At 72.2% G+C, this 57,422-nt stretch carries 52 protein-coding genes (2 of these 52 only partly in view); 25 read left to right on the forward strand and 27 right to left on the reverse strand.

From position 1 onward, the window contains the following. The 3 genes from AC3EN4_RS01360 to AC3EN4_RS01370 form a co-directional block, all read left to right on the forward strand. Positions 1–366, forward strand: the 3' portion of a protein-coding gene (locus AC3EN4_RS01360) for a WXG100-like domain-containing protein (protein WP_435204138.1). Its footprint begins 1,497 nt before the window's first position; only the last 366 of its 1,863 coding nucleotides appear in the window; the start codon falls outside the window, past its left edge; the stop codon is at positions 364–366. A gap of 28 nt (positions 367–394) precedes the next feature. Beyond that, positions 395–664, forward strand: coding sequence for a hypothetical protein (locus AC3EN4_RS01365; protein ID WP_435204139.1), 270 nt, complete (start codon positions 395–397; stop codon positions 662–664). A 91-nt stretch (positions 665–755) separates the two neighbouring features. Continuing rightward, positions 756–2,048, forward strand: coding sequence for a GAF domain-containing protein (locus tag AC3EN4_RS01370; protein ID WP_435204140.1), 1,293 nt, complete (start codon positions 756–758; stop codon positions 2,046–2,048). A gap of 10 nt (positions 2,049–2,058) precedes the next feature. Here the strand turns inward: AC3EN4_RS01370 and murQ are convergent, their stop codons facing one another. Further along, a complete protein-coding gene (gene murQ / locus AC3EN4_RS01375) occupies positions 2,059–2,952 on the reverse strand; it encodes an N-acetylmuramic acid 6-phosphate etherase (protein WP_422738060.1) in 894 nt (297 codons plus the stop codon). A gap of 243 nt (positions 2,953–3,195) precedes the next feature. Between murQ and AC3EN4_RS01380 the strand changes: the two genes are divergently transcribed. From AC3EN4_RS01380 to AC3EN4_RS01390, 3 genes are read left to right on the forward strand one after another with little or no spacing between them, the layout of a single operon-like run. Continuing rightward, positions 3,196–4,755, forward strand: coding sequence for a sodium:solute symporter (locus tag AC3EN4_RS01380; protein WP_435204141.1), 1,560 nt, complete (start codon positions 3,196–3,198; stop codon positions 4,753–4,755). Positions 4,756–4,766: 11 nt separating this feature from the next. Beyond that, on the forward strand, positions 4,767–5,942 hold the full coding sequence (locus tag AC3EN4_RS01385) for an anhydro-N-acetylmuramic acid kinase (protein WP_435204142.1): 1,176 nt from the start codon (positions 4,767–4,769) through the stop codon (positions 5,940–5,942). 25 nt (positions 5,943–5,967) lie between these two features. Then, a complete protein-coding gene (locus tag AC3EN4_RS01390; RefSeq protein WP_435204143.1) occupies positions 5,968–8,835 on the forward strand; it encodes an FAD-binding and (Fe-S)-binding domain-containing protein in 2,868 nt (955 codons plus the stop codon). 270 nt (positions 8,836–9,105) lie between these two features. On the opposite strand, the gene AC3EN4_RS01395 is transcribed toward AC3EN4_RS01390, so the two are convergent. The 3 genes from AC3EN4_RS01395 to AC3EN4_RS01405 are packed head-to-tail and all read right to left on the reverse strand — an operon-like array spanning position 9,106 to position 12,246. Continuing rightward, positions 9,106–9,801, reverse strand: a complete 696-nt coding sequence (locus AC3EN4_RS01395) for a hypothetical protein (protein WP_435204144.1) — start codon at positions 9,799–9,801, stop codon at positions 9,106–9,108. Further along, positions 9,788–10,414, reverse strand: coding sequence for a DUF305 domain-containing protein (locus AC3EN4_RS01400; protein ID WP_435204145.1), 627 nt, complete (start codon positions 10,412–10,414; stop codon positions 9,788–9,790). The genes AC3EN4_RS01395 and AC3EN4_RS01400 overlap by 14 nt, the downstream gene beginning before the upstream one ends. After that, entirely contained in the window at positions 10,414–12,246 is a 1,833-nt protein-coding gene (locus tag AC3EN4_RS01405; protein ID WP_435204146.1) for a sigma-70 family RNA polymerase sigma factor, read from the reverse strand. The genes AC3EN4_RS01400 and AC3EN4_RS01405 overlap by 1 nt, the downstream gene beginning before the upstream one ends. 223 nt (positions 12,247–12,469) lie before the next feature. Between AC3EN4_RS01405 and AC3EN4_RS01410 the strand changes: the two genes are divergently transcribed. Next, positions 12,470–13,270 (forward strand): SDR family NAD(P)-dependent oxidoreductase, encoded by an 801-nt coding sequence (locus AC3EN4_RS01410; protein ID WP_435204147.1) that lies wholly within the window; start codon positions 12,470–12,472, stop codon positions 13,268–13,270. 13 nt (positions 13,271–13,283) lie between these two features. Here AC3EN4_RS01410 and AC3EN4_RS01415 read toward each other — a convergent pair whose 3' ends face one another. Then, positions 13,284–14,351 (reverse strand): DUF2855 family protein, encoded by a 1,068-nt coding sequence (locus AC3EN4_RS01415; protein ID WP_435204148.1) that lies wholly within the window; start codon positions 14,349–14,351, stop codon positions 13,284–13,286. A gap of 67 nt (positions 14,352–14,418) precedes the next feature. Further along, on the reverse strand, positions 14,419–15,633 hold the full coding sequence (locus AC3EN4_RS01420; protein ID WP_435204149.1) for a PP2C family protein-serine/threonine phosphatase: 1,215 nt from the start codon (positions 15,631–15,633) through the stop codon (positions 14,419–14,421). A 332-nt stretch (positions 15,634–15,965) separates the two neighbouring features. Between AC3EN4_RS01420 and AC3EN4_RS01425 the strand changes: the two genes are divergently transcribed. After that, on the forward strand, positions 15,966–16,697 hold the full coding sequence (locus tag AC3EN4_RS01425; RefSeq protein WP_435204383.1) for a SigB/SigF/SigG family RNA polymerase sigma factor: 732 nt from the start codon (positions 15,966–15,968) through the stop codon (positions 16,695–16,697). A 6-nt stretch (positions 16,698–16,703) separates the two neighbouring features. On the opposite strand, the gene AC3EN4_RS01430 is transcribed toward AC3EN4_RS01425, so the two are convergent. The 3 genes from AC3EN4_RS01430 to AC3EN4_RS01440 all read right to left on the reverse strand — a co-directional run bounded on the left by AC3EN4_RS01430 (position 16,704) and on the right by AC3EN4_RS01440 (position 19,301). Next, positions 16,704–17,735 carry a medium chain dehydrogenase/reductase family protein gene (locus tag AC3EN4_RS01430; protein WP_435204150.1) on the reverse strand — a complete coding sequence of 344 codons (1,032 nt, stop codon included), beginning with the start codon at positions 17,733–17,735 and terminating at the stop codon, positions 16,704–16,706. Between the two features lie 96 nt (positions 17,736–17,831). Then, positions 17,832–18,374: a TetR/AcrR family transcriptional regulator gene (locus AC3EN4_RS01435; protein WP_435204151.1), complete on the reverse strand. Its 543-nt coding sequence runs from the start codon at positions 18,372–18,374 to the stop codon at positions 17,832–17,834. 45 nt (positions 18,375–18,419) lie between these two features. After that, complete coding sequence (locus tag AC3EN4_RS01440; RefSeq protein WP_435204152.1) at positions 18,420–19,301, reverse strand: helix-turn-helix domain-containing protein; 882 nt, start codon at positions 19,299–19,301, stop codon at positions 18,420–18,422. A gap of 137 nt (positions 19,302–19,438) precedes the next feature. On the opposite strand from AC3EN4_RS01440, the gene AC3EN4_RS01445 reads away from it, so the two are divergent. Beyond that, complete coding sequence (locus AC3EN4_RS01445) at positions 19,439–20,305, forward strand: oxidoreductase (protein WP_435204153.1); 867 nt, start codon at positions 19,439–19,441, stop codon at positions 20,303–20,305. Positions 20,306–20,398: 93 nt separating this feature from the next. On the opposite strand, the gene AC3EN4_RS01450 is transcribed toward AC3EN4_RS01445, so the two are convergent. After that, positions 20,399–21,940: an MFS transporter gene (locus AC3EN4_RS01450; RefSeq protein WP_435204154.1), complete on the reverse strand. Its 1,542-nt coding sequence runs from the start codon at positions 21,938–21,940 to the stop codon at positions 20,399–20,401. 107 nt (positions 21,941–22,047) lie between these two features. Between AC3EN4_RS01450 and AC3EN4_RS01455 the strand changes: the two genes are divergently transcribed. After that, the gene (locus tag AC3EN4_RS01455) at positions 22,048–22,527 is read left to right on the forward strand and encodes a winged helix-turn-helix transcriptional regulator (protein WP_435204155.1); all 480 of its coding nucleotides are present in this window, start codon (positions 22,048–22,050) and stop codon (positions 22,525–22,527) included. A gap of 77 nt (positions 22,528–22,604) precedes the next feature. Here the strand turns inward: AC3EN4_RS01455 and AC3EN4_RS01460 are convergent, their stop codons facing one another. Genes AC3EN4_RS01460 through AC3EN4_RS01480 form a run of 5 tightly spaced genes read right to left on the reverse strand, consistent with a single transcriptional unit; the run spans position 22,605 to position 30,041 of the window. Next, a complete protein-coding gene (locus tag AC3EN4_RS01460) occupies positions 22,605–24,881 on the reverse strand; it encodes a DUF8189 domain-containing protein (protein ID WP_435204156.1) in 2,277 nt (758 codons plus the stop codon). Between the two features lie 46 nt (positions 24,882–24,927). Beyond that, the gene (locus tag AC3EN4_RS01465; RefSeq protein WP_435204157.1) at positions 24,928–27,009 is read right to left on the reverse strand and encodes an alpha-galactosidase; all 2,082 of its coding nucleotides are present in this window, start codon (positions 27,007–27,009) and stop codon (positions 24,928–24,930) included. Further along, on the reverse strand, positions 27,006–27,827 hold the full coding sequence (locus tag AC3EN4_RS01470; protein ID WP_435204158.1) for a carbohydrate ABC transporter permease: 822 nt from the start codon (positions 27,825–27,827) through the stop codon (positions 27,006–27,008). Before AC3EN4_RS01470 ends, AC3EN4_RS01465 begins: the two co-directional genes overlap by 4 nt. Then, a complete protein-coding gene (locus tag AC3EN4_RS01475; RefSeq protein ID WP_435204159.1) occupies positions 27,827–28,744 on the reverse strand; it encodes a carbohydrate ABC transporter permease in 918 nt (305 codons plus the stop codon). Before AC3EN4_RS01475 ends, AC3EN4_RS01470 begins: the two co-directional genes overlap by 1 nt. 1 nt (position 28,745) lies before the next feature. Continuing rightward, a complete protein-coding gene (locus AC3EN4_RS01480) occupies positions 28,746–30,041 on the reverse strand; it encodes an ABC transporter substrate-binding protein (RefSeq protein ID WP_435204160.1) in 1,296 nt (431 codons plus the stop codon). Between the two features lie 146 nt (positions 30,042–30,187). On the opposite strand from AC3EN4_RS01480, the gene AC3EN4_RS01485 reads away from it, so the two are divergent. The 9 genes from AC3EN4_RS01485 (at position 30,188) to AC3EN4_RS01525 (ending at position 38,106) form a co-directional block, all read left to right on the forward strand. Then, on the forward strand, positions 30,188–30,946 hold the full coding sequence (locus AC3EN4_RS01485; RefSeq protein WP_488179798.1) for an SDR family NAD(P)-dependent oxidoreductase: 759 nt from the start codon (positions 30,188–30,190) through the stop codon (positions 30,944–30,946). Positions 30,947–30,983: 37 nt separating this feature from the next. After that, on the forward strand, positions 30,984–31,694 hold the full coding sequence (locus tag AC3EN4_RS01490) for a FadR/GntR family transcriptional regulator (RefSeq protein WP_435204162.1): 711 nt from the start codon (positions 30,984–30,986) through the stop codon (positions 31,692–31,694). Beyond that, entirely contained in the window at positions 31,691–32,836 is a 1,146-nt protein-coding gene (gene dgoD / locus AC3EN4_RS01495) for a galactonate dehydratase (RefSeq protein ID WP_435204163.1), read from the forward strand. Before AC3EN4_RS01490 ends, dgoD begins: the two co-directional genes overlap by 4 nt. Then, positions 32,830–33,663: an aldose epimerase family protein gene (locus AC3EN4_RS01500; RefSeq protein ID WP_435204164.1), complete on the forward strand. Its 834-nt coding sequence runs from the start codon at positions 32,830–32,832 to the stop codon at positions 33,661–33,663. The genes dgoD and AC3EN4_RS01500 overlap by 7 nt, the downstream gene beginning before the upstream one ends. Before the next feature lie 11 nt (positions 33,664–33,674). Beyond that, positions 33,675–34,295 (forward strand): bifunctional 4-hydroxy-2-oxoglutarate aldolase/2-dehydro-3-deoxy-phosphogluconate aldolase, encoded by a 621-nt coding sequence (locus AC3EN4_RS01505; RefSeq protein WP_435204165.1) that lies wholly within the window; start codon positions 33,675–33,677, stop codon positions 34,293–34,295. Further along, positions 34,292–35,233 carry a sugar kinase gene (locus AC3EN4_RS01510; RefSeq protein WP_435204166.1) on the forward strand — a complete coding sequence of 314 codons (942 nt, stop codon included), beginning with the start codon at positions 34,292–34,294 and terminating at the stop codon, positions 35,231–35,233. The genes AC3EN4_RS01505 and AC3EN4_RS01510 overlap by 4 nt, the downstream gene beginning before the upstream one ends. Before the next feature lie 193 nt (positions 35,234–35,426). Further along, complete coding sequence (locus AC3EN4_RS01515; RefSeq protein WP_435204167.1) at positions 35,427–36,302, forward strand: SMP-30/gluconolactonase/LRE family protein; 876 nt, start codon at positions 35,427–35,429, stop codon at positions 36,300–36,302. Between the two features lie 132 nt (positions 36,303–36,434). Next, a complete protein-coding gene (locus AC3EN4_RS01520) occupies positions 36,435–37,538 on the forward strand; it encodes an L-dopachrome tautomerase-related protein (protein WP_435204168.1) in 1,104 nt (367 codons plus the stop codon). 40 nt (positions 37,539–37,578) lie between these two features. Next, complete coding sequence (locus AC3EN4_RS01525) at positions 37,579–38,106, forward strand: DUF421 domain-containing protein (RefSeq protein ID WP_435204169.1); 528 nt, start codon at positions 37,579–37,581, stop codon at positions 38,104–38,106. Between the two features lie 22 nt (positions 38,107–38,128). Here the strand turns inward: AC3EN4_RS01525 and AC3EN4_RS01530 are convergent, their stop codons facing one another. From AC3EN4_RS01530 to AC3EN4_RS01575, 10 genes are all read right to left on the reverse strand, one after another. Further along, positions 38,129–38,884: a dienelactone hydrolase family protein gene (locus AC3EN4_RS01530; RefSeq protein ID WP_435204170.1), complete on the reverse strand. Its 756-nt coding sequence runs from the start codon at positions 38,882–38,884 to the stop codon at positions 38,129–38,131. A 119-nt stretch (positions 38,885–39,003) separates the two neighbouring features. Next, a complete protein-coding gene (locus tag AC3EN4_RS01535; protein WP_435204171.1) occupies positions 39,004–41,013 on the reverse strand; it encodes an FAD-dependent oxidoreductase in 2,010 nt (669 codons plus the stop codon). Between the two features lie 100 nt (positions 41,014–41,113). Beyond that, positions 41,114–41,794 (reverse strand): response regulator, encoded by a 681-nt coding sequence (locus AC3EN4_RS01540; protein WP_435204172.1) that lies wholly within the window; start codon positions 41,792–41,794, stop codon positions 41,114–41,116. Continuing rightward, positions 41,791–44,343, reverse strand: a complete 2,553-nt coding sequence (locus AC3EN4_RS01545; RefSeq protein ID WP_435204173.1) for a sensor histidine kinase — start codon at positions 44,341–44,343, stop codon at positions 41,791–41,793. The genes AC3EN4_RS01540 and AC3EN4_RS01545 overlap by 4 nt, the downstream gene beginning before the upstream one ends. A gap of 72 nt (positions 44,344–44,415) precedes the next feature. Then, positions 44,416–45,297: a potassium-transporting ATPase subunit C gene (locus tag AC3EN4_RS01550; RefSeq protein ID WP_435204174.1), complete on the reverse strand. Its 882-nt coding sequence runs from the start codon at positions 45,295–45,297 to the stop codon at positions 44,416–44,418. Further along, positions 45,297–47,471 carry a potassium-transporting ATPase subunit KdpB gene (gene kdpB / locus AC3EN4_RS01555; protein WP_435204175.1) on the reverse strand — a complete coding sequence of 725 codons (2,175 nt, stop codon included), beginning with the start codon at positions 47,469–47,471 and terminating at the stop codon, positions 45,297–45,299. Before kdpB ends, AC3EN4_RS01550 begins: the two co-directional genes overlap by 1 nt. 20 nt (positions 47,472–47,491) lie before the next feature. Further along, positions 47,492–49,147, reverse strand: a complete 1,656-nt coding sequence (kdpA, locus tag AC3EN4_RS01560; RefSeq protein WP_435204176.1) for a potassium-transporting ATPase subunit KdpA — start codon at positions 49,145–49,147, stop codon at positions 47,492–47,494. Continuing rightward, positions 49,147–49,236: a K(+)-transporting ATPase subunit F gene (gene kdpF / locus AC3EN4_RS01565; RefSeq protein WP_036410889.1), complete on the reverse strand. Its 90-nt coding sequence runs from the start codon at positions 49,234–49,236 to the stop codon at positions 49,147–49,149. The genes kdpA and kdpF overlap by 1 nt, the downstream gene beginning before the upstream one ends. Next, on the reverse strand, positions 49,233–49,409 hold the full coding sequence (locus tag AC3EN4_RS01570; RefSeq protein WP_435204177.1) for a hypothetical protein: 177 nt from the start codon (positions 49,407–49,409) through the stop codon (positions 49,233–49,235). Before AC3EN4_RS01570 ends, kdpF begins: the two co-directional genes overlap by 4 nt. A 436-nt stretch (positions 49,410–49,845) precedes the next feature. Next, positions 49,846–50,886 carry a TRM11 family SAM-dependent methyltransferase gene (locus AC3EN4_RS01575; RefSeq protein ID WP_435204178.1) on the reverse strand — a complete coding sequence of 347 codons (1,041 nt, stop codon included), beginning with the start codon at positions 50,884–50,886 and terminating at the stop codon, positions 49,846–49,848. Positions 50,887–50,958: 72 nt separating this feature from the next. Here AC3EN4_RS01575 and AC3EN4_RS01580 point away from each other — a divergent pair, with 72 nt between their 5' ends. Continuing rightward, positions 50,959–51,795, forward strand: a complete 837-nt coding sequence (locus AC3EN4_RS01580; RefSeq protein WP_435204384.1) for a zf-HC2 domain-containing protein — start codon at positions 50,959–50,961, stop codon at positions 51,793–51,795. A 26-nt stretch (positions 51,796–51,821) separates the two neighbouring features. Here the strand turns inward: AC3EN4_RS01580 and AC3EN4_RS01585 are convergent, their stop codons facing one another. Next, entirely contained in the window at positions 51,822–52,475 is a 654-nt protein-coding gene (locus AC3EN4_RS01585) for a TetR/AcrR family transcriptional regulator (protein WP_435204179.1), read from the reverse strand. A gap of 227 nt (positions 52,476–52,702) precedes the next feature. On the opposite strand from AC3EN4_RS01585, the gene AC3EN4_RS01590 reads away from it, so the two are divergent. Continuing rightward, positions 52,703–53,857, forward strand: a complete 1,155-nt coding sequence (locus AC3EN4_RS01590) for a peptidoglycan recognition protein family protein (RefSeq protein WP_435204180.1) — start codon at positions 52,703–52,705, stop codon at positions 53,855–53,857. 144 nt (positions 53,858–54,001) lie between these two features. Here AC3EN4_RS01590 and AC3EN4_RS01595 read toward each other — a convergent pair whose 3' ends face one another. Beyond that, positions 54,002–54,256 carry a hypothetical protein gene (locus tag AC3EN4_RS01595; protein WP_435204181.1) on the reverse strand — a complete coding sequence of 85 codons (255 nt, stop codon included), beginning with the start codon at positions 54,254–54,256 and terminating at the stop codon, positions 54,002–54,004. Between the two features lie 137 nt (positions 54,257–54,393). Between AC3EN4_RS01595 and AC3EN4_RS01600 the strand changes: the two genes are divergently transcribed. The 4 genes from AC3EN4_RS01600 to AC3EN4_RS01615 form a co-directional block, all read left to right on the forward strand. After that, complete coding sequence (locus AC3EN4_RS01600) at positions 54,394–54,609, forward strand: helix-turn-helix transcriptional regulator (RefSeq protein WP_422738027.1); 216 nt, start codon at positions 54,394–54,396, stop codon at positions 54,607–54,609. A 233-nt stretch (positions 54,610–54,842) separates the two neighbouring features. After that, a complete protein-coding gene (locus tag AC3EN4_RS01605) occupies positions 54,843–56,003 on the forward strand; it encodes an acyl-CoA dehydrogenase family protein (protein WP_435204182.1) in 1,161 nt (386 codons plus the stop codon). Continuing rightward, positions 55,993–57,207 (forward strand): acetyl-CoA C-acetyltransferase, encoded by a 1,215-nt coding sequence (locus AC3EN4_RS01610; RefSeq protein ID WP_435204183.1) that lies wholly within the window; start codon positions 55,993–55,995, stop codon positions 57,205–57,207. The genes AC3EN4_RS01605 and AC3EN4_RS01610 overlap by 11 nt, the downstream gene beginning before the upstream one ends. Before the next feature lie 14 nt (positions 57,208–57,221). Next, positions 57,222–57,422 carry the 5' end (the start) of a 3-hydroxyacyl-CoA dehydrogenase NAD-binding domain-containing protein gene (locus AC3EN4_RS01615; RefSeq protein WP_435204184.1) on the forward strand. It continues 1,941 nt past the right edge of the window, so the window shows 201 of its 2,142 coding nt (coding positions 1–201); the start codon lies at positions 57,222–57,224; the stop codon falls past the right edge of the window.

Genomic DNA, 57,422 nt, shown 5'->3' on the forward strand with positions numbered 1-57,422 from the left:
GCCGAGAGCGAGCGGATGGCGGTGCTCGACTACATCAGCGGCAACACCGACCGACACATGGGTAACTACCTGACCGGGCCGGACGGTCGGTTGGTCGCCATCGACCACGGTTACTCGTTCCCGGAGTCGAACGCCGAGCCGTTGCGTTCGGACTTCGTCACCCAGCAGATGAACCGGCCGCTCAGCCCGGAGACGATGGCCCGACTCCAGGACACCGACCCGGCGGTGCTGGCGGACCGGCTGCGCGGCACCGGCCTGAGTGAGCAGGCGCTCTCCGGTGCGATGGACCGGTTCAACGAGATCCGTGCCCGAGGCATGATCACGGGCGAGGCGTGGAACGCTTTCCGCCCGCCGAGCCCGTGGTGAACAAGCCGTGGTGGACCAGGAGGCAGGCATGACCGAGCAGGCGGCGACCAGGGTGGCGCTGTACACGTTCGCCCAGCACACCAACCGTCGGGTGGCCGAGTTCCGGTGGCAGCCCGGCCAGCCGGTGTCGCTGACCGTCCTCGACCCGGAGTGGGGGGCGCTCGCACAGGACTTCTACGACAACGGTGTGCCGGTCGGCGCGGAACGGGTGTCACCGGAGGCCGGTCCGGAGTTCATGCGCGCCCTGCTGCAACGGTTCCGGATGAGCTACTACAAGTTCGTGGACGAGAGCGCCTGACCCGCGCCCTCCCCGGCGACTCCGCCGCCCTTTTCGTATCCTGGCGGGGCGTGGGCATCCGACCCGCCGTACCGAATGGGGTGACCACAGCATGACGGCGGTACCGGACCAGCGGGCGACCGCCGTACGCTCCTCGGAGGCCGGGCAGGCGGCGCAGGAGGATCTGCGCACGCTGTTCGGGCAGTCCATCGCGGTGTTCGCGTCCCTCGCGGGGCCCACGCACGTGGTGGAGGCGGCGAATCCGGCGTTCTTCGCCGCCGTCGGTTCCGAACGCGCGCGTACCGGCATCACGGTCGCCGAACTGCTGCCCGAGTTGGCCGGTCAGGGCTTTCTCGACCTGCTGGACGAGGTCTACCGCACGGGCGAGCCGTACACCGGCCGGGACGCCCGGATCGTGCTGGGCGTCGGCCCGCGCGCGCGGGAGGCGTTCTTCGACTTCACCTACGAGCCGCGCCGCGACGCCGACGGCACGGTGACCGGCATCCGGGTGATCGGCGTGGAGATCACCCAGGTCAAGCACGCCCAGCGGTTGATGGCCGAACACCGCGCCCTGCTGGAGCAGATCGCGCGCCAGGCGCCCCTGGCCGAGGTGCTGGACGGGATGGCCCGCTGCATCGAGGACCTGGCGCCCGAGCAGGTGCTCGTCTCGGTGCTGCTCGCCGACGCGGACGGCCGGCACCTGCGCCACGGTGCCGCGCCGAGCCTCCCCGAGTTCTACAACGAGGCCATCGACGGGATCGCCACCGGCGAGGGTGTCGGCTCGTGCGGCACCGCCGCCCACCGGCGGGAGCCGGTCATCGTCACCGACATCGCCACCGACCCGTTCTGGGCGGACTTCCGCGAGCTGGCGGAGCGGGCCGGCCTCGCCGCCTGCTGGTCGATGCCGATCCTGGCCCGCGACGGCGGCCTGTTGGGCACCTTCGCCATGTACCACCGCACGCCGCGCGTCCCGCAGGACACCGACCTGGCCCTGGCCCGGGTCTTCGCCGACACCGCGGCCCTGGCCATCGAGCGGCACCGGGTCGAGCAGGCGCAGACGGCGGCCGAGGCGCGAGCCCGGGCAGCCCACGAGGAGCTGGCCCGGGCGGTACGCGCGGAACGGCAGTTGCGCGCCGAGGCGGAGCAGCGTGCCGCCGCCGCCGCGGAGCTCACCGAGCGGATGCGGACCGCCGCGGCGGCCCAGGCGGCCCGACCGCATCCGGAGCACTGCCAGCTCGGCGGCGGCCAGGGCTGCTCCGCACCCGCCCGGATCAAGATCGCCGACTCGTGGGGCGACTCGGCCTGGGGCTGCGACGCCCACGTGGAGGAGGCCATCCTCAACGTCCGGTCGGTGTTCATCGCCAGCGAGGAACTCGGCGGCCTCGCCGCGTACGTCAACCGCTGACCGCTGCCGGTCAGGCCGCGACGGCGGCCCGCACGTCGTCGTCGGCGTCGCGCAGCCGTGCCGCGGCCTCCTCGGCGGTGCAGTGCGCGAGCAGCAGCACGATGGCCGTCTTGGCGTGGCCGTGGGCGGCGGCGAGCGCACCGGCGGCGGTGTCGAGATCGGTCTCGGCGGCCTCGGCGACGATGCGGCGGGCCCGGTCGACGAGCTTCTCGTTGGTGGCGTTCATGTCCACCATCAGGTTGCCGTAGACCTTGCCGAGCCGGGCCATCGTGGCGGTGGAGAGCATGTTGCAGACGAGCTTCTCGGCGGTGCCGGCCTTGAGCCGGGTGGAGCCGGTGAGCACCTCGGGACCGGTGGGCACCTCGATGGCGACGTCGGCGTGCCGGCTGGCCACCGCGTCGGTGTTGCAGGCGACGGAGACGGTGGTCGCCCCACGAGTGCGGGCGTGAGCCAGTCCACCCACCACATAGGGGGTACGACCGCTGGCCGCGAGCCCCACCACGGTGTCGCGGTCGTCGACGCCGATCGCGTCGAGATCGGCGACGGCCCGGGCCGGGTCGTCCTCCGCGCCCTCGACGGCGACACCGAACGCGCCCGCCCCGCCGGCGAGCAGCCCGATGACCCGCTCGGGCGGCGTACCGAAGGTGGGTGGGCACTCGACGGCGTCGAGCATGCCGATCCGGCCGCTGGTGCCGGCGCCCAGGTAGATCAACCGACCGCCTCGGCGCAGCGACGCCACGATGACGTCGACGGCGGCCGCGATGTCCGGCACGGCCCGGCGGACGGCGTCCGCGACCGTACGGTCCTCGTCGTTCATGGCGAGGAGCATCTCGGTGGGCGACATCCGGTCGAGGTCGGTGGTCTTGTCGTTGCGGGTCTCGGTGCCGAGGGTGCTGAGGTCCACGGGGTGTTCGTTCCTTCCGCTGGTGTCTCAGTCGCCGACCGGGCGAGTGCTTCCTGACCAGTTCGGCGACGCGTGCCAGATCGTTGAGAATCCGTCGGCAACGCACCGTTTGGGCCTCGCGTCCGCCCCGTATCAGCAGGCTGAGACCACAGCGTAACCAGACCGGAGGGGCACTGGCAAAAAGTTTCGCGATAGTGTGGGCCAACGTCACTTATTGACAACCCCGCTGGTTGGGAGTGAACCGTGCGTCAACTCGACCTTGTCGTGATCGTCCTGTACCTCGTGGTGATCGCCGCTGTCGGACTACGCCTGTCCGGCAAACAGAAGTCGTCCAAGGACTACTTCGTGGGCGAGGGCAAGCTGCCCTGGTGGACCGTCTCGTTCTCCGTGGTCGCCACCGAGACCAGCGTCCTGACGGTGATCAGCGTGCCCGGCGGCGCGTACAGCACTCAGGGCTTCGGCAACGTCGAACTGGCCCTCGGCTACGTGATCGGCCGCGTGATCGTGGCCGCGGTGCTCATCCCGCTCTACAAACGGGGTGGCTTCGTCAGCGCCTACCAGTACCTCGGTGAGCGGTTCGGCCTGAAACTCCAGGGTCTGGCGTCGGTCACCTTCGTCTTCACCCGCCTGCTCGCCGAGGGCGTACGACTGTTCGCCTCGGCCATCCCGATCAAGCTGCTCCTCGACGAGTTCGGGCTGAACGTCGGCTACCAGGCGATCATCATCGTGCTGACGCTGATCACGGTGGTGTACACCTACCTCGGTGGCATCAAGGCGGTCATCTGGACCGACGCCATCCAGATGGGCCTCTACCTGGGCGGGGCGATCCTGGCCATCGCGGTGCTCAGCCACGCCATCGGGTTCGACGGCTACTCGCAGGCGCTGGACGCCGGCAAGTTCCAGCTCTTCGACACCAACTTCGACCTCGCGCACGTGCTCACCAGCCCGTTCGCCCTGCCGACCGCGATCATCGGTGGCGCCATCTTCGCCATGGCCAGCCACGGTTCGGACCAGCTCATCGTCCAGCGCATCCTGTCCACCCGCACGCTGCGCGAGGGTCAGTTGGCGATGGTCTCCTCGGGCATCTTCGTGGTCATCCAGTTCGCGGCGTTCTCGCTGGTCGGTGCGCTGCTGTGGTCGTACAACAAGGGTCAGACCTTCAAGGAGCTGGGCCTGAGCAGCACCGACAACCTGTACCCGAACTTCATCCTGCACGCCCTGCCGGTGGGCATCTCCGGCCTGCTGGTCGCCGGCATCCTCGGCGCGGCGATGGGGTCGCTGTCGTCGGCGCTGAACTCGATGTCGAACTCCACGGTCGCCGACTTCATCCACAGCTTCTTCAAGAAGGTCCCGTCGGACGACACCATGCTCCGGCTGGCCCGGGTGATGACCCTGGTCTGGGCGGTGCTGATGGCGATCTTCGCCTGCGCGTTCAGCTCCAGCACCGGAAACGTCTACCTGACCGGTCTGACCATCGCCGGCTACACCTACGGCGCGCTGCTCGGGGCCTTCCTGCTCGGCCGTCTCGTCAAGCGGGCCAACCAGGTCGACGCGGTGATCGCCTTCCTCGTCACGGTCGCGGTGATGACCTACATCGTCCGCTACGTCAAGATCGATGTGACGACGGCCGGCACCACCACCGCGACCGCCATCGCCGCCCAGTGGCTGGTGCCGATCGGTGTCCTGATCACCCTGGCCGTCGGCGCGGTGTCGAGCCTGTTCCACCCGGCGCCGACGCCGTACGACCACCGCCGCGTCGACGATGACGACGAGACGGCGGCGGCACCCGTCGGCCGGGCATGAAGGAGACCGCCATGCGCGTGATCGGCCTGATGTCCGGCACCTCGTACGACGGCATCGAAGCCGCCGCCGCCGAGTTCACGCTGACCGGCGACACCCTGCGGATGCGACCGCTGGGCCGGCTCAGCCACCCGTACCCGGACGAACTGCGTGCCCGGATCGCCGCCGCGCTGCCACCCGCGCCGACCACCACCGAGGCGATCTGCGTGCTGGACACCGGCATCGGCCAGGCGTTCGCCGAGGCCGGCACGCGGGCCCTCGCCGAGCTGTGCGACGGTCGGGCCGACCTGGTCGTCTCGCACGGCCAGACCATGCACCACTGGGTCGAGGGCGGCGTGGTCCGGGGCACCCTGCAACTGGGTCAGCCGGCCTGGATCGCCGAGGCCACCGGTCTTCCGGTCGTGGCCGACCTGCGCAGCCGCGACGTCGCCGCCGGCGGGCAGGGCGCACCGCTGGTCGCCCTCTTCGACACGCTGCTGCTGCGCGGGCTGCCCGGCGTCCCGGCCGCCCTGAACCTCGGCGGGATCGCCAACATCACGGTGGTCGCGCCGGACGCCGATCCCCTCGCGTTCGACACCGGACCGGCCAACGCGCTCCTCGACGCCGCCGTACGTCACTTCACCGGTGGTGCCGAGGAGTACGACCGGGACGGGCGCGGGGCAGCCGCCGGGCAGGAGAGTCCGGCGCTGCTGCGGCGGCTGCTCGACGAGCCGTACTACCGGCTGACCGGCCCGAAGACCACCGGCAAGGAGCTGTTCCACCTGCCGTACCTGCTCGCCGCCCTGGCCGACGTGCCCACCCCGGACCCACGGGACGTGCTGGCCACGCTCACCCGGCTGACCGCGCTCACGGTGGCCGACGCCTGCCGCGCGCACGGCGTCACCCGGCTCGTGGTCTCCGGCGGCGGGGCGCACAACCCGACCCTGATGGGCATGCTCGTCGACGAGTTGCCGGGCGTCGACCTGACGTCCAGCGACGAGGTGGGTGTCGCGTCGGACGCCAAGGAGGCGCTGGCGTTCGCGCTGCTGGGCTACCTGACCGTGCACGGGCTGCCGGGCACCCTGCCCTCGGGCACCGGCGCGCGGCACGCCTCGGTGCTCGGCAGCATCACCCCCGGCCGCGAGCCGCTGCGGCTGCCCGCCCCGGCCGGCACAGCCCCGAACCGGCTGCTGCTCGACACGGCCGACTGACCGCCCCTTTCCGGGAGGATCCGCCATGAGCACCGTCGTACCCGCGCCGACCGCCGCCGGCGTCCGTGCCCGCGAGGTCGCCGACCTGCTGCGTTCCCGGCTCGACGATCCGAGCCGGGCCAGCGCCGAACTGCCCCGGCGTCTCGCGGCGGCACACGACGCCTCGCCGTACCTGTTCGAGCCGCAGGCGGTGGTCCGCGCCGCCTCGGCGGCCGAGGTGGGCGCGCTGATGGCCGGCGCCCGGGAGGCCGGGGTGCCGCTGACCCTGCGCGGCGGCGGCACCAGCCTCGCCGGCCAGGCCGGCGGGGCGGGCGTGCTGGTCGACGTCCGCACCGACTGGCGTGCCGCGGAGGTGCTCGACGACGGGCGGCGCATCCGGCTCCAACCCGGACTGACGATCCGGCAGGCCAACGCCCGGCTGGCCCGCTACGGCCGTCGGCTCGGCCCGGACCCGGCCAGCGAGGCCGCCTGCACGGTGGGCGGCATGGTCGCCAACAACTCCAGCGGGATGACCTGCGGCACCACCGACAACGCGTACCGCACGATGGAGTCGCTGCGCTTCGTGCTGCCGTCCGGCACGGTCGTCGACTCCGCCGCCCGCGACGCCGACGAGCGGCTGCGGGCCGCCGAACCGGAGCTGCACGCCGGGCTGCTGCGGCTGCGCGACCGGGTGCGGTCCGACCCCGGCTCGCGGGCCACCGTCGAGCGGCTGTTCGCCATGAAGAACACCATGGGGTACGGGCTGAACTCGCTGCTCGATCACAGCAGCCCGGTCGACATGCTCGCCCACCTGATGATCGGCAGCGAGGGCACGCTCGGCTTCGTCGCCGAGGCGGTCTTCCGTACCGTCGAGATCCACCCGCATGCCGCCACCGGGCTGCTCATCCTGCCCGGACTCACCGACGCCACCGACGCGCTGCCCGCCCTGCTCGCCGCCGGCGCGCGTACCGCCGAACTGCTGGACGCGGCCGCGCTGCGCGTCAGCCAGCGCGACCCCGGCGCGGGCGCGGCCCTGCGCGGGCTGACCGTGACCGGCCACGCGGCGCTGCTCGTCGAGTTCGCCGAGGACAGCGCGGAGCATCTGGCCGCGACGCTCGCCGACGCCCGGGGTGTGCTCGATCGGCTGCCCGCCGTCACCGGCACCGAGCTGACCCGTGACCCGCGCGAACGCGCCAAGCTCTGGCACCTGCGCAAGGGCCTCTACACGGCGGTCGCCGGGGCCCGCCCGCCCGGCACCACGGCGCTGCTGGAGGACATCGCGGTGCCGATGCCGCGCCTCACCGGCACCTGCGACGGGCTGATCGACCTGTTCGAGCGGCACGGCTACCCCGACGCGGTCATCTTCGGACACGCCCGCGACGGCAACCTGCACTTCATGCTGACCCAGTCCTTCGACACGCCGGCCGAGATCGACCGCTACGCGCGGTTCACCGACGACATGGTCGACCTCGTGCTCGCCGAGGGCGGCACCCTCAAGGCCGAGCACGGCACCGGGCGGGCCATGGCGCCCTTCGTCCGCCGGCAGTACGGCGACGAGCTGTACGACGTGATGCGCGAGCTGAAGCGGCTGTGCGACCCGACCGGCCTGCTCAACCCGGGCGTGCTGCTCAACGACGACCCGAGCGTGCACCTGCGGCAGCTCAAGGCCGTGCCGACGGTCGACGAGGAACTGGACGCGTGCGTGGAGTGCGGCTACTGCGAACCGGTCTGCCCCACCGCCGACGTCACCACCACCCCCCGCCAGCGCATCGTGCTGCAACGCCAGATCGCCCTCGCCACCGCCGCCGGTGACGAGGAGCGCCGCCGGGAGTTGACCGACGACTACGCGTACGCGGCCGTGGACACCTGTGCCGCCGACAGTCTCTGCGTCACCGCCTGCCCGGTCGGCATCGACACCGGGGCAGCGATGAAGCGGCTGCGCGCCGAGCGGCACAGCCCGCGCGCCCAGCGCACGGCCGCCGGTGTCGCCCGGCACTGGAAGGCCGCCGTGGCGGGCGTCCGGGTCGGGCTGAATACCGCGCACGTCACCCCAACGCCGGTGGTCCGCGCCGCCACCGGGATGCTCCGGTCCCTCGGCGGCACCGAACTCGTCCCACAGTGGAGCGACGACATTCCGCGTGCCGGCGCACCCCGTCCCACGCCGCGCAGCACGCCCGACGCCCAGGCGGTGTTCTTCGCGGCCTGCATCGGCAGCGTCTTCGCGGCCGAGGACGGCCCGTCCGGTGGCTCGGCGGCGGCGTTCCTGCGGCTGTGCGAGCTGGCCGGGGTGCCGGTCGTCGTACCGGCCGGCACGGCGGGCCTGTGCTGCGGAACGCCCTGGCAGTCCAAGGGCTACCCGGCCGGGCACCGCGAGATGGCCGAGCGCACCCTGGCCGTGCTCTGGGCCGCCAGCGACCAGGGCCGTTTGCCCGTCGTGTGCGACGCGTCGTCCTGCACCCACGGCCTCGCCCAGTTGACCGCCGCCCTACCGGAGGAGGACCGGGCCCGGTACGCCGGACTGCGCGTCGTCGACAGCGTCACCTTCACCGCCCGGCACCTGCTGCCGGCGCTGCCCGAACCCCGGCGACTCGGCTCGCTCGCGCTGCACCCCACCTGCTCGACCGTGCACCTCGACGGCGTCGACGACCTGCACACGGTGGCCCGGGCGGTCGCCGACACGGTGACCGTGCCGGACAGCTGGGGGTGCTGCGCCTTCGCCGGTGACCGGGGTCTGCTGCATCCCGAGGTCACCGCCGGCGCGACCGCCGCCCAGGCCGCCGAGGTGAACGAGCGTCCGCACGACGCGTACGCCTCCTGCAACCGCACCTGCGAGCTGGGCATGAGCCGGGCCACCGGGCAGCCGTACCGGCACGTGCTGGAGGTGCTCGCCGAGGCGGTCGAGCCGCCGGCCTAGCCGACGAGAGTCGACGCCCGTGCGGTGTTCGCGTACCGGTCGTCGCAGCACGATGGGCAGTCCGCGACAGCCCCCGTTGGGGGGCCGGACTGCGCTGCCGGCCGCACCTCCCTGCAATGTCCTGTGCATCCTTTGCTCTGCTTCAACATAGGCAACGGCAGACGTCCGATTACCGGACACGCGGTGTTGCGTGGAGTGAAGCAGAGCAAAGGCAACAGAACAGGGGTACGCCGTCAGCGCCGCGCGCAGGAAGCGCAGGCCGTTGGTGGCTCAGCGATTGGCGCTGAGAAACCCGATCAGGGTCGCGGCCCACCAGCCGAGCTGGGAGGTGAGGGCGGCGGCGACGCCGGGCAGTAGTGCGGCCCAGGGCGGACGGCCCTGGGCCGCGACGAGCCGGTCCCGCACCCGGCCGAGGAAGAGCCCGTTGACGCCGACCGCCAGCACCGCGAACAGCTTGACCCACACCAGCGCGGAGGACGTGTCCGGTCCCAACACCGCGCCGCTGACGACGAGACCGACCAGACCCAGCCAGATGAGCGGGTGAGCTGCCCGTGCCGCGTTCAGCACGGCGTCGAGCGGTTCGCGGCGCAGCAGCCAGCGCAGGCTGAACCAGTCCACCGTCAACACCGCGCCGAAGCCCACCACCAGGCAGGTCAGATGACCGAAGAGGGCGACCGTCCGCCCGGCCGGGGAGAGGGCGACGTGCGGCGCGGCGAGGATCGCGAGCAGCCACCCCAGGCCCACCATCGCGGTCGCGCCGACGAGGGTGCCGTGGCTCGGGGCACGGCGGTGACCGCCGCGCCAACCCGCCGTCGGTGTGGTCGCCGCACCCTGGCCGCGCGGCGCCGCCCCACCGGTACGACCCCGCCGGACGCTGTCCGCGTACCCGGTCGTCGCGGCACGGTGGGCAGCCCGCGGCACCCGCGCCGGACCGCCCACGGTGTCGTACCGGTCAGTGGTCCGCATCGCCGGTCGCGCCGGGCCGACCCGCCAGAGCGGTCAGCTCGGCGGCCCGCGTCGTCTGGATCCGGCCGGCGAGCGCCCGCACCTCCGGGCTGCCCCCGGCGTTCTGCTCGCCCCGACACAGCACGACCGTCTGCTCGAGGTGCGCCCGGAGCAGGCCCACGGCCCGGGACGGCACCTCGTCGTCGGGGGCGGCGCGCAGCTCGGCAAGGCGGTCGTCGGTCACCATGCCGGGCATCTGGTGCCCCTCGTGGATGTTCTGCTCCGGGACGTTGCCGGCGGCCAGCAGACGCCGCAGCTCCGACACCTCGGTCCGGTGCGCCGCCCGGATGTCACCGAGGACGGCGCGCAGCGCGGGGTCGGTGGCCGAGGGACGGGTGTCGAGGTGGTCGATCAGCGCGAGCGCGCCCTCGTCCATCGGGAGCAGCAGTTGGATGAAGGCGTCGTCGGTGCCGTTGAGCAGCACCGACGCGGCAGGCGCGGCGGCCGACGACGCGGGCGCGGCGGATCGGTCGGTACGGCTCGCGTGCCGGGTCAGGCCGACGGCCAGCGTCGTCGCGGCCAGCGTCACGGCGACACCGGCGATCCGCCAGGCGGGGGCCCTGCGGGCGATCATCAGCGCGCGGCCTGGAACGCGCGGCCCACAGCCGTGGCCCTGGTGCCGTCGCTGAACAGCCCGGACTTGTCCTTGTCGGTCGCGGGCAGCCCGAACCAGGCGTACCGCTGCACGTAGGAGAGTTGGCCGAGCATGCTGGTGGCCGCGGTGAGGAAGGCGGCCTGCTGCTCCTGGCTCGGGAACACCTGACGCCCGCCGTCGTAGCGGATCAACGCGAACTCGGTCAGCCAGATCGGCTTCCTGTACCGCTGGTACACGGCTTGCAGGTACTGCCGGAGCTGGTTCACCGCCGCGGCGGTGGTGAAGTCGGCGCCGTACCAGTGCAGGGCGATGAAGTCGACCCGGTGACCCCGGGCCTCGGCGCCGGCCATGAACCGGCCCAGCCAACCCTGCGGGTCCGCGCCACCGAAGGCGACCGCCGGGCTGCTCAGTTTGCTGCCCGTCGCCATCAGTTGCGGCCACAGGTCCAGTGCCTGCTCGACGGTCATGCCCGCCTGCTCGGCCAGGTCCGGCTCGTTGAAGCCGAGCAGGTAGGGCCCGGCCGCCCGGGCCCGGGCAAGGTCTGTGGCGTTGACGTTCTCCGCACTACGGATCATGGGCACGAACGCCGCGCCTCGCGGAGTGGTGATGCCGGGATGTTGGGTGCCCCAGGTGTAGTACCAACCGGCCTTCGAGTTGGCCAACGCCTGACTCGCACCCGCGAAGTCCCACACCCCGACGCCCTTGCGCGCGGAGCTGACCGCCGGCACCACCGGCGCCTTCGAGGGGGACGGACGAACGCTCGGTGACGGCGACTTGCTCGGCGAGGCGACGACGGTGGGCGAGGCGGGCGGCGCGGCGGCCCAGGAGGGCGCGGCCTGTGGCGCGGCGGCCGGATCAGCCGGCAGCAGCACCACCAACGCGGTGACCGCGGTGACCGCCACCGCCACCGAGGCCGCGAGGGACGGCAGCAGGCCACTGGGCGCGTGCGCTGCCAGGCCGGCGAGGTTCGACGACGGTCCGACGGCCGGTGCGACGACCATGGGCGCGGTCGCCTGCGGGATGTGAGCGCTGAGGCCGGCCGGCAGCGGCAGCAGCGACATCCCCGCGAGCAGCCGGTCGATCGGCAGGAAGGCGGCGCCCAGGCGGCCACAGAACGCGCAGTCGCGGACGTGCCGGGCCAACCGCTTGCGCCACAACGGGCTGGGGTTGCCGTCCCACTCGGCCGTCGCGGCGCGCAGGTCCGGGCACCCGGGTCGTTCGTGCAGTGCGCGGACGACACCTCGGGCGCTCTGGATCTGCTCCTTCATCCGGTGGATGCGTACGGCGACGTGCCCCGGCGACAGATTCGCCGCCTCGGCGATCTCGGTACGCGTCAGCTCGCCGGTCTCCTCCAGCCACCACAACGAGAGCAGTTCCTGGTCGTCCGGATCGAGCCACCGGGTGGCCTCGGCGACCTCCCGCCGCTGGTCGGTGAGGCCGAGCCGGAGGATCGTCATCCCGGCGAAGTCGGAGGCGGGGTCGGGCACGTTGTGGATCGCGTCCAGTCCGGCGTCCCGGTTGAGGGCGACCCGTCGGCGCTGGTCCCAGTCGCGTACCTGCCGGATGGTGATCGCCACCAGCCAGGACCGGTACGCCGTCGGGTCGTTGAGGGTGGGCAGGTGCCGGATCACCCGTACCAAGGTCTCCTGGACCACGTCGTCGACGTCGGCGTGGCCGCGCAGCGCCCGCCCGACGATGTTGTAGACCAGCGGAAGCGAGGCCGCCACGAGGTCGTCGAGAGCGCGCCGGTCGCCCTGTCGCGCCGCGACGACCAACCCGGAATCGGGTACTGCCCGACCGGCTGACGACATGGGTTCCACTCCTTGTGCGCTCGACGAGAACAGCGCCGGTGCGCGCTGACCGCTCCTGATCGGAGACGAGCGGTGGCAGGTCAGATTACGGTTTTCTGCTCGGACCGGACACCGGCCTCGGCGGCGGGCGTGATCTGTCCGACTCACCCTGCCGGGTCCGGCCGGCACCGATACGGTCGAGGCTGCGGTAAGCGGGCGTGGTGCGCAAGGACGGGGATGGGACATGACGGTTCAGATCGATCTCGCCGGTAGGACCGCGCTGGTCACCGGCTCGACCCAGGGCATCGGCGCGGCCATCACGGTGGGGCTCGCGCGGGCGGGGGCGCGGGTGGCCGTGAACGGCCGTACCGCCGCCGGCGTGGAGCGCGCGGCGAAGGCGCTGCGCGACGAGGTCCCCGGCGCGGAGGTCGTCGAGGTGGCTGCGGACGTGTCGACCGACGAGGGTACGGCTCGCGCGCTCGACCTGCTGCCCAGCGTCGACATCCTGATCAACAACCTCGGCGTCTTCGGTCCCACGGCGGCGTTGGAGATCTCGGACGACGAGTGGCGTCGCTACTTCGAGGTGAACGTGCTGGCCGGCGTCCGGCTGACCCGCGCCTACCTGCCGGCGATGATGGATCGCGGTTGGGGGCGGGTGCAGTACATCGCCAGTGACTCGGCGGTCGTCATTCCCACCGAAATGATCCACTACGGCGTCTCGAAGACCGCCCTGCTCGGCGTCTCGCGCGGGTTCGCGAAGGCCGCGGCCGGCACCGGCGTGACCGTCAACTCGGTGCTCGCCGGGCCGACCCACACCGGCGGCGTGGAGGAGCTCGTCGCCGATCTCGTGGGTGACAGCCTGCCCTGGGAGGAGGCCCAGCGGGAGTTCATGCGCCTGCACCGGCCGCAGTCGCTGCTCCAGCGGCTCATCGAGCCCGAGGAGATCGCCAACATGGTCACGTACCTCGCCTCGCCGCTCGCCTCCGCGACGACCGGCGCGGCGGTCCGGGTGGACGGCGGGTACGTGGACGCCATCGTGCCGTGACGGTGGCGGGCGCTCAGAACTGGACGACGTGACCGACCCGTGGGGGCGTACGGCCGGCGAGAACGTCGAGCCAGGCGTCCCGCAGCGCCTCCGGGCCGTGGCCGACCCGCACGTCGAGCCACCCGCTCACCACGGGGACGAACCGCTGCCAGGCGTCGGTGAACCGGGCGTCGAGCCCGTCGCGCCCCCAGTCCTGGCTGCGCTTGCGCATCTGCACGGGCGCGAAGAAGACCTCCCCGGCGGCGTCGGCGTTTGGCGTCTGGGTGGTGAGCCCGACGGCGATGTCCCGGACGAGCCGGTCGCCGAGGTGTCCGCGGAGCGCGGCCCGGGTCGCGGGCGCGCCGGACAGGTCGAGGTACGCGGTGTCGACCACGTCGAGCGTGTCGATCGCGTCGTACGGCACGACGTCGTCGTAGCAGCCCAGCGACCGGGTGAACGCGAGGTTGCCGGGCGAGGTGAGCCCGACCAGGCGCGCGCCGCGGCCGTGCAGTTCACTCGCGGCGGCGTAGGCCGTCTTGCTCGACGCCGACGACAGGACCAGCGCCTGTGCGCCGTAGAAGTCGTTGTCGACGACCTGGTCGGCCAGCATGAACGAGGTGAAGAAGAGCGGCCGGAACAGGATCAGCAGATCCTCCTGCTCGGCCCGGTAGGCCGGGTCGCCGTCGGTCGCCCGGTACGCGTTGTACGGCGAGGGCAGCCCGGCGCGGTGCGGGCTCGCGTCGCGGAACCCGGACGCGTCCACCCGGTCCGGCCGGACCACCAGGTGGCCGGCGGGAGGTAGATAGCCGTAGACCCGTCGGCCCACCTCGACATCGGCGACCGTCGACGCGACCACCTCGGCGAACCCCCACAGCGGCGGAAGCCCCCACTGTGGATCGAGCCCGCGCGGGCCGGGCGGGAAGAACTCCCAGTAGCGCATCGCCTCGCCGAGCACGGCGTAGGTCACGTTGTTGGCGGTGAGACCGACACGGTCGACGCGCAGCAGCGCCGCTCCGTCGGGCAGGGCGGGCACGTCGCCGTCGGCGAGGGTGGTGCGCCCGAGGTCGCTACGGGCCACGGCGAAGGTCCACGAGTCAGCCATGGTGTGACGCTAGACAGCCCTCGATCCCGAGACAAGTGCACTCAGAGTGCAAAATCCCACTCGACGGTCAGGGGTGGGGCGCGGTGACGTGGCGCAGGTGCCCCAGCGGGAGGTGCTGCGGCTGCCACTCCAGGATCAGGGCCGTCGCGTCGTCGTCGAGCTGCTCGTCCTGGTAGGCGAGGACCGCGCGCACCAGCCGCCGCATCGTCTCCGGGCTGGGCTGGCTGTCGTTGAGGGCGCGATTGACGAAGTCGACGAGCCGGTCCAGACCGAACCGCTCCCCGTCGACACTGCGCGCTTCGGTGATGCCGTCGGTGTAGGCGAGGAGGCGGTCCCCCGGGTGCAGGTCCTCCTCGTACACCCGGGGCCTTCTCTCCGACAGGTGACCGAGGCCGAGCGGCAGCGCGGTCGGCCCCGGCAGCTCCCGGATCGCCTTGCCGTCGCGCAGCAACATGGCGCCGGGGTGACCGGCGTTGATGATGCTGAGCCGGCCGGTCCGCCGATCCAGTTCGGCAAGCAGCGCGGTCGCGAAATAGCTCGGGTGCTCCGAGCGCACCCAGCGGTCGATGCTGATGGCCGTGTCCACCAGGTCGAGGCCGGACCGGCGGGCGTTGCGGTACGCGCTGACCACCAGCGACGCCAGGCTGCTCGCCCTGATGCCGTGCCCACAGGTGTCGAAGAGCCCGACGCTGAGCACGTCGCCGTTCAGCGCGTAGTCGAAGATGTCCCCGCCGACGTCGTAGCACGGTTCGAGGATCGCGGTGACCACCACATCGTCGGTCGCGAAGGTCAGCGGCGGCAGCAGTCCCCACACGATCTCGGCGGCGACCTGCATCGGGAGGCGGCGTCGCATCCGCTCGACGACGTCGCCGTAGAGCCGGCGATTCACCAGGACCTGGGCGACGTTGACCGCCAACTCCCAGACGGAACCGTCCGACGCCGGGTCACCCGCGGCCGGCGACACGACCTCCAGAACACCGAGCCGCTCACAGCCGAGCAGCAGAGGCACCCAGAGTCGGTCCGGGGATTCGGCGGCTCGCTGCACGTCGAGGGTCGTGAACGCCCGCCCGGCCAGCGTGGTCTCGATCGTCAACTCGTCCCGGGTCAGACCGGCGCCCAGCATGGGCACGAGGCAGGACTGGGTGTAGTCGGCCAGGTAGATCACGATCTCGGTGGCGCCGATCGCCGGCGCCGCCCGGGTGACGAGGAGCGACAGCTCGTCCGGCCCGCCTCGGGGTGCGTTGAGCTGTAGCCAACGCGCCGCGTCGCCAGCGTCGACCACGCTCCACCTCCCCGTGTCCTGACCACCCTAGGAGCACGGGAGCGAACTGCCAATGTGCGCCTGACCTCGCCCCACCTTCGCCCACTCATACTTTCGGCTAGTAATAGCTGGCCCTTTCGGGTAGCGTCGGGACTGGCACACGAACGACATGACGCGGTGGCGAGGCCCGGGTTGTGGAACCTCCTCGACAGCGCATCCCGTCCGTCCATGCGCTCCGGCGGCAGCCGGTTCGGATCTCTCTCCGGTCGGCCTCGTAGACGGGCACCCGTGGAGAGGACCGTCCCGTGGCCACCACCACCGGCACTGCTCACGACCACCGGCGTACGGACGAACTGATCGTCGAACTGGTCACCCTTGCGGCCGACGACCCGCGCCGACCGGCGCTGCGGGACCGCGCCATCGAGGCGTGGATGCCCCTCGCCCGGCACCTGGCCCGCCGCTACTCCGGGCGCGGCGTGCCCGACGAGGACCTGACGCAGACCGCCATGGTCGGCCTCGTCAAGGCCGTCGACCACTTCGACGCCGACCGTGGCGTCGACTTCAGCGGGTACGCCATCCCGACCATCGCCGGCGAGATCAAGCGGTACTTCCGGGACCGCACCTGGGCGGTGCGGGTGCCGCGCCGCCTCCAGGAACTGCGGCTGGCGATCAGCGTCGCCAACAGCACGCTGACGCACACCCTGGGCCGCTCGCCGACGGTCGCCGACGTCGCCGCGCACCTCGACGTCTCCGAGGAGGCCGTGCTGGAAGGGCTGGAGGGCGCCCGGGCGTACCGGTCGACCTCACTGTCCACCCCGGTGGGCGTCGACGGCACCATGGAACTCGGCGACACCCTCGGCGTGGACGACCACGAGCTGGACCTGGTCGACCTCCGCGTCGCCCTCGGCCCGGCGCTCGCCACGCTGCCGGAACGCGAACGCCGGATCCTCAGCCTGCGGTTCCACGGCAACCTGACCCAGGCCCAGATCGCCGAGCGGATCGGCGTCTCCCAGATGCACGTATCCCGACTGCTCACCCGGGCGCTCGCCACGCTGCGCGGACACCTCGCCGAGGACATCGGCTGAGCCGGTTCAGGGCTCCAGCACCACCTTGCCGGGCCGGGTACGGGCCTCGGCGAAGGCCAGCGCGGCGGAAACCTCGGTCAGGGGGTAGCGGGCGGCGATCTGCGGCACCAGCACGCCCTGGCGGAGCAGGTCGAGCACGGTGCCGAGGTCGGTACGCAGCCGACGCCGGAACGCCGCGCCACGGGTGAGACGACCGGCCCAGAAGTTGTAGAAGCCGACCCGGTGACCGTTCGGCAGGGCGTTCCAGGTGTAGAGCCGCGCCAGCAGCTTCACGAAGACCCAGGCGATCGACCGGGCGGCGCCGGTGGCCGAGGCGGTGCCGTAGACGATGAGCGTGCCACCGGGAGCGAGCAGCCGGTACGAGGTGCGTACGCCCGGACCGGCCACCGGATCGAAGACGGCGTCGACACCGCCCGGGGACAGGGCCCGTACGCGCCCGGCCAGGTCCGGGGCGCGGTAGTCGAGCGGTTCGACGCCGAGCGCCCGCAGCGCCTCGTGGTGTCGCGGGGCCGCGGTGCCGATGACCCGCAGCCCGAGGTGGCGGCCGAGTTGGACGAGGACCGTTCCCACACCGCCGTTCGCGCCGTGCACGAGGATCGTCTGCCCGGCCCGCAGCCGGGCCCGGCCCAGCATCTGCCAGGCGGTCACCCCGTTCACCACGACGGTCTCGACCTCGGCCGGGTCCAGGCCGGGTGGTACGGGCGTGAGGTCGTCGACGTCCACGACGGCGTGCGTGGTCCAGGCGCCGGTCTTGGTGACCGCCGCGACCCGGGTGCCGACCAGCGACTCGTCACCACCCGCTCCCACCGCGTGAACGGTGCCGACGAGGTCGTAGCCGGGCACGAACGGGAACGCCGGCTGACCCGGGTAGAGGTTCCGGCGCATGCTCTGCTCGGCGTACGAGATGCCGGTGGCCTCGACCTGGACGAGCGCCTGCCGTGCGGCGGGCACGGGCATGGCGCGTTGGTTGATCTGGAGCCCGTCCGGCTCGACCACGCCGGGCAGTACCACCTCGGTGATCATTGCGCTGCTGCTCATCTGTCGCCTCCTGTTAGTGAGTGGGCACTCACACACATTGTGGGTGGAAAAAGTGGGCCGCCAGGAGCGGCCCGGGCCTTTCTCGGACGTGGGTGGTCAGGGATGCCGGATGCCGGCGGTCAATGCGCGCGCCCAGGGCTCGGGCACCTGCTCCAGGCCGGCCGTCACGATCAGGTGGCAGAGCTGGCCGTACGCGAAGAACTGCTGCACCTGGGCGTCACCGGCCCCGGATCGGTTCTGCACGAAGGTGGCGACGCGCCGGTAGCCGGCCCGCACCGCCTCGGCGATCTCGGGAACGTCGGTGACCGCCTGCGCCTGCACCTGGAGCAGCAGGAGATCACGGTCGGCGATCAACTCGGCGTAGGCGCCACCCATCGCGTCCAGGATCTCGTCCGGGCCGGCGTCACCGGCGCGCTCCGCGCCCATCCCGAGCGCCGCGACGATCCGCTCGAAGCACGCCTCGGCCGCCGCCACGAACAACCCGAGCTTGCCGTTGAAGAGCCGGAAGACGTACGCCTCGGAGATGCCGGCGGCGGCCGCGACCGCGGTGACCGGCGTGGCGTGGAAGCCGGTACGCGCGAACGCCGACACGGCGGCGTTCAGGACGGTGGCCCGGCGGGCCTCGGCGGTGGATCTCATGTTTGTGAGTGTGCACTCACAAACATGATGGCGTCAAGCCCAGGCTCACTCCGAGGGATAGAGGCGAGCCGGATCGCCGGGCCGGATGCTGTCCACGCCGTCGTCGGGGGTGCTGGCGGCGATCGAGCCGAGCAGCGCGAGCAGGCGCTCGGACTCCGTACCGGGCTCGGCGTGGTAGATGACCAGGAGCTGCCCCTCCGCGCCGGAAATGGCGAGCTTGTCGCAGTACAGGTCGAGATCACCCACCTCGGGGTGGTGCAGCCGGCTCACCACGCCCTCCCGCCCGCGTACCTCGTGCCGGGCCCACAACTGGCGGAAACAGTCGCTCTTCAGCGACAACTCCCCCACCAGCGCGGCCAGCCGGGGGTCGTCGGCGTCCGCGGCCGAGTCGGCGCGCAGCTGACCCACCACCTTCTGCATCGCCTGCCGCCAGTCCCGGAACAACTCCCGCTCCGCCGCGTCCAGGAACACCGCGCGGAGCCGGTTCGCACCCGGGGCGAGGTTCGGCGACAGCGCCCTCGCCATCCGGTTCGACGCCAGGATGTCCAGGTAGCGGTTCTGCACGAACGCGGGCATCGAAAGCTGCCCCACCAGGTGGAGCACACTGGCCGGTACGCGCTCGGCGGCCGGTCGGACCGCCCGGCGCGACCGCGGCCGGGTCAACCCGATCATGTACGCGGTCGCCTCCGGATCCAGTCGCAGCACCCCGGCGAGCGCGTCGAGGACCTGCACCGAGGGGTGCCGCTCACGCCCCTGCTCCAACCGCAGGTAGTAGTCGGCGCTGATCCCGGCCAGCATCGCCACCTCCTCGCGCCGCAGCCCGGGCACCCGACGCAGGCCGACGCCCGGGCCGAGGCCCACCTCCTCGGGTCGGATCCGCTCGCGACGGGCCCGCAGGAACTCGCCGAACTGGTTGGTGGCGTCCATGCCCTCGACGGTAGATCGGAAGGTGACCCGGTGACTGGTCGTGTCACAACCAGGAACACCTCGCCCTGCCGGTCCGGCCGCGAACGACGGACAGTCGTCCTGCGCATACCTGCGACGACAACGGATAGAGGAACGACATGAGCGACAACCTGCCCGGCGGCGCCCTGACCCCCGCCGACGGCCTCACCCTGAGCCGGATGGGGTACGGCGCGATGCAGCTCGCCGGCCCGCACGTCTTCGGCCCGCCGCGCGACCGCGCGCAGGCCCTCGCCGTCCTCCGCGAGGCCGTCGACCAGGGGGTACGCCACATCGACACCAGCGACTTCTACGGCCCGGTGGTGGTCAACGAGCTGATCCGCGAGGCGCTGCACCCGTACCCCGAGGATCTGCACCTGGTCACCAAGGTCGGCGCGCGGCGCGGCGACGACGCCTCCTGGCTCCCCGCGCTCGCGCCGGACGAGCTGAAGGCCCAGGTCCACGACAACCTCCGGCACCTCGGCCTGGACGCCCTCGACGTGGTCAACCTGCGGGTCGGGGTGGCCGAGGGCACCGGCGACGATCCCCTCTCCGAGCAGTTCGGCGCCCTGGCCGAGTTGCGGCAGCAGGGCCTCATCCGTCACCTCGGGCTCAGCAACGTCACCCTCGCCCAGCTCACCGAGGCCCAGGCCATCGCCCCGGTGGTCACCGTGCAGAACCTGTACAACCTCGCCAACCGGCAGGACGACCCGCTTGTCGACCGCTGCGCGGCGGAGAACATCGCGTTCGCCGCGTTCTTCCCGCTCGGCGGCTTCACGCCGTTGCAGTCCGACACACTCAACGCCGTGGCCGCCCGGGTGGGCGCCTCGCCGCAGCAGGTCGCCCTGGCCTGGCTGCTGCAGCGCTCCCCCACCATGGCGCTGATCCCGGGTACCTCCACGCTGGCACACCTGCGGGAGAACCTCGCCGCGGCCGACCTGACGCTGCCGGCCGACGCGATCGAGGATCTGAACACGATCGGCGACTGAACGCGAAGTCGGGCGTGCTTGCGCGTACCCCGGCCCGTGCTGGCGCCGCCGGGCCCGGCGCTGGCGTGACGGCCTGCGTCGGGCCCTGCCTCGCTAGTGCTGGTGAGGGCGGTTGCGGATGAGGGTGAGCGCGAGGACGGCGGTGACGAGGAAGACGATGCCGCTGACCCGCAGACCGGCCTGGACTCCGGAGGTCATGGCCTCGGCGAGCGCCGACCGGACCGGCTCGGGCAGCGGCTCGCCACCGGTCGCGCCGGACGCGACCGCCGCCTGCACGGCGCTCCGGGTGGGCTCGCCCACCTGGTGGGCGGCGAGCCGGTCGGGCAGGTCGGCCGCCATCGTGGTGGTGAGCAGCGTGCCCAGCAGGGACGAGCCGAGCACCGAGCCCACCTGGCGGGAGGCGTTGACCGCGCCGGAGGCCATGCCGGCCTGGGCGGGGGCCACGCTGGCCAGCGCCGCCGCCGTGGCCGGTGCCACCACCAGACCGCTGGCGGCGCCGAACAGCACGAACAGTGCCCAGCGGTGGTCGAACGTCGTGGTCGGACCCTGCGCCGCCAGCCCGAAGGTGGCCACCGCGCCGAGCACCAGGCCGACGGTGAGCGGCGCCTTGAATCCGGTACGCCGGATGGTCCGCCCGGCGGCGAAGGCCGCCAGGATGTACGCGCCGAACAGCACCAGCATCCGCCAGCCGGTGTCCAGCGGGCTGAGCGCCTGGGCACGCTCGTGGAAGAGGACGAGCAGGATCGCCACGCCGGTGAAGCCGAACAGCGACACGGCGGCGACGACCATGACGGCGCTGAACGACGCCGAGCGGAACAGCCGTACGTCGAGCATCGGCGCACTGCTGCGCAGCTCGACCAGCACGAACGCGACGAGTGCGGCGGCCGAGACGAGCCAGGCGGTCGACACGACCGGGCTCGTGTAGCCGTCGCGTCCGCCCTGGATCATGGCGTAGACCGCGGCGGCGATGGCGACGGTGCCGAGCAGCAGGCCGGGCAGGTCGAGTCGTCCCGCGCTGGGCCGGGACTCGGCCACCCCGATCGCGGTGACGACGAGGGTGACCACGCCCAGCACGATCGTCGACACGTAGACGCTGTGCCAGGAGTGGTGGCGCAGCAGCGCACCGGCGATGAGCGGGCCCACCGCCAGACCGATGCCGGAGGCGGCCGACCAGGCGGTGATGACCTCGGTGCGGCGGTGCGGGTCGGTGAACGTCGCGCCGAGGATCGCCAGGCTGTTCGGCAGGATCAGGGCGCCGCCGAGGCCGGCGACCAACTGGCCGACGATCACCCAGCCCACGGTGGGCGCGCTGGCCACGGCGATGCCGCCGACGATCATCGCGAGGATGCCGGCGCCGAACATGCGCCGTCGCCCGTAGCGGTTGCCCAGGGTTGCGGCGGAGAGCACCAGACTCGCCACGACCAGGGTGTAGGCGCTGGGGATCCAGATCACGGTGGTCGGGTCGACCCGGAGGTCGGCCTGGATGGTGGTCAGGGCGGAGACGGTGGCGGTGATCTGAAGGAACGTGATCATCGCGCCCAGACACATGGCGATCAGGGTCACCGGGCGGGAGCCGCGAACGGTCGCTCGGGTGACGGCGGCCGGTCTGTTCGGGGCCGTGCTGCTGGTGGTCACTGGACGTCCTCGGGTCGGGGTTCGGCTGACTTCTGCATAGCGTAGCCAGGGTAACGCCCAGTGAATCACCTGGCTAGTGTCAGCGCAAGCCAGGTAAGCTGGATGACATGGAGGACCTACGGGACGACCGCGAATCCTGGTCGATGGAGAACTGCTCCGTCGCACGGGCGATGGACATCGTGGGCAGCCGTTCGACGATCCTGATCATGCGTGAGGCGCTGCTCGGCACCCGGCGGTTCGACGACTTCGTCCGCCGCGTCGGGGTCGGCGAGCCCGCCATGGCCGCCCGGCTCAAGGAGATGGTCGCCGCCGGCCTCCTCGAACGGATCCCCTACCGGGAACCGGGCCAGCGCACCCGCCACGAGTACCAACTCACCCGCAAGGGCCGCGACCTGCTGCCCGTCATCACCGCACTGCGCAACTGGGGCGACACCTGGAGCGCCGACGAGGCCGGCCCCGGCATCCGGGCCACCCACCACGACTGTGGCGAGCCGGTCCGCGCGGTACTCCGCTGCGCCGCCGGGCACGACGTCAAGGACGGCGAGATCGACATCACCGCCGGGCCGGGCCTGATCCGCCGCGCCTGACGCCCTGATTCGGCGAGCCCGCACGGCCGATCGGTGCGGGTGGCGGGCCGCCCGTCGGCGGCCCGTCACCCTCCGGATCAGAGCACGACCTGGTGCACCCGGTCGTCCACGCCGCGCACCGCCAGCCAGGCGCTGCCGTTCGCGCCCGCGGCGGCCCCCGGCGCGCCACGGAACGCGTCGGTGGCGAACTCGCCGCGCCGGAACCAGCCGCCCCACGCCCCGTCGGTCAGGTTGCGCTGCCAGAGTCGGTTGTCGGCGGCCAGCGCGAACAGGTAGACCCGGCCGGAGGTGGCGAGCAGGGTCGGGCTGCCGCTGGTGGTGCCGCCCAGGTTGGTCCAGGCGGACCAGGTGGTGCCGGTACGGCTGCGCCACCACACCTCGTCGGTGCGGCTGCGGACCGCCACGTGCAGTACGCCCGCGTCGTCGACGACGGCGCTCGGCCGACCGTAGAACGGCCGGTCGTCAGGGGCCCCGAGGCCGGTCCAGCCGGTGGTCGGGGTCCGCGACCAGAGCTTGCCGTCGGCACCCCGGGCGACGATCGTCCACTGGGTCTCGCTGGTCCAGGCCACCGTCGGGGCATCGGTCAGCGAGCCACCGAGACTGCGCCACGGCCCCCACGCGCCGGCGACGTAACTGCGCTGCCAGGCGGCGTTGTCGGTGCCCCGGACGAACACGTCGATCCGCCCGTTGGCCGACCCGTACGCGGCCGGCTGGCCGAGGATCCGGCCGCCGACCGGGCCGCCGAGCGTCGTCCACCCGGTCCCCCACGTCGTACCGGAGCGGGTGTTGACCGCCAGTGCGCCCTGCGCGTCGCGGACGAAGGCCGTGGCGTGCGTGTCGTCGACCCGGACCAGCGCGGGGCTGGCGCTGGCGGTGCCGCCCAGGTTGGCGCCGGCGACCTGGGCGGTGCCGGTCAGACCGAGCATGGCCACCCCGTGCGCCGGAACCTCGACGGTGTACGAGCCGGTGAACGGCTGCGTACCCGAGGTGCCCGGCTGGGCGTCCACGTCGGCGCGGGCCCACAGGTCACGGACGCGGACCTGGCCACCGAGCGCGACGTCGGCGAAGGTCACCGTGATCTGCTGGGCGGCGTCGTGCCGGTTGAGCAGCGCGACGGCCCGCCTGCCGGAGCCGGCGAGGACCTTGCTCCACACCTGCGCGTCGGTACCGGTGTCGGCGACCTTGACACCCTGCCGGACCAGCGGGTCCTGGTCCACCGCGACGATCTCCGGGTTGGTCAGCGCGGAGACCATGTCCTGCGGCAGGCCCCGCGGGTCGGAGCCGATCACCAGCGGCGCGGCCATGATGGCCCACATGCCGAGCTGCGTCCTGGACTCCTCCAGGCTCAGTTCGTACCCACCCTCGGGCAGCGGACGCATCGGCAGGAGGTAGTCCGGGTCGTTGTAGTGCCCCGGACCGGTGGCCGCCGGGTGGTACGCGTTGACGTCCATGTTGCGCAGCACCCACGGAAACGCCCACTGCGGAGTCGGGTCGGTCAACCCCACGTCGGTGTACGTCCGCCACGAGTCGGCGACGGTCGGCGCGTACGTGTAGCTCCAGGTGGAGAGCTGCTCCGGGGCGTACGGGCCGCCACCCCAGTCCGAGCTGACCGGGTTGCAGATGTTGAGCAGCATCGGCCGAGGCGACTGGTGTACCGCCTCGGCCAACTCGCGGAAGGTGGTCTCCGGGTCGAGGCCGGCGGCGCGACCGCAGAGCCAGTCGGCCTTGAGCGCGTCGAAGCCCCAGCCGGCGAACTGGGCGACGTCGGCCTGGTAGTGCCCGTTGCTGCCGAGCCCGCACTGCCCCGGCAGGTACGGGCCGGCGTCGGTGTAGATACCGGCCTTCATGCCCTTGCTGTGGATGTACGCGGCCAGCGCGGCCATCCCGCCGGGGAAGCGGGCCGGGTCGGCGACGAGCTGACCGGCCTGGTTGCGCGGGGTGGGTGCGGCCCAGTTGCCGTCGATCCAGACGTACGTGTAGCCGGCGTCGCGCAGGCCACTGGCGACCATGAAGTCGGTGACCGACCGTACTTCGGCCTCGGTGGGGTCACCACCGAGACCGAAGTAGGTGTTCCAGCCCTGGTAGGGCGTCGGAGCGAGCCCGCTGTTGTAGAACGTGGGCGCGCCCTGGTCCTCAGCGCCGGCGCCGACCGGGGCGTGACCTGGTCGACCCGGCCCCTGCCCGGGGCCCGGTCGGCCGGGCCCGTCACCGGGATCGGGTCGGCCCGGCCCGTGCCCGGGGCCGGTGTGCGGCGGATTGGCCGCCTGCGGTGGGCCGGCGTTGGCCGGCAGCGGAGCGACCACGCCGAGGCCGAGCACGGCCAGAGCGACGGTCATCGGTCGGTTCAGGCGCATGGAGGTACTCCTGTCCCTCGGGGGTGGGGGTGGTGGTGCTCCGGCCTCAGTCGCGGGTCAGCACGATGAGGTCGGCGTCGTGGGTCGGGCTCCACCGCACGGGCAGGCCGACCGCGGCGAGGTGGCTGCCGGAGTAGTGCTGGTCGCCGTGCCGGTAGCGACCGGCCGGGTCGAGGCCGCGCAGGGGCAGCCGGACCGGGCGGGACGGCAGCAGACCGGCTCCGTCGAGTCGGCCGGTGTGCCAGGCCAGTACGACCACCCTGCGCTCGTCCGGTGCGGTGTACTGCACCGCGCAGCGGGCCTGGTCGGGGCCACCGATCAGGTGCACCTCGCCGGTCGTGATGACGTCGCGGATCTCCTTGTACCGGGCGATCCATCCGGCGGCCTCGGCCCGCTCGGCGGGGGTCCACGCGCGGATGTCCGCGCCGATGCCGAGTACGCCGGCCATCGCCAGGACGAACCGGAACGCCAGCGAGCGCGGCCGGGTGTCGAACAGACCGGACGCGTCGGTGACCCACGAGCTGAGCAGGTGCGGTGCGTTGGCGTGCAGGAAGCCGTACTGGATGGCCAGCCGGTCCAGCGGGCCGGTGTTGTCGCTCGGCCAGAAGACGTCCGCGCGTGCGGCCATCGCCAGGTCGGTACGCGCCCCACCGCCCGCGCACGCCTCGATCAGCACACCGGGATGGTCCTGCCGCAGCCGCTCGTAGATCCGGTGCAGGTTGGCGACGTGTGCGCCGTCCAGGTCCAACGGGCCGACACCACCGGGACGACCCGGCTCGGTACGCGGTCGGTTGAAGTCCCACTTCAGGTAGTCGATGTCGTACCGGCGCAGCAGTCCGTCCACCGTGGAGTGCACGAACTCGGCGACCTCCGGTCGACCGAGGTCGAGCAGGTACTGGTTACGCACCGGGGTGATCGGCCTGCCGTCGACGGAGTAGACCCAGTCCGGATGCTCGGCGTAGAGGGACGACTTGGGGTTGACGCATTCCGGTTCGACCCAGAGCCCGAAGTTCAGCCCGAGCGCGCGGACGTCGGCGATGAACGCGTCGAACCCGGCCGGGAACTTCGCCGGGTCGGGCGTCCAGTCGCCCAGGCCGGCGGTGTCGTCGTCGCGGCCGACGAACCAGCCGTCGTCCACCACGAACGTCTCCACGCCCAACTCGGCGGCGATCCGGGCGAGCGCGAGCTGGCTCTGCGCCTCGACGGCGAAGTAGGTCGCCTCCCAGGAGTTGTAGAGCACCGGGCGCGGCGTGAGCCGCTCGACGGCCAGCAGCCTCTGGTGGGTGTGCCAGACCCGGGCCAGCCCGTCCAGGCCGTCCGGGCTGTACGCCCCGGTGACCACCGGCAGGGTCAGCCGCCCGCCGGGGGCCAGCTCCAGCGGACCGTCGACCAGCTGTCGGCCGACCCGGACCCGGGTCAGACCGCCGGTGTCCCGCTCGGCGGTGATCTCCCACGAGCCGGTCCAGGACAGGGCCATCCCCCAGGCCGGACCGCCCGGCTCGGCGGCGTCCCGGACGGTCAGCCAGGGTACGTGCAGGTGCCCGGGTACGCCCTGGGAACTGCCGATGCCGAACGTGCCGTGACTCAGCTCGACGTGGGAGAGCTGGAACTCCTGCGCCCACTGCCCCCACTGGTGGCTGAGCAGCGCGCCGTGCGGCGTCGGAACGCAGAACCCGCCCGAGCCGGCACGGACCACCCGCAGCGGGCCACTGCCGTCGTTGGTCAGCTCGACCCAGCGCTGCACGACGTCGGTTCCGGTGGGCACCCGGTAGTGCACGGTGACGCGCAGCCCGGTGACCGGGTCGGCGAAGTCGACGGCCAACTCCCGCTGGTCGGCGTCGACCCGCGCGTCGGTGTGCAGGAGACCCACGCGGCGCTCGCCGCGCGGGTTCTCGATCACCAGATCCGCGCCCAGGAACGGGCGGTCGGCGTCGGTGGCGTATTCGATGGGGGCGGCGTCCCCCGCGGTGAGGAACGGCACCGGGCCGTCGTAGGCGACCGGTGACGGCCCGTCGGAGACGCCGTGCGGGCCCCACGCGACAAGTTCCAGCCAGCGGCCGTGCGCCGGCACGGTCACCGTGTACTCGGTGTGCGCACCGCGCAGCGTCCACCGGTGCCCGGCGGTCACTTGACCGCTCCGAGCGCCAGGCCGGAGACGAAATGCCGCTGGAAGCGCAGGAACACCGCGACGGTGGGGACGGCCGCGATGACCGTGCCGGCCGCGATGACGTTCCAGGACGAGACGAACTGCCCCTGGAGGCCGAGCAGCGCCGGGGTGACCGGCATGTTGTCGTCGGTCCGCAGCACGGTGATCGCCCAGAGCAGGTCGTTGAAGATCCAGGTGAACGAGAGCGCCCCGAGAGCCGCGAGCGCGGGCCGGGTCAACGGCAGCATCACCCGGGTGAAGATCTGCGCCGTGCCCGCGCCGTCGATGGTGGCGGCCTCCTGGATCTCGCCCGGCAGGTCCCGCATGAAGCCGTGCAGGACGAACGTGTAGAAGCCGAGCCCGAAGCCGACCTGCACCGCGATGAGCGCCCAGAGCGTGTCGTACAGGCCGGTCAGCTCGCTGAACTTGGCCACCGGGATGAGCAGGATCTGCGGCGGCAGCAGGTTGCCGGCGAGCATCAGCAGAAGGATGGTCCGCCGGCCGGGGATCCGGAAGCGGCTCAACGCGAACGCGGCCATCGCCGCGAGGCCGAGGCTCAACACGACCGACGGGACGGTGACCACCATGCTGTTGATCAGCGCCCGCAATTCGCCGCCGTCGGTCCACGCCTGCCGGTAGGTGTTCAGGGTGAACGACTGCGGCAGGCTGCCCACCCCGTGCGCGGCGATGTCGTCGAAGGACCGGGTGGACATCACCACCACCCAGAGCACCGGGCCGAGCCAGAGCAGCGAGAGCAGGATCATGCCGGTGTGGAAGGCCCCGGTGCGGAGCTTGTTCATCACGCCTCCTCCCGGAACGCGCGGACCAGGTAGCCGAGGATGACGGCCAGGGCGAGCACGAAGATCACCACGGCGATCGCGGAGGCGTAACCCAGCCGCAGACTCTGGAACGCGGTCGAGTACATGTACGTGCTGAGCAGCTCGGACGAGTGGTACGGCCCGCCCTTGGTGAGCGACCAGACGATGTCGAACGAGCGCAGCGAGTCGATGACGATGACCGACAGGACCACGGCGTTGACCCCCTTGAGCTGGGGGATGGTGACGTGTCGCAGCCGCTGCCAGGAGTTCGCGCCGTCCATCCGGGCCGCCTCGTGCAGTGCCGGGTCGATGGCCTTGAGGCCGGCCAGGAACAGCACCATCACGTAGCCGATCTGCCGCCACAGAGCGGGGAGGATCACCGCGTACAGGGCGGTCTGCGGGTCGGCCAGCCAGGGGCGGATCAGGTGTTCCAGTCCGACGGCCCGCAGCAGCGTGTCGGCGATGCCGTCGGGCTGGTAGAACACCCGCCAGACCAGGGCCGTCACCACCAGCGAGAAGACCACCGGGGTGAAGAGCGCCGCCCGGTAGAAGCCGACACCGCGCCGCTCCTTCTGCAGGACCAGCGCCATGCCGAATCCGCCGAGCACCGAGAGGCCACCGAAGAGCACCAGCCAGATGACCGTGTTGACCAGCGCGCCCCGGAAGGTGGGGTCACCGGCCAACTCGACGTAGTTGTCCGCGCCGACGAAGGCGGGCGGCGACATCCCGTCCCAGCGGGTGAGCGAGAACCAGAAGCCCTGCAGCGCCGGCCAGAACACCCAGACGCTCTCGACCGCGAACGGCACCAGGACGAACGCCACCAGCAGCGGCGACAGTCGAGCCGACCGTCGCCGCTGCCGGATGGGGGTGACCGAAGTCGTGGAGATCGTTGCTGTCACGTCAGCCCTTGAAGACCTTCTCGGCGCCGGCCTGCCACTCCCGCAGGATCGCGTCGATCTGGTCCGGCTTGTCGATGAACTTGGTCAGCGCGGTGTCGGCGGTCGGCTGGAGCGCGTCGCTCGAATCGCGGTTGAAGAACTGGGTCAGCTCCTTGGCCTCGTCGAGCATCGCCTTGCCCTTGGCGACCAGCGGCGAGTCGGACGCCTTGGCCTTGGGGTTGGCCGGCAGCACGATGCCGGAGCTGGCCTTGACGTACGCCTCCTGGGCCTCGGCTCCGGCCAGGTAGGTGAGCAGCGCCTTGGCGCCGGTCGGGTTGGCGGTCTTCGCGCTGGCGAAGAAGCCGTCGGTCGGGGCCTCCTCGGCCAGCGGCACCGCCGGGTCGATGATCGGGAACCGGAAGAAGTCCAGGTCACCGAGCGCGTCCTTGGGCGCGGCGTCGGCGAAGAACGTGCCGATCAGGAACATGCCGGTCTTGCCCGCCAGCAGCGCCGTGGTCGCCTCCTGGAACGGGTACGCCTTGCCCTTGGGATCGAAGTACGGCAGGGCCTCGCGCCAGCGGGTGAAGACCGCCTTGACCTTCGGGTCGTCGAAGCGCTGCTTGCCGGCCAGCAGCTCGCGGTGGAACGACGCGCCGTTGATGCGGATGTTGAGGTAGTCGAACCAGGCCGAGGCGACCCATGGGGTGTCGCCGAGACCGATGCCGATCGGCGGAACGCCCTTGCCCTTCAAGGTCTCGCACAGCGCCAGGAAATCGGTCCAGGTCTTCGGCTCCTGCACGCCCCACTTGGCGAAGTTGGACTTGCGGTAGAAGAAGCCCCACCAGTAGTTGTTCATCGGCACGAAGATCTGCTTGCCGCTGGCGTCGGTGGAGAGGGTGCGCAGCGACTGCGGGTAGTCGCCCAGCGTCTTCCAGACGTCGGAGACGTCCAGCAGCAGGTCGCGGCTCGCGTAGTCGTTGGCGACCGAGCCCGCGTACCAGGTGTAGAGGTCCGGCGGGTTGGCCGAGGTGAGGTAGGTCGGCAGCTGGGTCCGGAAGGTCTCCGACGCGATCGTGTTGAGGCTCGCCGTGCCCTTGCCCTGCCCGTTGAAGGTGGTGATCAGCTTCTCCATCGCCGCCTTGGCCTGGGGCGACGAGAGGTTCGACTGGATCGTGATCGCGCCAGAGCCGTTACCCGTCGCCGGTCCGCCGGCGGAGCTGGCGCACGCGCTGAGGAACGAGCTCGCGCCGAGCGCACCCAGGCCGGCGAGCCCGAGGTGGCCAAGGAATCGCCGGCGACCGGGGTCGAAGTCGCTCACGGTGGTGTCCCTCCTCTACGACACGCAGCGTCACGACGCGATGTGTCGGCCATGTGAATGTGTGTGACCAGAAGGTTGCATCGGCCCTCGCCGGCTGTCAAGATATCTTCGTAATTAATGATTAGACGAGACCGAGGCGAGGTCAGGTGAATCAGCCCATGCGCCGGCTCGAGGGCAAGAACGCGCTGTTCACCGGCGCAATGGGCGGCATCGGCGCCGCCGTCGCACGGCGGCTCGCCGCAGAAGGCGCCGCCGTCGCGCTCTTCGACGTGGTCGACGCGACCCCACTGGCCGAGGAACTGACCACCCACGGCAGTCGGGCACTGTCCGTAGTGGGGGATGTCAGCGAGGAGGCCGACTGGACGGCCGCCGTCGACGCCACGCGGGACCGACTCGGTCCGGTGGACATCCTCGTCAGCACCGCCTACGCCGTACGGGTCGCCCCGGCCCACGAGACCAGCCGACGATCCTGGGACCACCAGCTCGGCGTCAGCCTCACCGGCTCGTTCCTCGGCGTCCGTGCCTGCCTCGACGACCTGCGGGCCCGTTCCGGCGCGGTGGTGCTGATCTCCTCGGTGCACGCGCTGGTCGGGCTGCCCGGCCGGCCCGCGTACGCCGCGGCCAAGGGTGGCCTGGTCGCGCTCGGCCGCCAGCTCGCCGTGGAGTACGGCCCACAGGTACGCGTCAACACCGTGCTCCCCGGCCCGATCCTCACCGCCGCGTGGGCTGACGTGTCCGAAGAGGACCGGCAGCGCAGCGTCGCGGAGACCGTGGCGAAACGCTTCGGCACCCCGGACGAGGTGGCCGCCACGGTCGCGTTCCTCGCCTCCCCGGACGCCGCCTACGTCACCGGCGCGAGTCTCGTGGTGGACGGTGGATGGACCGCGGTGAAAGCCTCGGCCTGAGAGATCGATACCGACCAGCGAGAAGGCCAGGAGAGCATTGGCACAGTACGCACGCCGCGGAGTCCACGGGCAGACCGTCGAGGCGATCGCCCGTCGCATCCTCACCGGCGAGATCGCCGCCGGCGCGACCCTGAACATCGGCGCGCTACAGGAGGAGTTCGACGTCAGCCTGACCGCCCTGCGCGAGGCGCTGAAGGTCCTCTCGGCCAAGGGAATCGTCGACGCCCGGCAGAAGCGCGGCACCTTCGTCCGGCCCCGTACCGACTGGAACCTGCTCGACGGCGACGTGATCCGCTGGCAGTTCGCCGAGGGCGCCGACCAGCACCTGCTCGACCAACTGCACGAGGTACGCGCCATCATCGAACCGGCCGCCGCCCGGCTGGCCGCCAGCCGCGCCACCGAGGCCGACGTGAGCGCCCTCGAGCGGGCGCTGGCCGAGATGGCCGAGGCCGACGGCGACCCCGCAGCCGCCGTCGCCGCCGACCTCGCCTTTCACCGCGCCCTGCTCGCCGCCACCCACAACGAGCTGCTGGAGCGGATGGAGGTGGTGATGGAGACCGGGCTCGCCGAACGTGACCGCCTGGTGCACGGTGGCGCCGCGCACGACGACCCCGTCCCGAGTCACCGCGCGGTGGTCGACGCGCTGCGCGAGCGGGACGAGTCGGCGGCCGAGACCGCCATGCGTGAGTTGCTGGACAAGGCCGTCCGCGACGTCGAGAAGGCACGGGGACGAAGGGGCAGTCAGTGAAGATCGAGCGCATCGAGACGTTTCTGGTCGCGCCACGGTGGTTGTTCTGCCGGGTGGAGACCGACGACGGGCTCGTCGGCTGGGGCGAACCGGTGGTCGAGGGGCGCGCCGAGGTGGTGCGCAGCGCGGTCGAGGTGCTCGCCGAATACCTTCTCGGCCAGGACCCTCTGCGCATCGAGCAGCACTGGCAGGTACTCACCAAGGGCGGCTTCTACCGGGGTGGGCCGATCCTCTCCAGCGCGGTCGCCGGCCTTGACCAGGCACTCTGGGACATCGCCGGGCAGGCGTACGGCGCGCCCGTGCACGCCCTGCTCGGCGGGCCGGTCCGGGACCGGGTGCGGATTTACTCGTGGATCGGCGGCGACGAGCCCGACGAGGTCGCCGACGCGGCCGCCGCGCAGGTCTCCGCCGGTCTCACCGGGGTCAAGATGAACGCCTGTGGGCGGCTCTCCGCCATCCCCACCTCCGCCGAGGTGGATGCGATCGTCAACCGGGTCGCCGCCGCCCGCGAGGTGCTCGGGCCGTCCCGGGACATCGCTCTGGACTTCCACGGTCGCGCCGGCCTGGCCGCCGTACGCCGCATCCTGCCCGAGCTGGCGCCGCTGCGCCCGTTCTTCGTGGAGGAGCCGGTCCTGCCCGACCAGGCCCACCACCTGCACGACATCGTGGCTGGCACGCCGATCCCGGTGGCCACCGGCGAACGCCTCTACGGCCGCTCCGAATTCCTCACCCCGTTGCAGGCCGGGGTCGCCGTGGTTCAGCCGGACCTGTCACACGCCGGTGGCATCTCCGAGGTCCGCCGGATCGCCGCGCTGGCCGAGACGTACGGCGCGGTGCTCGCTCCGCACTGCCCGCTCGGCCCGATCTCGCTCGCGGCAAGCCTTCAGGTGGCTTTCGCGACGCCGAACTTCCTGATCCAGGAACAGAGCATCGGCATCCACTACCACGCGGGCTCCGAGTTGCTCGACTACCTCGTCGACCGGGAGCCGTTCCGGTTCGTCGACGGGCACATCGTCCGCTTCGACCGGCCTGGTCTCGGCATCACGGTGGACGAGGCGGTGGTGCGCAAGGCGGCGCAGACCCCGCACGCCTGGCGCAACCCGGTCTGGCAGCATGCCGACGGATCGTTCGCGGAATGGTGACCCGGCCGGTCCCGCTGCGCGTGGAGTACGACGCGGCCCACGGCGGCCGGTGGACCAGCCTGCGCGGCGGCGACCGGCAGTGGCTGTGGCGGGGCCCGCAGCCGGGCCGCCACGAGGTACGCCCCGGCGACGCGTTCGTCGACGCCGGCGGGCTGGAGGAGTGCCTGCCCACCGTGCGCGGCGAGCCCGACCACGGCGAGATCTGGTCCCACCCGTGGCGAACCGTCGGCCCCGACACCGTGGTCATCGAGCGGCCGACGTTCACGCTGAGCCGGCGGCTCACCGACGACGGTGGCGTGGTGGTGGCCGACTACCGCCTGACCGCCGATCCCGGTTACCGCTTCGTGTGGGCCGCGCACGCCCTGCTCGGCCTCTCCCCCGACGCCCGTCTCGACGCGCCCGCCGGCACGCCTACCCGGCTCCACCCGGAGGCCGCCGCGCTGCTCCCCCCGGGTGCCTGGCCCACCGATGCCCCGTGGCTCACCGGCCCGTGGCCCTCCCCGGCCGGCCTGACTCTGGACACCTTCGGTGCCGACGACGGCACCGCTGTCGGCGCGGTGCTCCTCGACTGTCCCCGCGTCCAGGTCATCGACGGCGACGACCGGCTGACCCTGGAACTGGAGTGTGACGGCCAGCCGCGCAGCACCGCACTCTGGCGCAACCTGGGCGGCTGGCCGGCCGACTGCCCCTACCGCAGCATCGGTGTCGAGCCGATGCTCGGCAGCGCCTTCGACCTGGCGGACGCCGGTCCGGCCGACGCGGCGGTCGTCCCGCCCGCCGGTGAGGTCACCTGGCGACTCAGCATCTCCGCCCACCGCATCCACTGAGGACATCCACGATGAACCTGCTCGACGAGCTGCGTACCCACCGGTTGTTGGCCATCGTGCGCGGCCCGGACCCGGCGGCCGCGCTGACCGCCGTGCTCACCCTGGCCGAGAACGGTGTCGCGCTGATCGAGGTGTCGTTGACCAGCGCCGACGGGCTCGGCGTCATCCGCCGCGCCCGGGCCGCGCTCGGGTCCGACTACGCACTCGGTGCGGGCACCGTCCTCAGCGTCGAGGCCGCCCGGGCGGCCGCCGACGCCGGTGCCGGTTTCCTGGTCACCCCGGCGCTCGCACCGAGCGTCGCCGAGGCCGACCGGCTCGGGCTGCCGGTGCTCGCCGGCGCGCTCACCCCCACCGAGGTCGTACAGGCCGACAGCGCCGGGGCCACCGCCGTCAAGCTCTTCCCGGCGTCGCTCGGCGGGCCCGACTACCTGGGCGCGCTGCGCGACCCGTTCCCCGACACCGCGTTCGTCCCCGTCGGTGGGATCGACGCGGACAGCGCGCGGCGCTACCTGGACCGGGGAGCGGTGGCGGTCGGAGTCGGCTCCCCGCTGCTCGGCGACGCCGTCCGTGGCGGTGACCCGGCCGCGCTGCGCGAACGCGCCGCCGCCTTCCGCACGGCGGTCCGACCGTGATCGACCTGCTCACGCTCGGCGAGACGATGGCGGCCTTCCGCACCACCGGCCCCCTGCGGCTGGGCGGCACCGCCGGGATTTCCGTCGCCGGGTCCGAGGCGACGGTGGCGATCGGGTTGGCCCGGCTCGGCCACCACGCCGCCTGGATCGGGGTCACCGGCGCGGACGAACCCGGCGGGTTGGTCCGCCGTACGCTGCGTGCCGAGGGCGTCGACCTGGCCTGGTCCCGCATCGACCCGGCGGCGCCCACCGGGCTGATCCTCGTCGAGAACCGGGTCGCCGACATCAACCGGGTCACCTACCACCGCGCCGGCTCGGCCGGTTCGCGGCTGGGGCCGGCCGACGTCACCCGCGCCTTCGACGCGCTCGACGGGCCACCCCGGCTGCTGCACGTCACCGGGATCACCTGTGCGCTGGGCGTCGAGCCGTACCGCGCCGTGGTGGAGGCCGTGCGACGTGCACGCGCGGCCGGTACCACCGTCTGCCTGGACGTCAACCACCGTGGCCGGCTCTGGAACGTCGCCGAGGCCGGCAGGGCGCTGCGCCCGCTGCTGTCCTCGATCGACCTGGTGATCGCCTCCGACGACGAGCTGCCGGTGCTGACCGACGCGCCCGACCCGGTCGACGTGCTGCTCACCTCCGGCGTGGGCGAGGTCGTCGTGAAGCACGGCGGTGACGGAGCGACCAGCCACCAGACGACCGGCAGGCTGCACCGGCCTGCCCGGGCAGTGCCGGTGGTCGACACCGTGGGCGCCGGTGACGCCTTCGTCGCCGGTTTGCTCTCCGGGTGGCTCGACGGCCTCGACGCGTCCGGTCGACTGGACCGCGCGGTCACCACCGGCGCGTTCGCGGTCGCCAGCAGGGGCGACTGGGAGGGCCTGCCCGATCGGGCGGAGCTGGCGCTGCTCGACCACGGGCCTGGCGGTACGGTCCGCTGAACGACGCGGGCGACGGTCGGTGAACCGGAACCGGCCGGCGTCAACCGCCGCGAAGCCCTGAACCGCCACGCACCCCGGACCGCCACGCACCCCGGACCGCCACGAACCCCTGAACCGCCACGCACCCCGGACCGCCACGAACCGCTGAACCGCCACGTACCCCGGACCGCCGGAGAGCCGCAGGAGGAGCGAGATGGAGCTGACCGAACCGACCGTCTGGAACGCGGAACGGTTGGAGCTGGGCGAAGGGCTGCGCTGGGTCGACGGCCGGCTGGTCCTGGTCGACCTGCTGGCCGGGCGGCTGCTGGAGACCGACGGTGACCGGCCTGCCCCGCTCCGGGAGCTGCGCCGCCTCGACGTCCCGCTCGGCGCGGTCGCCCCGGTCGCCGACCAGCCCGGCGAGTGGCTGGCCGCCGCCGGCACCGGCATCGCCGTGCTGCCCGCCGCCGGTGACCCCCGGCCGGTCGCCGAACTGGTCGCCGACGCGCCCGAGCCGACCCGGATGAACGACGCGGTCGCCGACGGGCACGGCCGCTTCTGGGCCGGCAGCATGGCGTACGCGCAGACGCCAGGCGGGGGCACGCTGTTCCGGCTGGCGCCCGGTGCCGCGCCGGTGCCCGTGGTGACCGGCATGGCCATCCCGAACGGGCCGGCGTTCGACGCCGCCGGCACCACCATGTACCTGGCGGACACGCCGCGCGGTGAGATCGACCGGTTCACCGTCGACGCGGCCACCGGTGACGTGCACGGGCGGACGCCGTTCGTGCGGCTCTCCCCCGGCGAGGGCAGCCCGGACGGGATGACGGTCGACGCGGCGGACCACCTCTGGGTCGCGCTGTGGGGCGGCTCCGCCGTCCGCCGCTACCGGCCGGACGGCACCCTGGACCGGGAGGTCCGGCTACCGGCGGTCCAGCCGGCCGGCATCTGCCTGGGCGGCGCCGACCTGCGGCGTCTCTTCATCGGCACCGCCTCGGTCGGCCGCACGCCCGCCGGCCCGATGGATGGCGCGCTGCTCGCGGTCGACGTACCCGTCCCCGGCCTGCCCGTCTCCCATGCCCACGCGGTCTGACCCGACCGGCAGGTATCTCCCGAAGCCGCACGGCGGAGGCATATCGGACGCCGGGGCGGGAATAGGCAGGCCGTAGGCGACAGTCGGTCGACCGGCAGGGGGCTGGACGATGAGCACCGTGGAGCGTGCGTCATGAACGGGCCGGTCGGCGACGAGCCGGTCGGCGAGCTGGAGTTGGTGCACACCTTCACCGGCCCGATGCCGACCGGGGTGAGCGTCTCGCACCAGGGGCGGATCTTCGTCAACTTCCCGCAGTGGGGTGACGAGCCGCCGGCCACCGTCGTCGAACTGCGCGACGGCCAGGAGGTGCCCTTCCCCGACGAGGCGTGGAACAGCCCGTCCGGGGTCGACGACGCGGGCGCGTTCGTGTCGGTGCAGAGCATCGTGGTGGACCCGGCGGACCGGCTCTGGGTGCTGGACACCGGCAGCCCGATGTTCCAGCCCACCAAGCCCGGAGGGCCGAAGCTGGTCCGGATCGACCTGGACACCGACACGGTGGCCCAGGTGATCACCTTTCCGCAGGACGTCGCGCCGCCGACGACGTACCTCAACGACGTCCGTTTCGACCTGCGTCGCGGCGAGGCGGGGATCGCGTACATCACCGACTCGGCGGACTCCGGGCCGAACGGGATCATCGTGGTGGACCTGGCCAGCGGCGCATCCTGGCGGCGGCTGCACGACCACCCGTCCACCAAGGCGGACCCGCTGACCACCTTCCGCCCCTTCGTCGAGGGGCGGCCGCTCCTGACCCGCCCGCCGGACGGCCCGCCGCAGCCGTTGACGATGGGCTCCGACGGCATCGCCATCTCGGCCGACGGCGAGCGGCTCTACTACTCCCCGCTGATGTCCCGGCACCTGCACAGCGTCTCGGCCCAAGCGTTGGCCGACCCGTCGGTGACCCAGGAGGCGGTCGCGGCGACCGTCGTCGACGAGGGAGACAAGGGGACCGGGTCGGACGGGTTGGAGTCGGACGACAAGGGGCGGCTCTACTTCACCTCGTACGAGCACAACGCGGTGCTGCGGCGGTCGCCGGACGGCGCGTACGAGACCCTCGTGCACGATCCGCGCCTGCTCTGGCCGGACACCATGTCGGTGGCCACCGACGGGCACCTCTACGTGACCGCCAACCAGCTGCACCGGCAGCCGCAGTACCAGCGGGGCCAGGACCTGCGGCGCAAGCCGTACGCGCTGTTCCGCATCCGGATCGACGCCGGTCCGGTGCTGCTGCGCCGCTGAGCCGTAGGCATGGCCGCTCGGGCGGCGGGTAGCCCGTCGGGTGGCCGACTGGCAGGAGCTGTTCGTCCCGGACACCCCGCTGTTGGAGATCGTGGTCCGGGGCAGCGTCATGTACCTCGCGCTGTTCACCCTCCTGCGGGTCATCCTCAAGCGGGAGAGCGGCACCACCGGCGTCACCGACCTGCTGGTCATCGTGCTGCTCGCCGACGCCGCCCAGAACGGCATGTCCGGTGGCTACAACTCGGTGACCGACGGGGTGCTGCTGGTCGGGGTGATCATCGGTTGGTCGTACCTGCTGAACGCCGTGGCGTACCGCTGGCCGGCCGCCGCCCGGCTGATCCGACCCAGCTCGCTGGTGCTGGTGCGGGACGGACGGATCCTGCGGGAGAACATGCGCCGGGAGCTGATCACCGACGAGGAGTTGCACACCCTGCTGCGCGAGCAGGGCGTCGTCGACCTCGACCAGGTTCGGGAGGTGCGGATGGAGGCCGACGGGCGGTTCAGCGTCACCACGCGCACGCCCGGCCGACCCCGGGGGGACCGTGGCGCGCAGGGCGGTCTCGGCTGACCGTCCTGCGCGACGTCCCGCCTCAGTTCACCGGCAGGGTGCGGTCGAGCAGGTCGAACAGGGCCACCCAGTGCCGCTCGGTGCCCTGCTCGTGGTACATCGGGGTGTCGGCCATGGTGAAGCCGTGGTGCGCGCCCTCATACACCTCGGAGCGGTACCGCACGCCGGCGGCGTCGAGCGCCTGCTCCAGGGTGGCGATCTGCTCGGGCGTCATGGACTGGTCCGCGTCGGCGTGCCCGAAGTACAGCTCGCCGGTGATCGAGCCGACGCCCCGGTGCGGGCTGTCCGGCGCATCGGTGACGACCCGCCCGGCGTGGAAGCTGGCGACGGCCGCGATGCGGTCCGGGTGCGCCTCGATGGCCAGCAGCGCGTTGGTGCCGCCCATGCAGTAGCCGGTGATCGCGACCGGGCCCGGCCGGACGTCCTCGCGGGCGGCCAGGAAGTCCAGGTAGGCGGCGGTGTCGCGGCTGATCACGTCGGGGGTCAGCGCCCCGATCAGCGGCACGATCTTCTCGAAGAGGGCGCCCCGCTGGTCGGCCTCACCGAGCCGGGACAGGTCGAACAGCGGCGCCCGGCCGGCCCGGTAGAACAGGTGGGGCGTGAGCACCAGGTAGCCCCGTTCGGCGATCCGCTCGGCCATCTCGACCAGGCGGGGCCGCGGCCCGAAGGCGTCCATGAACAGAAGCACGGCCGGGAACGGACCGTCGCCGTCGGGCCGGGTAAGGCTCGCGTCCGCCACACCGTCGCTGGTCGGGATGTCCACCGTCGTCGTCTGCACCGAGCCTCCTCGTACGCCGATCTTGGTCCGTCCACGACGTTACTCGGCCTACCTGGGTGCCTGAGGCCGGTGGGCCACGCAGGAGCCGGCGATGAAGGACGCCGCGGGGACGTGCCAGTTCACGCTGGTAGGAAGCGGACCGCGTCGGCGACCACGTAACCGTCGGTGTCCTCGGTACGGATCAGCACGCTCCCGTCGCTGCCCGCCGTGAACGGGTAGGTGCCCAGCGGCACCCACTGACCGCCGGACTGCCGCTGATCGACGGTCCGGGTCGTCACTCCACCGGAGTACGCGATGTCCACCGGCACGTTCGTCGCCCGGTTCGGGTGCGCGGTCCAACGCAGGTGCACGGTCCACGATCCGGATGTGGGCAGTGTCGGGCGGAACCGCAGCCGGTTGACGCCCTTGGCGGTGTTGCCGTCGTGCTCGTAGTCCACGCCGTGGTAGCCGCCGACGTCGCTGCTGCGTACCCAGGTACCGGCCCGGGTGATGCCGCTGGCCGAGGCGTTGTCGAGGATCACCTCGCCGGGCGTACCCCAGTCCAGCACCCCGCCGTCCTGACGCAGCCGGGCCTGGAGGGCGGGTACGGAGACGGCCTGCACGGCGAGGTTGCCGGTGAGCGCCAGCGCCGCCGCGGTGGCCGCCGCCTGCCCGAGGATCATGAACACCGGCTCCATCCGGATCGAGCCGTACGCGATGTGGCTGGCCGACAGGCAGACCGGCACCAGCAGGTTGGCGCACTGGTTCTGGTGCGGGACGATCGCCCGGTAGCTCACCGGGTACGGCTGCGGGACGCTGATCTGCACGTCCCCCTCGTTGCGGACCCACCCGTCGACCACCACGCGCTGGCAGTTGTGCGAGTCCATCGTGTAGCTGGCCAGGCCCACCGAGTCGGTGGCGCGTACCCGGCCCCGACAGTCGGCCTCGGTCATCACGTACGCGGAGACCATCCGGCGGGCCTCGCGGATGTAGAGCAGCGGCGGCCAGCCACCGGTGGTGGTGAACTCGTCGACCGGCAGCCCCCATCGGGCGGTCGAGTCGCGCACGGTCGCCGGCAGCCGGGGATCGTTGGCCAGGAACCACATCAGCCCCTGCTGGTACGTGCGGTGGTCGGCGATGATGCTCTCCCGGACCGCCCAGCTCGCCGTCGGGTACGCGTGGTTGAGGCCGATGTGGTCGGTGGAGACCGCGCCGTTGTTGTTGGAGTCGGTCTTGCCACCACCGATCGAGTGGGTGGTGAAGTACGGCCCGGTGTACCCGGCCTGGATGTGCCGCAGCAGCAGCTCGTACCGGATCGGGTCGTATCCGGACGGCTTGGCGAACGGGATGCGGTTCGCGGCCTGGGTGAGGCACATCCGGAAGCAGTACGCCTGGATGCGGTCGTCGCCGCTGCCGCGTGGGGCGAGTGGGGTGGCGGAGATCCCCGGCAGCAGGCCGCTGGCGGGCGAGCCGGCCGTCACGTACGGGTCGACGGGGTAGACGAACTGGTGGGTGTTGCCGGACTGCACCCCGTTGATCGTCTCGCCGTAGGTGTCGTTGGACTCCCGCCCGACGGTGAACCCCACCCCGGCCATGGCGAGCAGGTCACCCTCGTAGGTGGCGTCGACGAACATCCCGCCGGCGTAGACCGACCCGTCCTCGGTGCGCAGTTCGGTGATCCGGTTGCCGGTGCGGCCGAGGCTGGACAGCCGGGCCCCGACGACCACCGGGACGCCCGCCTCGGCCAGCATCTCGGCGAAGACCTGGGCGGCGATGTGCGGTTCGAAGGTCATCCGCAGCGGGGACGTGGGGGTGAGCGTCCCGCCGTGGTACCTGACGTACACCCGGCGGTAGAACTCGGCGGCCAGCCCGCCGATGGACGCCTGGACACCGGTGTCGGTGGCCCCGAGCCCGGCGGTGCTCAGCCCGCCGACGTGGCTGGTGGGCTCGATGACCACGGCGGTGCGGCCGAGTCGGCGCATGGTGATCGCGGCGGCCAACCCGCCGGAGGTGGCGCCGTAGACGACCAGGTCGGCGGTGGTGACGGCGGCCCGGGCGGGGCCGGCGCGGAACGGGTCGGCCAGGCCGGCCAGGACGAGACCGGCGCCACCGGCGGTCAACAGCCGGCGACGGGACAGGGGAAGGGACACGGCGAACTCCATCGGGGTAACCGGAGGGGACGGTTACAGAAGCACGCCGCTGCCGCTGCGGTACGAAATTCTTCAATCTCTGCCGGCGGGTGTCAACGGGTCAGGGGCGGTAGCGGTAGCCCATGCCCGGCTCGGTGATGAGGTGGCGGGGACGGGCCGGGTCGTCCTCCAACTTGCGGCGGAGCTGGGCCAGGTACTGCCGCAGATAGTTGGTCTCGTTCTGGTACTCCGGCCCCCACACCTCCTGAAGGAGCTGGCGTTGGCTGACCAGCTTGCCGGGGTGGCGCAGCAGCTTCTCCAGCACACTCCACTGGGTGGGGGTCAGCTTGACCTCGGTGTCGTCGTCGCGCCACACGCGGTGGTCGGCGAGGTCGACGATGTGCCGGCCGATCCGCAGCGCGGGCACGGCCTCGCTGGGCGCGCCGAGCCGCCGGGTCACCGCGCGGATGCGGGCCAGCAGCTCCTCCACCCCGAACGGCTTCGTGACGTAGTCGTCCGCGCCCGCGTCGAGGGCGGCGACCTTGTCCTCGCTGCCGGCCCGGCCGGAGAGCACGATGATCGGTACGGCGGTCCAGCCGCGCAGCCCGCGGATCACCTCCACGCCGTCGATGTCGGGCAGGCCGAGGTCGAGGACCACCAGGTCGGGTGGGTGGCTGGCGGCGGCCTTCAACGCGGCGGCCCCGGTGGCGGCGACGTCCACGTCGTACCGGCGGGCGCGCAGGTTGATCCGCAGTGCCCGCAGGATCTGCGGTTCGTCGTCGACGACCAGGATGCGCGTCATTCCTGCGGCTCCTCCGGGCTGCTCTGGGCGGCGGCGGGCAGCCGCAGCACCATGGTGAGGCCACCGCCGGGGGTGGTCTCCGGGGTGATGCTGCCACCCATCGCCTCGGCCAGCCCTCGGGACAGGGCGAGCCCGAGGCCGACGCCGGTCTGGTTGTCCCGGTCGCCGAGGCGCTGGAACGGCAGGAAGACGTGTTCCCACTTGTCCTCCGGGATGCCCGGCCCCCGGTCGATCACCCGCAGCTCCACCTGACCGGCGTGCGCGCTCGCGGTGATCGTGGGCGGCTGGTCCGGCGGGCTGTACCGCAACGCGTTGGCGATGACGTTGACCAGCACCCGTTCCAGCAGCCCCGGGTCGGCGGTCGCGGCGGGCAGGTCGGCCGGGATGTCCGTGGCGACCGTCGCGGCCGCCGGGCCAAGTTCGTCAAGGGCCAGGGGTACGGCGTCCTCCAGGCCGATGGTGGTGGCCGTGATGCCCAGGGCGCCGGCCTGGAGGCGGCTCATGTCGAGCAGGTTGGCGACCAGTCGGGCGAGCCGGTCCAGCGACTCCTCGGCGGTCTCCAGCAGCTCCTCACGGTCGGCCTCGTCGAACTCAATGTCGTGGCTGCGCAGGCTGGTCACCGCCGCCTTCGCCGACGCCAGGGGCGTACGCAGGTCGTGACTGACCGCCGCGAGCAGGGCGGTGCGCATCCGGTCGGCCTCGGCGAGCGGCCGCGCGGTGGCGGCCTCCTCGGCGAGCCGTTCCTGGCGTAGCGCGACGGCGGCCTGGGCGGCGAACGCCTCGACGATCCGCCGGTCGGCGGCCTCCAACCGCCGGCCGCTGAGCACCACGGTGATCCGCTCGTCGACGGGTACCGCCGTCTCGCCGTCGTCGGGCGTGCACGCGGGCTGCTCGCCGACGCTGGCCACCACGCACCAGGCGTGCTCCTCGCGGGCCCGCTCGGGTCGGCCGGTCGCCTCCTCGGCCAGCTCCAGCAGGCTCACCGCGCGCAGCCCGAACGTCTCACGGAGCTGGTCGAGCAGGGCGGGCAGCGGGCGTTCGCCGCGCAGTACCCCACCGGCGACGGCGGCGAGGGTCTGCGCGTCGGCGGCTGCCCGGGCGGCCTCACGGGTCCGCCGGGCGGCCACGTCGACGATCCAGCTCACCGCGAGGGCCACCCCGACGAAGACGGCGAGGGCCAGCAGGTTGTCGGCTTCGGCGATGGTGAGCGTCCGGTACGGCGGGGTGAAGAACCAGTTGAGCAGCAGCGACCCGCCGAGCGCCGCGACCAGCGCCGGCCACACCCCGCCGACCAGCGCGACCCCGACCACCCCGGCGAGGAAGAGCAGGATGTCGTTGGTCAGCGTCAGGTCGGGCAGCGCCTTCAGCAGCAGGGTGAGCAGCGGCATGCCGAGCACCGCGAGGCCGAAGCCGAGCAGCCGGCGACGTCGGGACAGCGCCGCCGGCACCGCCGCCGCCCGGCGGCCCTTGCCGGCCTGCTTGTGGGTGACCAGGTGCACGTCGATCGAGCCGGAGAGCGCGGTGGTGGTCACCCCGACGCCCCGGGCGAAGATCTGCGCGAGGCGGCCCCGCCGGCTGGCACCGAGCACCAGTTGGGTGGCGTTCACGCCCTGGGCGAAGTCGAGCAGCGCCGCCGGCACGTCGGTGCCGAGCATTTGGTGGTACGTGCCGCCCAGGCTCTCCACGAGCACCCGTTGGCGGGCGAGCTGGGCCGGGTCGGCGCCGGCCAGACCGTCGCTGCGGGCGACGTGCACGGCGAGCAGGTCGGCGCCCTTGCTGCGGGCCGCGACCCGGGCGGCCCGGCGGATCAGCGTCTCGCCCTCCGGGCCGCCGGTCAGCGCCACCACGACGCGTTCGCGGGCCTCCCAGGTGGCGGCGATGCCCTGCTGGCTGCGGTACCTGTCGAGCTGCTCGTCGACCTTGTCGGCCAGCCAGAGCAGCGCCAGCTCGCGCAGCGCGGTGAGGTTGCCGACCCGGAAGTAGTTGCCCAACGCGGCGTCGATCTTGTCGGGCCGGTAGATGTTGCCGTGCGCCATCCGGCGGCGCAGCGCCTCCGGGGTCATGTCGACAAGTTCGACCTGCTCGGCGGCGCGGACGATCTCGTCCGGCACGGTCTCCCGCTGGGTGGTGCCGGTGATCTGGGCGACGACGTCGTTCACCGATTCCAGGTGCTGCACGTTGACCGTGGACAGCACGTCGATCCCCGCGTCCAGCAGCTCCTGGACGTCCTGCCAGCGCTTGTCGTGCCGGGTGCCGGGCACGTTGCTGTGGGCCAGCTCGTCGACGACCGCGATCTCCGGCCGGCGGGCCAGCACCGCGTCCACGTCCATCTCGGTGAACTCGACGCCCCGGTAGGTCATCGTGCGGCGGGGCACCTGCTCCAGGTCACCGATCATTGCGGCGGTGTGCTGCCGGCCGTGCGGCTCCACGAAGCCGATCACCACGTCGGTGCCGCGCGCGGCTCGCCGCTGGGCCTCCTCCAACATGGCGTACGTCTTGCCGACGCCGGGAGCGGCCCCGAGGTAGATGCGTAGTTCTCCGCGTGGCACGGGAACCATCCTCCCTGGTCAGGGTGGCGGGCGGGGCCGTGCCCGGTCGGCACGGTCCCGCCCGCGATCGGCTCAGCGCGCGGCGAACCGCTTGTCGAGCGCGAGGTTGAGTTCCAGCACGTTCACGCCGGGCGCGCCCATGAAGCCCAGCGCACGCCCGGCGGTGTGCTCCTCGACGAGCGCGCGGACCGCCGCCGGGTCCGCGCCGCGCTCCCGCGCGACCCGGTTCACCTGCAACTCGGCGTACGCCGGGCTGATCTGCGGGTCGAGGCCACTGGCGCTGGCGGTGACCGCGTCGGCGGGTACCGCCGGGTCGGCCGGCGCGTCGCCCCGGATCGGGGTGACCACCCCGCCGGCAGCCACGTAGTCCTCGCCGGGCTTGGCCAGCTCCACCGGCACCCCCTGGTACGAGCTGACGAACGGCGTGGCCGGGGCGACCTGGTTGACGCTGACCACCCGGGTGACCGGGCCGGTCAGGCCGTCGGCGCGGAACACGGCGAGCACCGCGCCCACCCCGTCGGGAGTGCAGTAGGGCCGGCTTCCGTCGACGCCGTTCAGCTCGCCGACGGCCTTGCTGCGCGCGCAGACCTGGGTGAGCAGGCTTTGGCTGGACTCTTCCGGGTCGGCGGCGATGGTGTCGACGACGCTCTCCGGGCCGAGGTTGCTGGCCGAGGTGGAGGTGGGGTCGTAGCCGTCGCCGGCGGCCGACGGGCGGGACTGGAAGTAGCGGGCGACGGGGTTGCCGTCCGCGTCGGTGAAGGACTGGCCGATCAGCGAGCTGCCGACAGTGGTGCCGCCCGAGGTGATCAGCGAGCCGTCGGCCTTGTGGTTCAGGCCGGGTAGCTGACCGAGCGCGACCAGCGCGAGGGGGTAGAGCAGGCCGAGCAGCACGGTGAAGACGAGCAGGGCGCGCAGGGCGGCGAGGTGTTGGGCGATCCAGGTGGGTAGGCGCATCACGAAATCCCCGGGACGAACTGGATGAGCAGGTCGATGAGCTTGATCCCGATGAACGGCACGATGATGCCGCCCAGGCCGTAGACCAGCAGGTTGCGGCTGAGCAGCTTCGACGCGGCGGCCGGCCGGTACCGCACGCCGCGCAGGGCGAGCGGGATCAGCGCGATGATCACCAGGGCGTTGAAGATGACGGCGGACAGGATCGCCGACTCCGGGCTGGCCAGCCGCATGATGTTCAGGGCGTCCAGGCTCGGGTAGAGGCCGGCGAACATGGCCGGGATGATCGCGAAGTACTTCGCGATGTCGTTGGAGATGCTGAACGTGGTCAGCGCTCCCCGGGTGATCAGCAACTGCTTGCCGATCTCCACGATCTCGATGAGCTTGGTCGGGTCGGAGTCGAGGTCGACCATGTTGCCGGCCTCCTTGGCGGCCGACGTGCCGGTGTTCATGGCGACTCCGACGTCGGCCTGGGCGAGCGCCGGCGCGTCGTTGGTGCCGTCACCGGTCATCGCGACCAGCCGGCCGCCCTCCTGCTCCCGCTTGATCAGGGCGAGCTTGTCCTCCGGCGTCGCCTCGGCCAGGAAGTCGTCCACCCCGGCCTCGTCGGCGATGGCCTTCGCGGTGCGCGGGTTGTCGCCGGTGATCATCACGGTCCGGATGCCCATCCGGCGCATCTCGTCGAACCGTTCGCGCATGCCGGACTTGACCACGTCCTTGAGGTGGATGACGCCGAGCGCGCGGGCCGGCTCACCGTCGAGGTGCTCGGCGACCACGAGCGGGGTGCCGCCCGTGCCGCTGATGGCGTCCACGATCTCGCCGACCTGCTCGGTGGGGTGGCCGCCGTTCTCGCGTACCCACTTCATGACGGCGGCGGCGGCGCCCTTGCGGACCCGGCGGCCGGCGCCCGACGCGCCGCCGTCGACGCTGGCGTCCGGGGTCAGGTCGACGCCGCTCATCCGGGTCTGCGCGGTGAACGGCACGAAGGTGGCGTGCGGCATGACGCCGGGTTCGCGTTCGCGCAGCCCGTACTCGTTCTTGGCCAGCACGACCACCGAGCGCCCCTCCGGGGTCTCGTCGGCCAGGCTGGAGAGCTGGGCGGCGTCGGCCACGGTCGCGGCGTCGACGCCCTCGACCGGGACGAACTCGGCGGCCTGCCGGTTGCCCAGGGTGATGGTGCCGGTCTTGTCCAGCAGCAGGGTGTTGACGTCGCCGGCCGCCTCGACGGCCCGGCCGCTCATGGCCAGTACGTTGCGCTGGACGAGGCGGTCCATGCCGGCGATGCCGATGGCGGACAGCAGCGCGCCGATGGTGGTGGGGATCAGACAGACCAGCAGCGACACCAGCACGACCCCGGTCACACCGGACCCGGTGATCGCCCCGCTGTCCGGCGCGGCGGCCTGGTATGCCTTGGAGAAGATCGCGAGGGGCTGGAGGGTGACCACGGCCAGCAGGAAGATGACGGTGAGCGCGGCGAGCAGGATGTTCAGCGCGATCTCGTTCGGGGTCTTCTGCCGGTTGGCGCCCTCGACCAGGGCGATCATCCGGTCGATGAAGCTCTCCCCCGGCTTCTGGGTGATCTTCACGATGATCCGGTCGGAGAGCACCTTGGTACCTCCGGTGACCGCGCTGCGGTCGCCCCCGGACTCGCGGATGACCGGGGCCGACTCGCCGGTGATGGCCGACTCGTCGACGCTGGCGATGCCCTCGACGATGTCGCCGTCGCCCGGGATGATCCCGCCGGCCTCGACCAGCACGATGTCGCCCTGGCGCAGGTCCGGCGCGGGCACCGCCTCGTCGCGGTAGGTGTTGGCCCGCGCGCCCGGCTTCCAGTCGACCAGCCGGGTGGCGATGGTGTCCTTCTTGGCCTGCCGCAGGGTCGCGGCCTGGGCCTTGCCCCGGCCCTCGGCGACCGCCTCGGCCAGGTTGGCGAAGACCACGGTCAGCCACAGCCAGGCGGTGATCGCCCAGGCGAACACCGACGGGTCGGCCACCGCCAGGACGGTGGTGAACGCGGCGCCGACCTCGACGATCAGCATCACCGGGTTGCGCCACAGGGTGGCCGGGTTGAGCTTGCGCACGGCGTCCGGCAGGGACCGGACGAGTTGCTGGGGGTCGAGCAGGCCCCCGCCGATCCGGTTGCCGCCGGCGGCGAGTTGCCCGGATTTCACGGACATGTCCTCGTTCCTCATGATGGTCAGAGCCCTTCTGCCAGCGGGCCGAGCGCGAGCGCGGGCAGGAAGGTCAGCGCGACCAGGACCACCGTGACGCCGACGACCATCCCGATGAACAGCGGTCGGTGGGTCGGCAGGGTGCCCTCGGACGCGGGGGTGGGTGCCTGGCGGGCCAGTGAGCCGGCCAGCGCGAGCACGAAGATGAGCGGCAGGAACCGGCCCAGCAGCATGCACACCCCGAGCGCCGTGTCCCACCAGGTGGTGTTGACGGTGATGCCGGCGAAGGCGGAGCCGTTGTTGTTGCTGGCCGAGGTGAACGCGTACAGCACCTCGGAGAGGCCGTGCGGGCCGACGTTGAGCGCCGTGGAGTTGTTGCCGGTGGCGAACGCGGCGGCGGTGCCGACGAGCACCAGGATCGGCGTGATCAGGAAGTAGAGCGAGGCGAACTTGATCTCGCGCGAGCCGATCTTCTTGCCCAGGTACTCGGGGGTGCGACCGACCATCAGACCGGCCACGAAGACGGTGATCACCGCGAGGATCAGCAGGCCGTACAGACCCGAGCCGACACCGCCCGGCGCGACCTCGCCGAGCATCATGTTGACCATCGTCATCATGCCGCCGAGCGAGGTGAACGAGTCGTGGAACGAGTTCACCGCGCCGGTCGAGGTGAGCGTGGTGGCGGCGGCGAAGGTGGCCGAGTTCGACACGTCGAACCGCACCTCCTTGCCCTCCAGCGCCGCGCCGACGGCCTGCGGCACCGTGCCGTGGCCGGCCAGTTCGAAGACGTTGGTGATGGCGACGCTCAGGAAGGCGAGGATGCCCATCACCGCGGCGATGGCGTAGCCCTGCCGGTTCTGTCCGACCATCCGGCCGAAGACCCGGGGCAGGCTGAACGGAATCAGCAGGATCAGGAAGATCTCCAGCCAGTTGGTCCAGGTGGTCGGGTTCTCGAACGGGTGCGCGCTGTTGACGTTGTAGAAGCCACCACCGTTGGTGCCCAGCTCCTTGATCACTTCCTGGCTGGCGACCGGGCCACCGGTGATCGTCTGGCTGCCGCCGGTCAGGGTGCTGACGTCGGTGCCGGCGGAGAGGTTCTGCACCACCCCGCCGATCATCAGCGCGATCGCGCCGAGGACCGCGATCGGCAGCAGGATGCGCAGCGTGATCCGGGTCAGGTCGACCCAGAAGTTGCCGAGCTGTCCGGTGCGGCTGCGGGCGAAGCCGCGCACCAGCGCGATCGCCACCGCGATGCCGACCGCCGCCGACACGAAGTTCTGCACGGCCAGGCCGGCCATCTGCACCAGGTGGCCCATCGTCGACTCACCCGAGTACGACTGCCAGTTCGTGTTCGTCACGAACGACACGGCCGTGTTCCACGCGCCGTGCGGCACCACCGGGTCGAAGCCCAGCGACAGCCACAGGTGGTTCTGCACCCGCTGGAACAGGTACAGGAACAGGATCGAGACGGCCGAGAACGCCAGCACGCTGCGGGCGTACACGCCCCAGGTCTGCTCGCCGGCCGGGTTGACCCCGACCAGGCGGTAGATCCCCCGCTCGACCCGCGACTGCTTCGTCCCGGTGACGGCCCGGAACATGTGGTCGCCAAACGGCTTGTAGACGGCGACGAGCGCCGCCACCAGCGTCAGCACGAAGATGACGCCCGCTGTTGTCGTGGTCATCAGAAGCGCTCCGGGAACAGCAGGGCGAACACCAGGAACGCGCCCAGGACGACCGCGAGCACCAGACCGACGGCGTTGACCGCGTTCACAGCTTCTCCACCGCCCGGACCACCAGGGCGAGCACCGCGAACAGCGCCACCGTGAGGACCACGAACACCACGTCAGACACGCTGACTCCTCTTACCGGAAAGGTTCGTCGCGATCGCCTTCCGATCGCGCCCGGCAAGCTAAGCCCCGGTACCCGCCGCACGGCACGGGTCATAACGCGACCGTGACGGGGGTGCGCCGTTTCTTGACGCGGTTTTCACACCCGCGCCTGATCAGGTGAAACGCGGCACAGCGGCGCGGAGGCCGGCGGGGCCAGGGGTGGTCGCGCGCCCTTTGCTCTGCTTCAACCGACGCAACAGTTCCGGCGCCTCGGTGTTGCCTCCGTTGAAGCAGAGCAAAGGGCCGGAGGAGGGTGGCCGGGGGCCGTTCGAGCCCGGCGGTCCGCGCCGGGCGGTCCGCGCCGGGGACGATCGGAACCGGGGACGGTCCGGGCCGGGGACGGTCCGGGCCGGGGACGGTCCGGGCCGGGGACGGTCCGGGCCGGGGACGGTCCGGGCCGGGGACGGTCCGGGCCGGGGACGGTCCGGGCCGGGGACGGTCCGGTGGGACGGGCCGCGGGAACGAGCCGCGGGGGCGGGCTGGCGGCGAGGTCAGGTCGGCTTACGGGCCACCAGCACGTCGCGCATGATCGACTGGTCGACCCGGTGCCGCAGCGCGCGGTAGGGCTCGTCGTCGACGACGGTCAGGCCCGCGTCGGCCAGCGCCGCCGCCGCGTCGTCGCGGCTCGCGACGTGCGTGTTCCACGAGATGCCGAGCGCGCCGCCGGGCCGCAGCACCCACGCCCAGACCGGCGCGGCGTCCGCGAGCAGTGCCAGCGGGTCGCGCGACAAACCCTGATCGGCGGTACGACTGCCGTGCTGTACGCCGTACGGGGCGTCGGCGACCACCACGTCGACGGTCTCCGGGCGGAAGAACTCGCCCGCGCGGGTGGTGTCGGCGTTGACCACGTCCAACAACTGCGTGCGGCCCGCCTTGTGCTCCTCGCGGGTCGGGGCCAACTCGATGCGTACCCGCCGGCCGACCACCTTGCGCTCGCGCCGCACCGGTCCCGATTCGAGCACCCGGTGCTTGATGCGCTTCTGCTTCAACCAGGTCGTGACGAACGCCCGGTACGCCTCGACATCCTTCTGGTCCCGCTCGATCCCGGCCGCGTCGAAGCCGTACATCAGCGCCTGGTTGAGGGTGGTGCCCCGACCGCAGAGCGGGTCGAGCACCCGGAACCGGCGCTCGGTCAGCTCACCGGCCCAGTCCGAGGCGAGCAGGGTGACGTTCAGCAGCAGCTTGGTGAACTGCTCGTTGGTCTTGCCCACGTACTTCTGGATGGTGAGCAGGTCGTCGTCGTACCGGTCCAGCCGGCTCCACTCGACCGGGCGCAGCAGGTCGCCGACGATTTCGAACAGCGCGTACCCGGCGGAGAGGTTGCCCAGGACAGCCAGGTCGCGCTCGGTCAGCCCGTCACCGGCGAACGTGACGTACGTCGCGCCGCCCACGACCTCGGTGTCCAGCTCGCCGATCCGGCCGTCGAGCGCCGACCGGCCGAAGATCTCCAGCTCGGCCCGGGTGAGGTCGATGGCGGATCGGGCGTACACCCGATTGGTGGCGGGGAGGATCAGCAGGCCGTAGCGCGTCATGATCGGGCGAGTATTCCACAACGCGTGACGACCGCCGGGAACCGGAGCGACACCCGGACCGACTACCCACACATGGGGTGTGAGCAGTGGCGGGAGATCCTGTCCGCGCAGCTGGACGGTGAGGAGACCGCCGCCGAACGGGCGGCGGCGCAGGGGCACCTGGACGAGTGCGCCAAGTGCCGGGCGTGGTTCGCTACGGCTGCGGCGGTGACGCGCCGCGTTCGTACCCGATTGGTCACCGACGTCCCTGACCGGACCGACGCGATCCTGGCCGCCATCGGCGGCGCTGCCGCGGCCGGCGCGACCGTCGACGCCGGCGCGGTCGCCGACGCCACGCCGCCGACCCGCCGGTCGCGGTGGCGGCCCCACCTGCCCGGACGCGGCACCCTGGTCGTCGGGCTGCGCGCGGCGCTCGGCCTGCTCGGCGCGGTCCAACTGGTGCTCGGCCTGGCCCAGGTGGGCCGGGGCGCGACCGCCGACCACCTGCACGCCGCCGGCCAGCACCTCTGGCACGAGTCGGCCGCCTGGAACGTGGCGGTCGGGGCGGGCTTCCTCTTCGTGGCGGTACGCCGGAGCCCGCCGGCCGGCCTGCTGCCGATGCTCAGCGCGTTCGTTGGCACCTTGCTACTGCTCTCGGTCAACGACCTGGCCACCGGGTCGGTCGGCACGGAACGGCTGGTCAGCCACGGGTTCCTGGTGATCGGTTACCTGATCACCGTGCTGCTGTCCCGCCCCGGGCTGCGGCCCGGCGGGCCCGCGCCGCAGCGGCAACCGACGCCGTCGCGTTGGCGCTTCGGCACGGACGAGGGCGAACGGCCGCTGCGGGTGGTCAACTCCGGGGCGTACCCCGCGCAGGCCGCCGACCGGTACGCCGCTCCGGCGGCACGGACCGACCGACGGGCGGCCTGATTCCAGGAGCGGTGCCCTGCCGCTGACTAGGCGCGGGGATCGACCGGGTGCGCGGGCGCCTCGGCGGCGATGACCTGCGGGATGACCTGCTCCACGATGGTCAGCAGCGTGGTGGTGAGCAGCAAGTGGACCTGGTCGCGGGTCAACGCGCCGCGCTGAAGCCATTCGCGGGCGGTCGACGTCGCCAGCCCGCCGTACGCCCGGACCATCCCGCGCAGCTCCTCGCGGTGCTCCGCCTCGCCGGCCAGCCCGACGGCGACCAGCATCCGGTCCGCGGCGACCTCCTCGGCCTCGGCCAGCACCCGCTCCACGTCGGCGTCGCCGCCCATCCCCCGGGCGGTGACCGCCGCCAGCCAGGACGTGCTGTGCCGGGACACCACGTCGAGGAACCACGAGACGCTGGCGTCGACCCGGGTCCGCAGATCACCCTTGGGCAGCCGTTCGAGGGCCACCTCCGGGATGGTCACCATGACCCGGACGACCTCCAGGTAGAGGTCCTTCTTCGTGCCGAAGTAGTGGTTGACCAGCCCTCGCGCGACGCCCGCCTCCCGGGCCACGTCGGTGGTCGACACGTCCCCGTACGGCCGCTCGCCGAACAGCCGGACCGCACAGGCCAGGATCTGGCCGCGCCGGGCGTCCGGCTCCAACCGGCGGCGGCGAGGAACGGTCTCGACACTCATCTGCCCGACCCTAGCGGCACCCGCCAGGTCGACCGCCGCCGATTACCAGGAGTAATCAGACGGCGCGGCTATTCACAGTTAATAAACCAATCGTCCAGAGTGCCGCTTTAGCATCTTTCGAGCCCCATCCTGGCGGTGTGCCCCACGGGCCAGCCAGGGCACCACGGCGCGGGCGGACGGCCGGCATGCCGACCGACACCTGGCGCATCACGCAAGGGAGCACAACCTTGGTTTCTCGACGTCGAGTTCTTTACGGCGCGGCCGGCGCGGCGGTGGGCCTGTCGGCCGCCGGCACGTTCGCCGGGTCCGCGACGGCAGCGCCGTCCACCTCCACCGAAGTGACGTCGCCGCTGGCCGCCCCGCGCGGTCGCCTGATGAGCAGGACGGTGGTGACCTCCCCGACCATCCCGCTGACCCACCTGTCCGTCCGGCACGGCGGTCCATCGGCGGCGGTGCGCCTGCGCACCGGCAAGGGCTGGAGTGACTGGCTCGAGCTGAACGCGTGCCAGAACGGCCGGGACGGCAGCGCAGCATCGGCGCGCTCCACCGTCGTGGTCGCCAACGGCGCGACCGCGTACGAGGTCCAGACCGCCGACGGCTCCGACGCCACCGTGGCCGAACTGAACATGGTCGACGGGCCCCGGCGTACGGTCGTCAACCCGCAGACGAACAGCCTTCCCGCTCCCCGAACTGGCCGGCAGCCGACGTACCTGCCACGAGCCCGGTGGGGCGCCGACGAGTCGCTGCGCTTCGCCGAGGACGGCAGCGAGCTGTGGCCCGCCGAGTTCTTTCCGGTGCAGACGCTGACGGTCCACCACAGCGGCGTGTACGAGCACAACGAGGACCCGGACCCGGCCGCGACGGTCCGGGCCATCTACTACGACCAGTGCGTCCTCCAGGAGTTCGGCGACATCGGCTACCACCTGCTGATCGACGAGGCGGGACGGATCTACGAGGGCCGCTACTCCGATCCGGGTCCCCTTCCGGTGTACGGTCCGGGCCTCGGCAGCGACGGTCGACCGCTCATGGTCAACGCGGCGCACGTCGGCGGCTACAACGCCGGCAACATCGGCGTCTGCCTGCTGGGCCGGTTCACGTCCCAGCAGCCCAGCGCCGCCGCGCACCGGTCGTTGGTGTTCGTCCTGGCGGGCCTCGCCGCCGCGGGTCGGCTGGCCCCCGCGGGCCGGGCCGACTACGTCAACCCGGTCAGCGGGGCGAGCGGCAAGGTCGACGTCATCTCCGGCCACCGCGACTGGGCCACCATCGGGGCCGACCCGACCGAGTGCCCCGGCGACGCCTTCCACCCGTACCTCGGCAAGCTCCGCCAGGAGGTGGCGGTGCTGCTGCGGCAGTTCCCGACGCCGCCGAAGCACCCGCGCTAGGTGACCCGCGCCCCACCGTCTCCGTCTTGACTCCGTCTCCCCCGACGCCCGGCGGAGGCGGTGGGGCGCGCTCGTTCCCGGCAGTGATCACTTGCTGCTCACCAGTTCGGCGGGCGCTCCCGGCCACTGGTCAGCATCAAGTGATCACCGGAGCCGTCGACGGCGGACCAGGTGTCGGCCGACGTGCCGCAGGTTGGACGTCTCGGAGTAGAGCGCCGCGTTGATCGCCCCGACCGCGACTCCCGGTGCGCGCTGCACCCGGTCGACGTCCTGCACCACCCGGCCGATCAACGCCAGCCGACACCGCAGGTCGAACAGCTCCCGCCGCGCGCGGTGCAACGCCGTCTCCAGTCCCCCGACCCGCTCCCGCAACCACGCCAACTCCGTCGCCTGATCCACCACGCCCACCTCTCACCGGCCCACGCCCACCCGGCCCGATCCCTTCTCGGACCAACACCTTCACCCTCACCCATTCGAGGGGACTGCGCAAGTAGGTAGACGCAATTCGGCATGCCTGATCGCCCTACCGTCAAGTAATGGGTGGAGTACCGGGTCCGCTGGTCGGTCCGCACGAGCTGCAAGAGCTGCTCGGCGTGAGCCGGACCCGCATGCGCCAGCTCATCCGCTACCCGACCTTCCCCGAACCGTTCCAGCGGCTGCACGGCACCACGGTCTGGCTGCGCGCTGATGTGGAGGCGTGGATCGCCGAGCACCGCCCGCCGCGTCCCACCGACGGCGACGAGGCCGAGTAGCGCCTATCCGGCGTGATCCACACGAGATCACCGAGCTGGGCGTATCCGATCGCCTGAATACCGCCACATCGCCGATCCGGAGTGGATCACGCGCCCGGGCCGCTTGATCGACTCGATTTCCTGCGAGGCGGGGTGTCCCGCTCGGGCGGATGGCCCGACTTCACGGAAGTGGAGTGGATCAAGGCGTCGCGGGCTTATTGACATGCTGCCAACAGGGCGCGAGGGTGGTGCACATGCCCACCCTGGACGGCTCCCTCTCGCCCTGGCGCGAACCCGAACACGACGACCTCGCCGAGCTGGCCCGCACCTTCTTCACCAAGGAGGTGCTGCCGCACACCGAGCGCCTGTCGACACAGGGGCACCCGGACCGCGAGCACTACCGACGGGCCGGTGAGCTGGGGCTGCTCGGCCTGTCCGTCCCGCAGGAGTACGGCGGCGGGGGCGGCGACTTCACCCACGAGGCCGTGGTGCTGCACGAGCAGGCGTACGCCGGGGAGGGCAGCCTCGGACTCGCCGTACACAGTGGGATCGTCACCGGCTACCTCGTGGCGTACGGCAGCGAGGAGCAGCAGCGACGGTGGCTGCCCGGCCTGTGCAGCGGTGAGCTGGTGGGCGCGATCGCGATGACCGAGCCGGACGGCGGCTCGGACCTTCAGGCGATGCGGACGCGGGCGGTCCGCGACGGCGACGACTACCTGGTCAGCGGCGCGAAGACGTTCATCACCAACGGCGGCCTGGCCGACCTGATCATCGTGGCGGTGAAGACCGACCCGGAGCAGGGGGCGGCCGGCATCTCGATGCTGGTCTGCGAGGTGGGCGGCGACCCCGAGGGGTTCCGGCGCGGCCGACTGCTGTCCAAGATCGGGCTGCACGCCAACGACACCGCCGAACTGTTCTTCGACGAGTTCCGGGTGCCGGTGGCCAACCTGCTCGGCGGCGTCGAGGGGCTGGGCTTCGTCCAGATGATGCAGCAACTCCCGCAGGAACGCCTGGTCATCGGCGTGGGCGCGGTGGCGGCCATGGAGCGGGCGGTCGCGCTGACCGTCGCGTACGCCAAGGAGCGCACCGCCTTTGGCAAACCGCTGATGGGCCACCAGAACACCCGGATGGTGCTCGCCGAGTGCGCCACCCGTACCCGGGTCAGCCGGGTCTTCCTGGACGACTGCATCGCCCGGCACATCCGGGGCGACCTAGACCTGGCCACCGCCGCGATGGCCAAGTCGTGGCTCACCGACGGGCAGTGCGAGGTCGTCGACCGGTGCCTCCAGATCTTCGGCGGCTACGGCTACACGACGGAGTACCCGATCGCCCGGATGTACGCCGACGCCCGGGTGCAGAAGATCTACGGCGGCACCAACGAGATCATGAAGGAGCTGATCGCCCGTGCCCTCTGAGGCGTACGTCTATGACGCGGTCCGCACCCCGCGCGGACGCGGCCGGGACACCGGCGCGCTGCACGGGGTCAAACCGATCTCCCTGGTGGTCGGCCTGATCGACGCGTTGCGCGAACGCAACCCCGGCCTGGACGTCGCCCGGTTGGAGGACCTGCTGCTGGGCATCGTCACGCCGATCGGCGAGCAGGGCGGCGACCTGGCCCGGGCCGCCGCGCTGCTGGCCGGGCTGCCCGACGAGGTGGGCGGGGTGCAGCTCAACCGGTTCTGCGCGTCCGGGTTGGAGGCGGTCAACTCGGCCGCCGCGCGGATCCGCTCCGGGTGGGAGCACCTGCTGCTGGCCGGCGGGGTGGAGTCGATGTCCCGGGTGCCGATGGGCTCCGACGGCGCGGCCTGGGCCACCGACCCGCAGACCGCGCTGGCCACGTCGTTCGTGCCGCAGGGCGTCAGCGCCGACCTGATCGCCACGATCGAGGGCTTCACCCGCGACGACGTGGACGGCTACGCGCTGCGGTCGCAGGAGCGGGCCGCCAAGGCGTGGGCCGGCGGGCACTTCGCCCGCTCGGTGGTGCCCGTCCGGGACGGTAACGGGCTGGACATCCTCACCGTCGACGAGCACCTGCGGCCGGACACCACGCGGGAGGCCCTCGCTCGGCTCACCCCGTCGTTCGCCACGATGGGCGAGGCGGCCGGCTTCGACGCGGTCGCGTTGCAGAAGTTCCACTGGGTGGAGGCCATCGAGCACGTCCACCACGCGGGCAACTCGTCCGGCATCGTGGACGGCGCGGCGCTGGTACTCGTCGGCTCCGAGCAGGTCGGCCGGGACCTCGGCCTCACCCCGCGCGCCCGGATCGTCGGCGCGGCGGTCAGCGGGGCCGACCCCACGCTGATGCTGACCGGCCCGATCCCGGCCACCCGCAAGGCGCTCGCCGTGGCCGGCCTGACCCTCGACGACATCGACCTGTTCGAGATCAACGAGGCGTTCGCGGCGGTGGTCCTCAAGTACGTCCGGGACCTGGGCCTGGACCCGGACCGGGTGAACGTCAACGGCGGCGCGATCGCCCTCGGCCACCCGCTCGGCGCGACCGGGGCGATGCTGCTCGGTACGGCGTTGGACGAGTTGGAACGCCGCGACCTGCGCCGCGCCGTGGTGACCCTGTGCATCGGCGGCGGCATGGGCGTCGCCACCGTGATCGAGCGCTGCTGACCGGGAGGACGACCATGACCGACACCATCCGGTACGAGCGCGCCGCCGACGGCATCGTCACGCTCACCCTGGACGACCCCGACCAGTCCGCCAACACCATGAACCGGGCGTACGCGGCCTCGATGAGCGCGGCGCTCGACCGGTTGGAGGCCGAGCCCGACCTCGTCGGGGTCATCGTGACCAGCGCGAAGTCGACGTTCTTCGCCGGTGGCGAC

It is taken from the genome of Micromonospora sp. bgisy143, assembly GCF_057708145.1.

Coding starts and splice junctions, on each gene's coding strand:
- AC3EN4_RS01365 (WP_435204139.1), top strand. CDS start 395: ATGACCGAGCAGGCGGCGACCAGGGTGGCGCTGTACACGTTCGCCCAG.
- AC3EN4_RS01370 (WP_435204140.1), top strand. CDS start 756: ATGACGGCGGTACCGGACCAGCGGGCGACCGCCGTACGCTCCTCGGAG.
- AC3EN4_RS01385 (WP_435204142.1), top strand. CDS start 4,767: ATGCGCGTGATCGGCCTGATGTCCGGCACCTCGTACGACGGCATCGAA.
- AC3EN4_RS01390 (WP_435204143.1), top strand. CDS start 5,968: ATGAGCACCGTCGTACCCGCGCCGACCGCCGCCGGCGTCCGTGCCCGC.
- AC3EN4_RS01395 (WP_435204144.1), bottom strand. CDS start 9,801: ATGCGGACCACTGACCGGTACGACACCGTGGGCGGTCCGGCGCGGGTG.
- AC3EN4_RS01400 (WP_435204145.1), bottom strand. CDS start 10,414: ATGATCGCCCGCAGGGCCCCCGCCTGGCGGATCGCCGGTGTCGCCGTG.
- AC3EN4_RS01405 (WP_435204146.1), bottom strand. CDS start 12,246: ATGTCGTCAGCCGGTCGGGCAGTACCCGATTCCGGGTTGGTCGTCGCG.
- AC3EN4_RS01410 (WP_435204147.1), top strand. CDS start 12,470: ATGACGGTTCAGATCGATCTCGCCGGTAGGACCGCGCTGGTCACCGGC.
- AC3EN4_RS01415 (WP_435204148.1), bottom strand. CDS start 14,351: ATGGCTGACTCGTGGACCTTCGCCGTGGCCCGTAGCGACCTCGGGCGC.
- AC3EN4_RS01430 (WP_435204150.1), bottom strand. CDS start 17,735: ATGAGCAGCAGCGCAATGATCACCGAGGTGGTACTGCCCGGCGTGGTC.
- AC3EN4_RS01435 (WP_435204151.1), bottom strand. CDS start 18,374: ATGAGATCCACCGCCGAGGCCCGCCGGGCCACCGTCCTGAACGCCGCC.
- AC3EN4_RS01440 (WP_435204152.1), bottom strand. CDS start 19,301: ATGGACGCCACCAACCAGTTCGGCGAGTTCCTGCGGGCCCGTCGCGAG.
- AC3EN4_RS01445 (WP_435204153.1), top strand. CDS start 19,439: ATGAGCGACAACCTGCCCGGCGGCGCCCTGACCCCCGCCGACGGCCTC.
- AC3EN4_RS01455 (WP_435204155.1), top strand. CDS start 22,048: ATGGAGGACCTACGGGACGACCGCGAATCCTGGTCGATGGAGAACTGC.
- AC3EN4_RS01460 (WP_435204156.1), bottom strand. CDS start 24,881: ATGCGCCTGAACCGACCGATGACCGTCGCTCTGGCCGTGCTCGGCCTC.
- AC3EN4_RS01470 (WP_435204158.1), bottom strand. CDS start 27,827: ATGAACAAGCTCCGCACCGGGGCCTTCCACACCGGCATGATCCTGCTC.
- AC3EN4_RS01500 (WP_435204164.1), top strand. CDS start 32,830: ATGGTGACCCGGCCGGTCCCGCTGCGCGTGGAGTACGACGCGGCCCAC.
- AC3EN4_RS01505 (WP_435204165.1), top strand. CDS start 33,675: ATGAACCTGCTCGACGAGCTGCGTACCCACCGGTTGTTGGCCATCGTG.
- AC3EN4_RS01515 (WP_435204167.1), top strand. CDS start 35,427: ATGGAGCTGACCGAACCGACCGTCTGGAACGCGGAACGGTTGGAGCTG.
- AC3EN4_RS01520 (WP_435204168.1), top strand. CDS start 36,435: ATGAACGGGCCGGTCGGCGACGAGCCGGTCGGCGAGCTGGAGTTGGTG.
- AC3EN4_RS01540 (WP_435204172.1), bottom strand. CDS start 41,794: ATGACGCGCATCCTGGTCGTCGACGACGAACCGCAGATCCTGCGGGCA.
- AC3EN4_RS01550 (WP_435204174.1), bottom strand. CDS start 45,297: ATGCGCCTACCCACCTGGATCGCCCAACACCTCGCCGCCCTGCGCGCC.
- kdpB (WP_435204175.1), bottom strand. CDS start 47,471: ATGTCCGTGAAATCCGGGCAACTCGCCGCCGGCGGCAACCGGATCGGC.
- kdpA (WP_435204176.1), bottom strand. CDS start 49,147: ATGACCACGACAACAGCGGGCGTCATCTTCGTGCTGACGCTGGTGGCG.
- AC3EN4_RS01570 (WP_435204177.1), bottom strand. CDS start 49,409: ATGACCCGTGCCGTGCGGCGGGTACCGGGGCTTAGCTTGCCGGGCGCG.
- AC3EN4_RS01575 (WP_435204178.1), bottom strand. CDS start 50,886: ATGACGCGCTACGGCCTGCTGATCCTCCCCGCCACCAATCGGGTGTAC.
- AC3EN4_RS01580 (WP_435204384.1), top strand. CDS start 50,959: ATGGGGTGTGAGCAGTGGCGGGAGATCCTGTCCGCGCAGCTGGACGGT.
- AC3EN4_RS01585 (WP_435204179.1), bottom strand. CDS start 52,475: ATGAGTGTCGAGACCGTTCCTCGCCGCCGCCGGTTGGAGCCGGACGCC.
- AC3EN4_RS01600 (WP_422738027.1), top strand. CDS start 54,394: ATGGGTGGAGTACCGGGTCCGCTGGTCGGTCCGCACGAGCTGCAAGAG.
- AC3EN4_RS01605 (WP_435204182.1), top strand. CDS start 54,843: ATGCCCACCCTGGACGGCTCCCTCTCGCCCTGGCGCGAACCCGAACAC.